The sequence below is a fragment of the Pseudomonas sp. ES1 genome, from assembly GCF_050586605.1.
Classification (GTDB): domain Bacteria; phylum Pseudomonadota; class Gammaproteobacteria; order Pseudomonadales; family Pseudomonadaceae; genus Aquipseudomonas; species Aquipseudomonas sichuanensis.
On record NZ_JBOBDM010000005.1, the window covers coordinates 1 to 57,282 of the forward strand.

At 65.0% G+C, this 57,282-nt stretch carries 48 protein-coding genes (1 of these 48 only partly in view); 27 read left to right on the forward strand and 21 right to left on the reverse strand.

Going from position 1 to position 57,282, the window contains the following annotated elements; genetic code table 11:
* Positions 1–53 precede the first annotated feature (53 nt).
* Both ACQ4N9_RS03370 and ACQ4N9_RS03375 read left to right on the forward strand, forming a co-directional pair.
* A complete protein-coding gene (locus ACQ4N9_RS03370; protein ID WP_125465819.1) occupies positions 54–887 on the forward strand; it encodes a DMT family transporter in 834 nt (277 codons plus the stop codon).
* A 30-nt stretch (positions 888–917) separates the two neighbouring features.
* Positions 918–1,304, forward strand: a complete 387-nt coding sequence (locus tag ACQ4N9_RS03375) for an MAPEG family protein (RefSeq protein ID WP_125465818.1) — start codon at positions 918–920, stop codon at positions 1,302–1,304.
* A gap of 107 nt (positions 1,305–1,411) precedes the next feature.
* On the opposite strand, the gene mltA is transcribed toward ACQ4N9_RS03375, so the two are convergent.
* Positions 1,412–2,563: a murein transglycosylase A gene (gene mltA / locus ACQ4N9_RS03380; RefSeq protein ID WP_390965824.1), complete on the reverse strand. Its 1,152-nt coding sequence runs from the start codon at positions 2,561–2,563 to the stop codon at positions 1,412–1,414.
* Positions 2,564–2,682: 119 nt separating this feature from the next.
* Here mltA and ACQ4N9_RS03385 point away from each other — a divergent pair, with 119 nt between their 5' ends.
* The gene (locus ACQ4N9_RS03385; protein WP_390966089.1) at positions 2,683–3,129 is read left to right on the forward strand and encodes a c-type cytochrome; all 447 of its coding nucleotides are present in this window, start codon (positions 2,683–2,685) and stop codon (positions 3,127–3,129) included.
* A gap of 101 nt (positions 3,130–3,230) precedes the next feature.
* Here ACQ4N9_RS03385 and ACQ4N9_RS03390 read toward each other — a convergent pair whose 3' ends face one another.
* From ACQ4N9_RS03390 to ACQ4N9_RS03405, 4 genes are all read right to left on the reverse strand, one after another.
* Positions 3,231–3,626: a DUF1090 domain-containing protein gene (locus tag ACQ4N9_RS03390; RefSeq protein WP_390965826.1), complete on the reverse strand. Its 396-nt coding sequence runs from the start codon at positions 3,624–3,626 to the stop codon at positions 3,231–3,233.
* A gap of 59 nt (positions 3,627–3,685) precedes the next feature.
* Positions 3,686–5,356 (reverse strand): NAD-dependent DNA ligase LigB, encoded by a 1,671-nt coding sequence (gene ligB / locus ACQ4N9_RS03395; protein ID WP_390965828.1) that lies wholly within the window; start codon positions 5,354–5,356, stop codon positions 3,686–3,688.
* A 145-nt stretch (positions 5,357–5,501) separates the two neighbouring features.
* Positions 5,502–6,692 carry a methionine adenosyltransferase gene (metK, locus tag ACQ4N9_RS03400; protein WP_279847975.1) on the reverse strand — a complete coding sequence of 397 codons (1,191 nt, stop codon included), beginning with the start codon at positions 6,690–6,692 and terminating at the stop codon, positions 5,502–5,504.
* Positions 6,693–6,704: 12 nt separating this feature from the next.
* Positions 6,705–7,688, reverse strand: coding sequence for an ArsR/SmtB family transcription factor (locus tag ACQ4N9_RS03405; RefSeq protein WP_390965830.1), 984 nt, complete (start codon positions 7,686–7,688; stop codon positions 6,705–6,707).
* A gap of 316 nt (positions 7,689–8,004) precedes the next feature.
* On the opposite strand from ACQ4N9_RS03405, the gene tkt reads away from it, so the two are divergent.
* From tkt to ACQ4N9_RS03450, 9 genes are all read left to right on the forward strand, one after another.
* Positions 8,005–10,002 (forward strand): transketolase, encoded by a 1,998-nt coding sequence (gene tkt, locus ACQ4N9_RS03410; RefSeq protein WP_390965832.1) that lies wholly within the window; start codon positions 8,005–8,007, stop codon positions 10,000–10,002.
* Between the two features lie 130 nt (positions 10,003–10,132).
* The gene (epd, locus tag ACQ4N9_RS03415) at positions 10,133–11,194 is read left to right on the forward strand and encodes an erythrose-4-phosphate dehydrogenase (RefSeq protein ID WP_110994175.1); all 1,062 of its coding nucleotides are present in this window, start codon (positions 10,133–10,135) and stop codon (positions 11,192–11,194) included.
* 12 nt (positions 11,195–11,206) lie between these two features.
* Positions 11,207–12,370, forward strand: a complete 1,164-nt coding sequence (locus ACQ4N9_RS03420) for a phosphoglycerate kinase (protein ID WP_347150694.1) — start codon at positions 11,207–11,209, stop codon at positions 12,368–12,370.
* 32 nt (positions 12,371–12,402) lie between these two features.
* Entirely contained in the window at positions 12,403–12,621 is a 219-nt protein-coding gene (locus ACQ4N9_RS03425; protein WP_390965835.1) for a hypothetical protein, read from the forward strand.
* Positions 12,622–12,781: 160 nt separating this feature from the next.
* Positions 12,782–13,111, forward strand: a complete 330-nt coding sequence (locus tag ACQ4N9_RS03430) for an MliC family protein (RefSeq protein ID WP_110994178.1) — start codon at positions 12,782–12,784, stop codon at positions 13,109–13,111.
* A 100-nt stretch (positions 13,112–13,211) separates the two neighbouring features.
* Positions 13,212–14,276: a class II fructose-bisphosphate aldolase gene (gene fba / locus ACQ4N9_RS03435; protein ID WP_008093958.1), complete on the forward strand. Its 1,065-nt coding sequence runs from the start codon at positions 13,212–13,214 to the stop codon at positions 14,274–14,276.
* A 233-nt stretch (positions 14,277–14,509) separates the two neighbouring features.
* Positions 14,510–16,627, forward strand: coding sequence for a putative bifunctional diguanylate cyclase/phosphodiesterase (locus tag ACQ4N9_RS03440; protein WP_390965837.1), 2,118 nt, complete (start codon positions 14,510–14,512; stop codon positions 16,625–16,627).
* A gap of 39 nt (positions 16,628–16,666) precedes the next feature.
* Positions 16,667–17,167, forward strand: coding sequence for a M48 metallopeptidase family protein (locus ACQ4N9_RS03445; RefSeq protein WP_125465807.1), 501 nt, complete (start codon positions 16,667–16,669; stop codon positions 17,165–17,167).
* A 14-nt stretch (positions 17,168–17,181) separates the two neighbouring features.
* Positions 17,182–17,484, forward strand: coding sequence for a winged helix-turn-helix domain-containing protein (locus ACQ4N9_RS03450; RefSeq protein WP_125465806.1), 303 nt, complete (start codon positions 17,182–17,184; stop codon positions 17,482–17,484).
* Between the two features lie 251 nt (positions 17,485–17,735).
* Here ACQ4N9_RS03450 and ACQ4N9_RS03455 read toward each other — a convergent pair whose 3' ends face one another.
* Complete coding sequence (locus ACQ4N9_RS03455; protein WP_125465805.1) at positions 17,736–18,188, reverse strand: GNAT family N-acetyltransferase; 453 nt, start codon at positions 18,186–18,188, stop codon at positions 17,736–17,738.
* A 225-nt stretch (positions 18,189–18,413) separates the two neighbouring features.
* Here ACQ4N9_RS03455 and ACQ4N9_RS03460 point away from each other — a divergent pair, with 225 nt between their 5' ends.
* Positions 18,414–19,151, forward strand: a complete 738-nt coding sequence (locus tag ACQ4N9_RS03460; RefSeq protein WP_258705238.1) for a substrate-binding periplasmic protein — start codon at positions 18,414–18,416, stop codon at positions 19,149–19,151.
* 97 nt (positions 19,152–19,248) lie between these two features.
* On the opposite strand, the gene yccS is transcribed toward ACQ4N9_RS03460, so the two are convergent.
* From yccS to ACQ4N9_RS03495, 7 genes are all read right to left on the reverse strand, one after another.
* On the reverse strand, positions 19,249–21,432 hold the full coding sequence (yccS, locus tag ACQ4N9_RS03465) for a YccS family putative transporter (RefSeq protein ID WP_390965840.1): 2,184 nt from the start codon (positions 21,430–21,432) through the stop codon (positions 19,249–19,251).
* A gap of 207 nt (positions 21,433–21,639) precedes the next feature.
* Positions 21,640–22,821 carry an NAD(P)/FAD-dependent oxidoreductase gene (locus ACQ4N9_RS03470; protein ID WP_347150674.1) on the reverse strand — a complete coding sequence of 394 codons (1,182 nt, stop codon included), beginning with the start codon at positions 22,819–22,821 and terminating at the stop codon, positions 21,640–21,642.
* 127 nt (positions 22,822–22,948) lie between these two features.
* Complete coding sequence (dbpA, locus tag ACQ4N9_RS03475) at positions 22,949–24,286, reverse strand: ATP-dependent RNA helicase DbpA (protein ID WP_390966091.1); 1,338 nt, start codon at positions 24,284–24,286, stop codon at positions 22,949–22,951.
* 111 nt (positions 24,287–24,397) lie between these two features.
* Positions 24,398–25,825, reverse strand: coding sequence for a multidrug transporter subunit MdtD (mdtD, locus tag ACQ4N9_RS03480; RefSeq protein ID WP_110995793.1), 1,428 nt, complete (start codon positions 25,823–25,825; stop codon positions 24,398–24,400).
* A 136-nt stretch (positions 25,826–25,961) separates the two neighbouring features.
* Complete coding sequence (locus tag ACQ4N9_RS03485) at positions 25,962–27,290, reverse strand: TldD/PmbA family protein (RefSeq protein WP_430932198.1); 1,329 nt, start codon at positions 27,288–27,290, stop codon at positions 25,962–25,964.
* Complete coding sequence (locus ACQ4N9_RS03490; protein ID WP_390965845.1) at positions 27,290–28,732, reverse strand: TldD/PmbA family protein; 1,443 nt, start codon at positions 28,730–28,732, stop codon at positions 27,290–27,292. Before ACQ4N9_RS03490 ends, ACQ4N9_RS03485 begins: the two co-directional genes overlap by 1 nt.
* 30 nt (positions 28,733–28,762) lie before the next feature.
* Positions 28,763–30,559, reverse strand: coding sequence for an acyl-CoA dehydrogenase (locus ACQ4N9_RS03495; protein ID WP_390965847.1), 1,797 nt, complete (start codon positions 30,557–30,559; stop codon positions 28,763–28,765).
* A gap of 293 nt (positions 30,560–30,852) precedes the next feature.
* On the opposite strand from ACQ4N9_RS03495, the gene ACQ4N9_RS03500 reads away from it, so the two are divergent.
* Entirely contained in the window at positions 30,853–31,080 is a 228-nt protein-coding gene (locus ACQ4N9_RS03500; protein ID WP_390965849.1) for a hypothetical protein, read from the forward strand.
* A gap of 42 nt (positions 31,081–31,122) precedes the next feature.
* Here the strand turns inward: ACQ4N9_RS03500 and ACQ4N9_RS03505 are convergent, their stop codons facing one another.
* Positions 31,123–31,698 (reverse strand): hypothetical protein, encoded by a 576-nt coding sequence (locus tag ACQ4N9_RS03505; protein ID WP_390965851.1) that lies wholly within the window; start codon positions 31,696–31,698, stop codon positions 31,123–31,125.
* 620 nt (positions 31,699–32,318) lie between these two features.
* Here ACQ4N9_RS03505 and ACQ4N9_RS03510 point away from each other — a divergent pair.
* Entirely contained in the window at positions 32,319–32,561 is a 243-nt protein-coding gene (locus ACQ4N9_RS03510) for a hypothetical protein (RefSeq protein ID WP_390965853.1), read from the forward strand.
* Positions 32,562–32,790: 229 nt separating this feature from the next.
* Here ACQ4N9_RS03510 and ACQ4N9_RS03515 read toward each other — a convergent pair whose 3' ends face one another.
* On the reverse strand, positions 32,791–33,405 hold the full coding sequence (locus tag ACQ4N9_RS03515) for a hypothetical protein (protein WP_390965855.1): 615 nt from the start codon (positions 33,403–33,405) through the stop codon (positions 32,791–32,793).
* 100 nt (positions 33,406–33,505) lie between these two features.
* On the reverse strand, positions 33,506–37,459 hold the full coding sequence (gene putA, locus ACQ4N9_RS03520) for a trifunctional transcriptional regulator/proline dehydrogenase/L-glutamate gamma-semialdehyde dehydrogenase (protein WP_390965857.1): 3,954 nt from the start codon (positions 37,457–37,459) through the stop codon (positions 33,506–33,508).
* Between the two features lie 361 nt (positions 37,460–37,820).
* On the opposite strand from putA, the gene putP reads away from it, so the two are divergent.
* The 8 genes from putP to ACQ4N9_RS03560 all read left to right on the forward strand — a co-directional run bounded on the left by putP (position 37,821) and on the right by ACQ4N9_RS03560 (position 47,883).
* Complete coding sequence (putP, locus tag ACQ4N9_RS03525) at positions 37,821–39,296, forward strand: sodium/proline symporter PutP (protein WP_125465793.1); 1,476 nt, start codon at positions 37,821–37,823, stop codon at positions 39,294–39,296.
* Between the two features lie 182 nt (positions 39,297–39,478).
* On the forward strand, positions 39,479–40,315 hold the full coding sequence (locus ACQ4N9_RS03530; RefSeq protein WP_125465792.1) for a 23S rRNA (adenine(2030)-N(6))-methyltransferase RlmJ: 837 nt from the start codon (positions 39,479–39,481) through the stop codon (positions 40,313–40,315).
* 262 nt (positions 40,316–40,577) lie between these two features.
* The gene (locus ACQ4N9_RS03535) at positions 40,578–42,335 is read left to right on the forward strand and encodes a carbamoyltransferase family protein (RefSeq protein ID WP_347150658.1); all 1,758 of its coding nucleotides are present in this window, start codon (positions 40,578–40,580) and stop codon (positions 42,333–42,335) included.
* Positions 42,319–43,449 carry a glycosyltransferase gene (locus ACQ4N9_RS03540; RefSeq protein WP_390965860.1) on the forward strand — a complete coding sequence of 377 codons (1,131 nt, stop codon included), beginning with the start codon at positions 42,319–42,321 and terminating at the stop codon, positions 43,447–43,449. Before ACQ4N9_RS03535 ends, ACQ4N9_RS03540 begins: the two co-directional genes overlap by 17 nt.
* Complete coding sequence (locus tag ACQ4N9_RS03545) at positions 43,449–44,345, forward strand: antimicrobial resistance protein Mig-14 (protein ID WP_390965862.1); 897 nt, start codon at positions 43,449–43,451, stop codon at positions 44,343–44,345. Before ACQ4N9_RS03540 ends, ACQ4N9_RS03545 begins: the two co-directional genes overlap by 1 nt.
* Entirely contained in the window at positions 44,342–45,745 is a 1,404-nt protein-coding gene (locus ACQ4N9_RS03550; protein ID WP_390965864.1) for a PIG-L deacetylase family protein, read from the forward strand. The genes ACQ4N9_RS03545 and ACQ4N9_RS03550 overlap by 4 nt, the downstream gene beginning before the upstream one ends.
* Positions 45,746–45,792: 47 nt before the next feature.
* The gene (locus ACQ4N9_RS03555) at positions 45,793–46,746 is read left to right on the forward strand and encodes a glycosyltransferase family protein (RefSeq protein ID WP_390965866.1); all 954 of its coding nucleotides are present in this window, start codon (positions 45,793–45,795) and stop codon (positions 46,744–46,746) included.
* A gap of 48 nt (positions 46,747–46,794) precedes the next feature.
* Positions 46,795–47,883 carry a glycosyltransferase gene (locus tag ACQ4N9_RS03560; RefSeq protein WP_390965868.1) on the forward strand — a complete coding sequence of 363 codons (1,089 nt, stop codon included), beginning with the start codon at positions 46,795–46,797 and terminating at the stop codon, positions 47,881–47,883.
* Positions 47,884–47,886: 3 nt separating this feature from the next.
* On the opposite strand, the gene ACQ4N9_RS03565 is transcribed toward ACQ4N9_RS03560, so the two are convergent.
* Positions 47,887–48,492: a toluene tolerance protein gene (locus ACQ4N9_RS03565; RefSeq protein WP_390965869.1), complete on the reverse strand. Its 606-nt coding sequence runs from the start codon at positions 48,490–48,492 to the stop codon at positions 47,887–47,889.
* Positions 48,493–48,597: 105 nt separating this feature from the next.
* On the opposite strand from ACQ4N9_RS03565, the gene ACQ4N9_RS03570 reads away from it, so the two are divergent.
* From ACQ4N9_RS03570 to hldE, 3 genes are all read left to right on the forward strand, one after another.
* Positions 48,598–49,773: an O-antigen ligase family protein gene (locus tag ACQ4N9_RS03570; protein WP_390965871.1), complete on the forward strand. Its 1,176-nt coding sequence runs from the start codon at positions 48,598–48,600 to the stop codon at positions 49,771–49,773.
* Positions 49,774–49,788: 15 nt separating this feature from the next.
* Positions 49,789–51,597, forward strand: a complete 1,809-nt coding sequence (gene msbA / locus ACQ4N9_RS03575) for a lipid A export permease/ATP-binding protein MsbA (protein ID WP_390965873.1) — start codon at positions 49,789–49,791, stop codon at positions 51,595–51,597.
* 129 nt (positions 51,598–51,726) lie between these two features.
* Positions 51,727–53,148, forward strand: a complete 1,422-nt coding sequence (gene hldE, locus ACQ4N9_RS03580; protein WP_390965875.1) for a bifunctional D-glycero-beta-D-manno-heptose-7-phosphate kinase/D-glycero-beta-D-manno-heptose 1-phosphate adenylyltransferase HldE — start codon at positions 51,727–51,729, stop codon at positions 53,146–53,148.
* Between the two features lie 85 nt (positions 53,149–53,233).
* Here hldE and ACQ4N9_RS03585 read toward each other — a convergent pair whose 3' ends face one another.
* The 4 genes from ACQ4N9_RS03585 to ACQ4N9_RS03600 form a co-directional block, all read right to left on the reverse strand.
* Positions 53,234–54,199: a metal ABC transporter ATPase gene (locus tag ACQ4N9_RS03585; RefSeq protein WP_125860694.1), complete on the reverse strand. Its 966-nt coding sequence runs from the start codon at positions 54,197–54,199 to the stop codon at positions 53,234–53,236.
* A gap of 37 nt (positions 54,200–54,236) precedes the next feature.
* Positions 54,237–55,049, reverse strand: a complete 813-nt coding sequence (locus ACQ4N9_RS03590; RefSeq protein WP_390965877.1) for an aldo/keto reductase — start codon at positions 55,047–55,049, stop codon at positions 54,237–54,239.
* Entirely contained in the window at positions 55,046–56,221 is a 1,176-nt protein-coding gene (locus tag ACQ4N9_RS03595) for an NAD(P)/FAD-dependent oxidoreductase (protein WP_125465782.1), read from the reverse strand. The genes ACQ4N9_RS03590 and ACQ4N9_RS03595 overlap by 4 nt, the downstream gene beginning before the upstream one ends.
* Positions 56,222–56,290: 69 nt before the next feature.
* Complete coding sequence (locus ACQ4N9_RS03600; protein WP_011535981.1) at positions 56,291–56,623, reverse strand: DMT family transporter; 333 nt, start codon at positions 56,621–56,623, stop codon at positions 56,291–56,293.
* Between the two features lie 90 nt (positions 56,624–56,713).
* Between ACQ4N9_RS03600 and ACQ4N9_RS03605 the strand changes: the two genes are divergently transcribed.
* Positions 56,714–57,282, forward strand: the 5' portion of a protein-coding gene (locus ACQ4N9_RS03605) for a LysR family transcriptional regulator (RefSeq protein ID WP_125860690.1). Its footprint extends 322 nt past the window's final position; the window shows 569 of its 891 coding nt (coding positions 1–569); the start codon lies at positions 56,714–56,716; the stop codon falls past the right edge of the window.

Sequence of the window (57,282 nt, forward strand, 5' to 3'; positions counted from 1 at the left end):
AGGCGCGTCGCTATATAGTGATCGCCACAAAACCAAGACAAGGATGCAAAGGCGTGCTGGCAACCTCCCTCGTTCTGATCGCAGCCCTGCTGCACGCCACCTGGAACACCCTCATCAAATTCAGCGGCGAGCGCCTGCTGGTGATCGCCAGCATGGACCTGGTGGCACTGGTGTTCGCGCTGCTGGCCGTGGCCTTCGTCGACTTCCCGCCGGGCGAGATCTGGCCTTGGTTGCTGGCTTCGGCTTTGGCCGAGCAGCTGTATCGCGTGCTACTGATCAAGGCCTACCGGGTCGGTGACCTGGGCCTGGTCTACCCTCTGATGCGCGGGCTGTCGCCGCTGGTGGTGCTGGGGCTGACCCTGGCGTTCGCCGGTGAGTCGCTCAGCCAGCAGCAGATCATCGGCATCCTGCTGATCCCCTGTGGCATGGCCTGCCTGCTGTGGCAGGGCGGCGGCGGCGACCGGTTGCCCTGGTCGATGCTGCCGGTGGTGGCGCTGATCGGCCTGTGCATTGGCTGCTACACCTGGTTCGACGGCCAGGCTGTGCGCCTGTGGGGCAAACCGTTGGATTACCTGGTATGGCTGACCCTGCTCAGCGCCTGGCCTTTTCCGTTGCTGGCCGGCGTTGCCCGGCGTGCACCCTTCATGCTGTTCTGGCGCACCCAGTGGCGCCTGGGCCTGGCGGTGGGGGTGTGCGTGCTGTTGAGCTATGCCCTGGTGCTGTGGGCCATGCACCTGGGGTCGGTGGCCGAGGCGGCGGCGTTGCGCGAGCTCAGCGTGATCCTTGTGGTGCTGCTGGGCATGCGCTACCTCAAAGAACCTTTTGGCGGGCCGAGACTCCTAGCTTGCGGGCTGGTGCTGGCGGGCATGCTGGTGATGAAGCTCTGACCGATCATTTTTGAACAAGGAGTCCTGTCCATGACCGTAGCCCTGTGGTGCATCCTGATTGCCCTGGCTTTGCCGCCGTTGTGCGCGTTGATCGCGAAAGTGAGCAGCGGGCGCTTCGGCTTGCGTGACAACCATGATCCGCGCGCCTTCCTCGACACGCTGTCCGGCCTGCCGCGACGGGCCCACGCCGCTCAGCAGAACGGCTATGAGGCATTCCCGGCGTTCGCCGCGGCGGTGCTGGTGGCGGATATCGTCGGCAACGCCGAGCAGGTGACCCAGGATGTGCTGGGCGTGATGTACATCACCAGCCGGTTGCTCTACATCATCTGCTACCTGGCCGATTGGGCGGCGCTGCGCTCGATCGTGTGGTTCGCCGGGCTGGCCTTGATCGTGGCGTTTTTTGTCGTGTCGGTCTGAGGCCGAGTTGCCTTCTTCGCGGGTAAACCCGCTCCCACAATGATCGGCAATCCCTGTGGGAGCGGCGGTTCGCCGCTGCGATTCACCCGCGAACAATCCAGTGCCGATCAGGGCACCTTCGGCACCTCGGGCAGCGCTACACCCTTGGGCCACAACATCCAGATCTGCCCCTGCTGCTTCATGTTGCCCGCCAGCTCGCCGGCTTCGGGCCCGGTGCCCCAGAACAGGTCGGCACGCACTTCGCCGGTAATGGCGCCGCCGGTGTCCTGTGCGCCCACCGGGCGTACCACCGGGCTGCCGTCAGGGCGGGTGGTGGACAACCACAACAGGCTGCCCAGCGGGATCACCTTGCGGTCGATGGCCACGCTGTAGCCTGCGGTCAGGGGCACGTTGAGCGAGCCGCGCGGGCCTTCGTTGCTATCCGGGCGGGTGCTGAAGAACACGTAGCTGGGGTTGCTCGCCAGCAGCTCCGGTACCCGTTGCGGGTTGGCCTGGGCCCAGCTGTGGATGCTGCCCATGGTCACCTCTTCTTTTTTCAGCTGACCCTGCTCCACCAGCCAGCGGCCGATTGGCCGGTACGGGTGGCCGTTCTGGTCGGCATAGCCCAGGCGCAGCTGGCGCCCGTCGTCCAGCTGCACCCGGCCGGAGCCCTGGATCTGCAGGAACTGCAGGTCCATCGGGTCGGTCAGCCAGGCCAGTACCGGCGCCTTGGCGCCGTCGCGGTTGATGACCTGGGCGGTGTCGTAGGGCTTGAGCACGCGGCCTTCGAGGCGCCCGCGCAGGCGCTTGCCCTTGAGCTCGGGGTACACGCTGGCCAGGTCCACCACGATCATGTCCTCTGGCACGCCATACACCGGCACCTGGGCCGCGTCGGTGCGTTTCAGGCTGCCTGGGTAGACGGGCTCGTAGTAGCCGGTAATCAGGCCGTTGGCGTTGTTTTCGGCCGAGCGCAGGCCATACACCTGCAGGTTCTGTTCGAGGAAGGTGCGCACTTGCGCGGCGCTGGCCGTCGCCGTGCCGGCCGCTTCACAGGTAGGGGCCCACACCGGGTCACGCTTGAGTTTCTCGCAGCCGTTGCGCCAGGCGTTGAACCCGGCCAGCAGGTCGTCGTCGCTGACCGCGGGCAGGTCTTTCCAGGTGGCCGGGGCGTAGGTGGCGATGGCGTGGGGTTCGGGCTTGGCGTTTTCGCCGCCGTTGCAGCCGGCCAGCAGGGCCAGGGCCGGAAGCGCCCAGGCAAGGTGGCGCAATGCAGATGTCATGAGCGTGGTCCTGTGCGGGGTGAACATGAATATTCGCCCTTGTTTTCTGTGTGGCTATTGGTCTTTGGCCGATGGGCGGCGATACTGGCGCCCCGTTGTTCCCGGCCGAAGAGACCATGATGTTCAAGCGATTGTCCGTAGTACTGCTGGCTGCCCTGGCCCTGACCGCCTGTGACCAGGTCGACCCCAACTCGCCGCTGGGCCAGCGCAAGGCGATCTTCAAGGCGATGCTCAAGACCAGCGAGGACCTGGGCGGCATGCTGCGTGGCCGGCTGCCGTTCGACGGGGCGAAGTTCGCCGATGGCGCGGTGAAGCTCGATAGCCTTGCCCAGCAACCCTGGCAGCACTTTCCACAGGTGCGCGACGAGGGCGACAGCAGTGCCCGGGCGGATGTCTGGGAGCGTCAGGCGCGTTTTCACGACCTGGCCCGGCAGCTGGAAGGGGTCACAGGCGAGCTGGTGGACGTGACTCGCAGCCAGCCGTTGGAGGCCGCGCAGCTCAAAGGGCCGATGGACAAGGTCGAGGCTGCGTGCAAGGCCTGTCATACCGAGTTTCGCAATCATTGAGATGAGCACGGGGCATTGTGTGCGCGGGCTTGCCCCGCGATGGCATCATCGCCGGGCAAGCCCGCGCACACAACGCTTCGCGCCTGCATGAGACGGGTCGGCTAGCGCTCCAGCTCGTCCACCGCTTCCTGCAGTTCCTTCTTCGCCTCGGCGAGCTTGTCCTTGCGCTTGTTGATCTTCTCTGCGTCGCCTTTCTTCATGGCTTTGTCCAGGTCCTTGGTGCGCTGGTTCACTTCGTGACGGGCGTCGAGCACCTTCTGCTCGCGCTCCTTGCGCAGGCCGGCATCGGTGCAGTGTTCGGTCACTTCACCCAGGGCCGTTTCCAGCCCGGCCAGTTGCTCTTTGTTGCCATGGGCGCGGGCTTGTTCGATCTGTTCGCTGATGGCCTGACGCTTGGCCGCGCATCCAGTCAGCGCCGGCTGCTCTTCGGCAGCCATCAGCGGGCTGGCGACGAAACCCAGCAGGGTGGTCAGGGCGAGGGACGAAAGCAGTTTCATCAAGGGCTCCATTCGGGGCAGGGCAGCAGAAAGCGGAATGCTGCCCTGATCCGCGAAATTTAGAAACCCTCGATTGCATGTTCTCGCAGTTGCAGGGCCAGGGCCTGTACCTGCTCATGGTTGAAAAAGCCAAGCAATTGGGTGGCCCGGCCAGGGCCGATGCCGGGCTCGGCAAGCCATTGCTCAATGTTTCTGGAGGCCAGGGTGGGCCAGTCGGGCCCAAGCTTCAGGGCGGCCGGGGCGGGTACGCCGAGTGCGCGTAGCCAGCGTTCGAACGGCTGTTGGCGAGCTTGGGCGAAGGCGTGTTGCAAGTGATCGGCGCGGGCCTGGGCAATGCCGGGCAGGGTCGCCAGGGTGTCGCGGTCGAGGTCCAGCCAGTCGGCCAGGGTCGTGAGTCGCCCGCTGTCGATCAGCCGCTGCCAGGTGCCGGGCCCCGTGCCAGGCATGTCCAGCCCCTGCTTGCCGCTGAGCCAGGCCAGCCGGGCAAGAAACTGTTGCTGGCAACCCTCGCTGGCCTGCCAGCAGCTCAGGGCGTGGTGCTCGGCCGGGTCTGGCGCGATTACCGGTGTGCGCTGTGGGCTGCGATGCACCACGCTTTCCAGGCGGGGAATGGTCAAGCCCGCCAGGCTCACCGCCACCTGGTCGCCCGGGCGAATGTCCAGTTGCTGCCAGCGCGCCAGCGAGCCCAGGCTGAGCTGGCTGATTTGCCGGTCATCCAGGCGCAGCGGTTCGAGCTGCAGCAGCGGGGTGACGCGCCCGGTGCGGCCAATGCGAAAATGCACCCCGCGTACCTGTGCCAGCGCCTGCCTGAACGGGTACTTCCAGGCGGCGATCCAGTAAGGCGTGCGGGCTTGCCAGCGCTCGGCCGGTGGCCGGCTGTCCTGGCGCAGGATCACGCCATCGGTGGCGAAGGGCAGGGCGGAGCGATACCAGTGCTGGCGCCAGTGTGCGGCCTCCTCGAAGGTGGTGATCGCCACGCTGTGGCGCAGGCTGTCGGCAAACCCCAGCGTTGCGAGCTGCGCCAGGCGTTCGGCCTGGGTGTGCGGGCCTGTCGGCCAGTCCCAGACGAACAGGCCGATACCGGCGCCCTGCACATCGCTCAGCTGTTTGCGCGCCAGCAGCCCGGCAACGATGCCGCGCGCGTTGGCGCTGCCGGCCTCTGCCTGTACATGGCCTTCGAGGCGCCAGTACAGCTCGCCTTGGAATACCGTGTCCAGCGGCTGTGGCAGCTCTTGCAGGATGCCGCTCAAACGGGGGATGTGCCGGCTCCAGTCATGCCCCTGGGTGCCATCGCCGCGGCTGAGCAGCTGGCTTAACCGGCCCTGGCGAAAGATCAGCGACACGGCCACGCCATCGACCTTGGGCTGTATCCACACGTTTTTCTTGCCCTGTAACCAGCTGCGTACCGCTTGCTCGTCGGCCAGCTTGTCGACGCCGGTATGCGGCACAGGATGAGGGGTCGGGCCGCGTGCGCTGGCCAGCGGGTTGTCACTGCCAGGCAGGTTGAAACAGGTTTGCAGGCTCAGTAGTTGCTGGCGACTCTGGTCATAGAGTTCGTCCGCTACAAGGGCAATGCCCTGGCGGTGATAGTGGTCGTCCCAGCGGGCCAGGGTCTGGCGCAGGTGGGCGACTTCAGCACGGGCGCGCGCGGTGTTCCAGTCGGGACAGGGCTCGGCATTGGCCGGGGCGAGGTAGGCGCATAGCAGAACAAGCAACATCCTGAGCGACATGGGCGGCATCCTTGCGTGGCGAAAGGGAATGCTCAGCCTAGGCACGGCTGGGCACCCGCAACGCGTCGGATTGTCATGCGATATTTCATGAAAAAGGCCCCTGCCGATCACTCGGCAGGGGCCTTCCTGTACCGCCGTAGGAGGTTTACAGGCCGGCAGCGGCGCGCAGGGCGTCGGCGCGGTCGGTGCGCTCCCAGGTGAAGGTGGTGAAGGTGTCGTCGCCGACGGTCTTCTGCTGCGGGGTACGGCCGAAGTGACCGTAGGCAGCGGTTTCCTGGTACATCGGGTGCAGCAGGTCGAGCATGGTGGTGATGGCGTACGGGCGCAGGTCGAAGCACTCGCGCACCAGCTGGATGATCTTGTCGTCGGAGATCTTGCCGGTACCGAAGGTGTTCAGCGAGATCGAGGTAGGCTGGGCCACGCCGATGGCGTAGGACACCTGGATCTCGCAGCGCTCGGCCAGGCCTGCGGCGACGATGTTCTTGGCTACGTAACGGCCAGCATAGGCGGCCGAGCGGTCGACCTTGGACGGGTCCTTGCCGGAGAACGCGCCACCACCGTGGCGGGCCATGCCGCCGTAGGAGTCGACGATGATCTTGCGGCCGGTCAGGCCGCAGTCGCCCACCGGGCCACCGATGATGAACTGGCCGGTCGGGTTGATGTGGAACTGGGTGTCCTTGTGCAGCAGCTCGGCCGGCAGGGTGTGCTTGACGATCAGCTCCATCACCGCTTCCTGCAGGTCTTTCTGCGACACTTCAGGGTTGTGCTGGGTGGACAGGACCACGGCGTCGATGCCGACGACCTTGCCGCCTTCGTAACGGCAGGTGACCTGCGACTTGGCATCCGGGCGCAGCCACGGCAGCAGGCCGGACTTGCGCGCTTCGGCCTGGCGCTCGACCAGACGGTGCGAGAAGCAGATCGGTGCTGGCATCAGCACGTCGGTTTCGTTGCTGGCATAGCCGAACATCAGGCCCTGGTCGCCAGCGCCCTGGTCTTCCGGCTTGCTGCGGTCGACGCCCTGGGCGATGTCCACCGACTGCTTGCCGATGATGTTCATCACGGCGCAGGTGGCGCCATCGAAGCCGACGTCGGAGCTGTTGTAGCCGATGTCGACGATGACCTTGCGCACGATGTCTTCCAGGTCGACCCAGGCCGACGTGGTGACTTCGCCGGCGATGATGGCGACACCGGTCTTGACCAGGGTTTCACACGCAACGCGGGCGAACTTGTCCTGGGTGATGATGGCGTCCAGCACTGCGTCGGAGATCTGGTCGGCGATCTTGTCCGGATGCCCTTCGGACACGGACTCGGAAGTGAAAAGGGAGTATTCGCTCATCTCGAGGGGTTCCTAAAATGTACCGATGTGTGTGTCGCCAGCGGCCCGCTGGAAATGCCGGACCTGGATCTGGAAACCGTTACGCAAGCCAACGTAGAGGCTGTCCCCGTGGACCAGCCCCGCCGCATTGGCCCAGCGGGCCAGGTCATCCTGCTCGAAGCCAAGCCAGAGGTCGCCGCAGGCATCGCGCGCCCACCCCTGGTCATGGCTGCACAGCTCGGTGACCAGCAGGCTGCCGCCCGCCTTCACCCGTTTGGCCAGCAGGCGCAAGGCCAGGGCCGGGTCGCTGAAATGGTGCAAGACCATGTTCAGCACAACGCAGTCGGCCTGCACCTCCGTTGCACCCAGTGCATCGGCCAACTGCAGGTCTACGTTATTCAGATTGTCGCGCTCGCACACCTGGCGGGCCAGGTCGAGCATGGTCGGGCTGTTGTCCATGGCCGTGACCTGGGCAAAGCGCCGGGCCAGGTCAGGCAGGAAGCCGCCATCGCCGGGGCCGACTTCCAGGGCGCTGGCAGCACTGCCAAAGCTCAGCTTGTCGAGCAACGCCAGCAGGCTTTCGCGGTACTGCGGCAGGCCGGCGATGAGGTCTTGCTGGGCGCGAAACTTCTCTTCCACGCGCAGGAAGAAGTCCTGGCTGGTGGCTGCGCGGCGTTGTTGGACCTGGGCGATGCGGGTCTGCACGTCCTGCGCCAGGGCCAGTTCATCGACCTCGTCGAGCAGGGCGGCATGCAGGCGCCCGCCGGGCAGCGCGCGGCGGTAGAAGATCGCGTTGCCTTCGCGGCGGGTCGCCACCAGCTCGGCCTGAGCCAGCACCTTGAGGTGGTGGCTCATGCCGGATTGGCCGATGTCGAAGATTTGCGCCAGTTCCAGCACGCCGAACGAGTCGTTGGCCAGTGCGCGCAGCACGTTCAGGCGCAGCGGATCGCCGCTGGCCTTGCACAGGGCGGCCAGCTCGTCGCTGCTTTGAAGTGGAATGGGCGCACGAAGATTCATGGGGCGGGAGTCTAGACAGGGGAGGCAGTCGTCGCAATAGCAATATCAAAAAATTTTGATATTGGTTGATGGGCGGAGAGATGTGTGGGCTTGTTCGCGGGTAAGCCCGCTCCCACAGGTCAGCGCGTTACCTGTGAGAGCGGGTTTACCCGCGAAGAAGTCCACACGGTTCCCGCTGTTTTCACCTGAATACCCGGCCAAACACAGGAAAAATGCCCGACTGCGACCATCCGTCATTGCCCCCGGCCCCCCCAGTGGGCGAAAATGGCCGCCTTTTTTCGTTTCACTATCTATTCAAGCCCCAGGAGACTCAGCGATGCCCAGCCGTCGTGAACGTGCCAACGCCATTCGTGCCCTCAGCATGGATGCCGTGCAAAAGGCCAACAGCGGCCACCCAGGTGCCCCCATGGGCATGGCGGATATCGCCGAAGTGCTTTGGCGCGACTACCTGAAGCACAACCCGAGCAACCCGAACTTCGCCGACCGTGACCGCTTCGTGCTGTCCAACGGCCACGGCTCGATGCTCATCTATTCGCTGCTGCACCTGACCGGCTATGACGTCACTATCGACGACCTCAAGGCGTTCCGTCAGCTGCACAGCCGCACCCCGGGCCACCCGGAGTTCGGCTACACCCCTGGCGTCGAGACCACCACCGGCCCGCTGGGCCAGGGCCTGGCCAACGCCGTGGGCTTCGCCCTGGCGGAAAAAGTGCTGGGCGCCCAGTTCAACCGTGAAGGCCACAACATCGTCGACCACAACACCTACGTGTTCCTCGGCGACGGCTGCATGATGGAAGGCATCTCCCACGAAGTCGCCTCGCTGGCCGGCACCCTGGGTCTGAACAAGCTGGTTGCCTTCTACGACGACAACGGCATCTCCATCGACGGCGAAGTGGAAGGCTGGTTCACCGACGACACGCCGAAGCGCTTCGAATCCTACGGCTGGCTGGTGATCCGCAACGTCGACGGCCATGACGCCGACGAGATCCGCACCGCGATCGACACCGCCCGCAAGAGCGAGCGTCCGACCCTGATCTGCTGCAAGACCATCATCGGCTTCGGCTCGCCGAACAAGCAGGGCAAGGAAGACTGCCACGGCGCACCGCTGGGCAACGACGAAATCGCCCTGGCCCGCAAGGAACTGAACTGGAACCACGGCCCGTTCGAAATCCCCGCCGACATCTACGCCGAGTGGGATGCCAAGGCCCAGGGCGCCAAGGTCGAAGCCGAGTGGGATCAGCGCTTCGCTGCCTACGCCGGTGCCTTCCCTGAACTGGCCAGCGAGCTCAAGCGTCGCCTGAACGGTGAGCTGCCGGCGGACTTCGCCGAGAAAGCGGCGGCCTACATTGCCGAAGTCGCGGCCAAGGGCGAAACCATCGCCAGCCGTAAAGCCAGCCAGAACACCCTCAATGCGTTCGGCCCGCTGCTGCCAGAGTTCCTCGGTGGTTCGGCTGACCTGGCCGGCTCCAACCTGACCCTGTGGAAGGGTTGCAAGGGCGTCAGCGCGGAAGATGCCAGCGGCAACTACATGTACTACGGCGTGCGCGAATTCGGCATGACCGCGATCATGAACGGCGTTGCCCTGCACGGCGGCCTGGTCCCTTACGGCGCCACCTTCCTGATGTTCATGGAGTACGCCCGCAACGCCGTGCGCATGTCGGCACTGATGAAGCAGCGCGTGATCCACGTCTACACCCACGACTCCATCGGCCTGGGCGAAGACGGCCCGACTCACCAGCCGATCGAGCAGCTGACCAGCCTGCGCAGCACGCCGAACCTGGACACCTGGCGCCCGGCCGACGCGGTCGAATCCGCGGTGTCCTGGAAGTGCGCCCTGGAGCGCAAGGACGGCCCGTCGGCGCTGATCTTCTCGCGCCAGAACCTGCAGCACCAGACCCGCGACGCCCAGCAGATCGCCGACATCGCCCGTGGCGGTTACGTGCTCAAGGACTGCGCCGGCGAGCCTGAGCTGATCCTGATCGCCACCGGTTCCGAAGTGGGCCTGGCTGTTCAGGCGTTCGACAAGCTGAGCGAGCAGGGCCGCAAGGTCCGCGTGGTGTCGATGCCGAGCACCAGCGTGTTCGACGCCCAGGACGCTGCGTACAAGCAGTCGGTACTGCCGCTGCAAGTGGGCGCGCGTATCGCCATCGAAGCTGCTCACGCGGACTTCTGGTACAAGTACGTCGGCCTCGAAGGCCGCGTCATCGGCATGACCACTTACGGTGAGTCGGCGCCGGCTGCCGCGCTGTTCGAAGAATTCGGCTTCACCCTCGACAACATCCTGGGTACCGCTGAAGAGCTGCTGGAAGACTGATGTATCCGGGAGGCCATGTGCCTCCCACCTGATCGCGGGGCAAGCCCGCTCCCACAAGGTATCCCGGTGCCTTGTGGGAGCGGGCTTGTCCCGCGATGGTCGTTCAACGCACTTGCCACGTGAGTATCGAATGCCCCACCCGCGTCCCTACAAAGTTGCACTCAACGGTTACGGCCGCATCGGCCGCTGTGTCCTGCGCGCACTGTTCGAGCGTGGGGCGAAGGCCGGTTTCGAGATCGTTGCACTGAACGACCTGGCCGACCAGGCCAGCCTGGAATACCTGACTCGCTTCGACTCCACACACGGGCGTTTCCCCGGTGAGGTGAAGGTCGATGGCGACTGTCTGCATATCAATGGCGACTGCGTGAAAGTACTGCGCAGTGCCACCCCCGAAGGCATCGACTGGGGCGCCCTGGGCATCGACCTGGTGCTCGAGTGCACCGGCGCCTACAACACCCGCGCCGACGGCCAGCGCTTCCTCGATGCCGGTGCGCCGCGCGTGCTGTTCTCGCAGCCCATGGCCAGCGAGGCCGACGTCGATGCCACGGTGGTCTTTGGGGTGAATCAGGATTGCCTGACCGGCAGCGAGCTGCTGGTGTCGAACGCCTCCTGCACCACCAACTGCGGCGTGCCGCTGCTGCGGGTGCTGGACCAGGCCTTCGGCATCGAGTACGTGCAGATCACCACGATTCACTCGGCGATGAACGACCAGCCGGTGATCGACGCCTATCACCACGAAGACCTGCGCCGCACCCGTTCGGCGTTCCAGTCGGTGATCCCGGTGTCCACCGGGCTTGCGCGCGGCATCGAACGCCTGCTGCCGGAACTTGCCGGGCGAATCCAGGCCAAAGCGGTACGCGTGCCGACCGTCAACGTGTCGTGCCTGGACATCACCCTGCAGACCGCCCGCGACACCAGCGCGGCCGAGGTCAACCGGGTGTTGCGCGAGGCCGCCCTGGATGGCCCGCTCAAAGGCCTGCTGGCCTACACCGAGCTGCCCCACGCCAGCTGTGATTTCAACCATGACCCGCATTCGGCCATCGTCGATGCCAGCCAGACCCGCGTTTCCGGCCCCCGCCTGGTGAACCTGCTGGCTTGGTTCGACAACGAATGGGGGTTCGCCAACCGTATGCTCGACGTTGCCGAACACTATCTGCACGTCGTCCACCCCACCCGCAGCAAACAGCCCTGAAGGACTGCATTCATGACCGTGTTGAAGATGACCGACCTCGACCTGCAAGGTAAGCGCGTACTGATCCGCGAAGACCTCAACGTGCCTGTGAAGGACGGTGTGGTTGCCAGCGATGCGCGTATCCTGGCCGCGCTGCCGACCATCAAGCTGGCCCTGGAGAAGGGCGCGGCGGTAATGGTCTGCTCGCACCTGGGCCGCCCGACCGAAGGCGAGTTCTCGGCCGAGAACAGCCTCAAACCGGTCGCCGACTACCTGAGCAAGGCCCTGGGCCGCGAGGTCCCGCTGGTTGCCGACTACCTCGACGGTGTCGAGGTGAAGGCCGGTGACCTGGTGCTGTTCGAAAACGTGCGCTTCAACAAGGGCGAGAAGAAGAACGCCGACGAGCTGGCGCAGCAATACGCTGCCCTGTGCGATGTGTTCGTGATGGACGCTTTCGGCACCGCTCACCGCGCCGAAGGTTCCACCCACGGTGTTGCCAAGTTCGCCAAGGTCGCCGCTGCCGGCCCGCTGCTGGCCGCTGAGCTGGACGCCCTGGGCAAGGCCCTGAAGGCCCCGGCCAAGCCGATGGCCGCCATCGTCGCCGGCTCCAAGGTGTCGACCAAGCTGGACGTGCTGAACAGCCTGAGCAGCGTGTGCGACCTGCTGATCGTCGGCGGCGGCATCGCCAACACCTTCCTCGCCGCTGCCGGTCATCCGGTGGGCAAGTCGCTGTACGAAGCCGACCTGGTCGACACCGCCAAGGCTATCGCCGCCAAGGTCAATGTACCGCTGCCGGTCGACGTGGTGGTCGCCAAGGAATTCGCCGAAAGCGCCGAAGCAACCGTCAAGGCGATCGCCGACGTGGCGGCTGACGACATGATCCTCGACATCGGCCCACAGACCGCTGCCAACTTCGCCGAGCTGCTGAAATCGTCGCAGACCATCCTGTGGAACGGCCCGGTCGGTGTGTTCGAGTTCGACCAGTTCGGCAACGGCACCAAGGTGCTGGCCAAGGCCATCGCCGACAGCGCCGCGTTCTCCATCGCCGGTGGTGGCGACACCCTGGCCGCCATCGACAAATATGGTGTCGGCGCGGATATCTCCTACATTTCTACCGGTGGTGGCGCGTTCCTCGAATTCGTCGAGGGCAAGGTGCTGCCGGCTGTGGCGATTCTCGAAGAGCGGGCCAAGGCCTGAGCACGAAGGCGCCTGGCAAAGGGAGCGACCTGATGGTCAAGCAATTGCCTGTGATGATGGTGGCCTTGCTGCTGGGCGCCTGCGCCAGCGACAAGGGCGCGGACGGCGAGCCGTCGCAGGCCCACAAGGGCGGCTGTTATCAGTCCCAGTGGCAGGCCGAGACGGTGCCGGTGATCAACAAGCGCCTGGGCCCCGACGGCCTGGAAAAGTATGACGACGAGCACCAGCGCAAGGCGCCGGGCTGCCCTTGATCGGGCGGCAGGCAACCAAGCCTGGCTTTCGTGGTCTTGGAAGAGGGGCTGCTGCGCAGCCCTTCGCGGGTAAACCCGCTCCCACAAGGTCAGTGCATGCCCTGTGGGAGCGGGTTTACCCGCGAAGGGCCGCGCGGCGGGCCCATGACGAGGTTTTAGGATGAAAGCGCTTCTGGCCGCACTGGCCCTGGCGACCCTGGCAGGCTGCTCGCTGTTGCAGCCGGCACCCGCCCCGGTGGCGGACAACTGGACCCGTTGGGTCTGCGACAGCCAGGCCGAGGTGCTGTGGCGCTTCGCCGATGTGAAACAGGATGCGGTCGACGTGCGCCTTGGCGGCGGCGACCAGGTCTACCGGCTCAAGTCCGAGCCGGGCGCCTCGGGCGCGCTGTACAGCGATGGCGTGCTGGCCTTCCACACCAAGGGCCAGGAAGGCCTGGTGTACTGGGTGGCGACCAACGATCTGATTGGGCGGGGCTGCAAGGCACCGTGACTGGCCGGGCCGCCACGGTGGCCCACACTACTTGAACAGCAACCGCCCCTGCGGCAGGCTTGCACGAAACAAACGACGCTTGTCGGGAGAGAGATACACCATGGCACTCATTAGCATGCGCCAGATGCTGGACCACGCCGCCGAGTTCGGTTACGGCGTCCCAGCTTTCAACGTCAACAACCTCGAGCAGATGCGCGCCATCATGGAAGCCGCCGACAAGACCGACTCTCCGGTCATCGTCCAGGCTTCCGCCGGTGCCCGCAAATACGCCGGTGCTCCCTTCCTGCGCCACCTGATCCTGGCGGCCATTGAAGAGTTCCCGCACATCCCGGTGTGCATGCACCAGGACCACGGCACCAGCCCTGACGTGTGCCAGCGCTCCATCCAGCTGGGCTTCAGCTCGGTCATGATGGACGGCTCGCTCGGTGAAGACGGCAAGACCCCGACCGATTACGAGTACAACGTCCGTGTTACCCAGCAGACCGTTGCCATGGCCCACGCCTGCGGCGTTTCGGTAGAAGGCGAGCTGGGCTGCCTGGGTTCGCTGGAAACCGGCATGGCCGGTGAAGAAGACGGCATCGGCGCCGAAGGCGTGCTCGATCACAGCCAGATGCTGACCGACCCTGAAGAAGCGGCCGACTTCGTCAAGAAGACCCAGGTCGATGCCCTGGCCATCGCCATCGGCACCAGCCACGGCGCCTACAAGTTCACCAAGCCGCCTACCGGCGACGTGCTGGCGATCGACCGCATCAAGGAAATCCACAAGCGCATCCCCAACACCCACCTGGTGATGCACGGTTCCTCTTCGGTACCGCAAGAGTGGCTGGCGATCATCAACCAGTACGGCGGCGACATCAAAGAGACCTACGGCGTACCGGTCGAAGAAATCGTTGAAGGCATCAAGCACGGCGTGCGCAAGGTCAACATCGACACCGACCTGCGCCTGGCCTCCACCGGTGCCATGCGTCGCCTGATGGCGCAGAACCCGAGCGAGTTCGACCCACGCAAGTTCTTCGGTGAAACCGTCAAGGCCATGCGTGACGTGTGCATCGCCCGCTACGAAGCCTTCGGCACCGCCGGCAACGCCTCGAAGATCAAGCCGATCTCCCTGGAAGGCATGTTCCAGCGTTACCTGAAAGGCGAGCTGGCTGCCAAGGTCAACTGATCCGTTGGTAGTTGCTTGAAGAAACCCGCAGAGATGCGGGTTTTTTTATGCCCGCAATAATCGAGCGACAGATGAGGATTATCCCCACATAACCCGCAGCCATACCGTTAGTCGGCTAACATCAAATTCGATGGCGCTTAGCCATCTACCCGCGTTGCGTCTTCGGTCGCCCTGTCTAGAGTAAAGATCGGATCCAATAGCGGGCCAGGGTCGGTCTAAACATGGGAAGCAGCATGGATGTCGCTCACACACAACCTCCGGACAGTCGGTCGGTGCTACTGGTCGTAGACGACTATCCGGAGAATCTCATCAGCATGCGGGCGTTGCTGGCCCGTCAGGATTGGCAGGTGTTGACCGCCAGTTCAGGGATGGAAGCCCTGAGCGCGCTGCTCGAACACGAAGTCGACCTGGTCTTGCTCGACGTGCAGATGCCCGAGATGGACGGCTTCGAGGTTGCCCGGCTGATGCGCGGCAGCCAGCGCACGCGGCTGACCCCGATCATTTTCCTCACCGCCAACGAGCAGTCCGACGCCGCTGTACTCAAGGGTTATGCCAGTGGCGCGGTGGACTACCTGTTCAAACCCTTCGACCCACAAATCCTCAAACCCAAGGTGCAGGCCCAGCTGGATCAGCAGCGCAACCGGCGCATGCTGCAGCGCCTGACCCGCGAACTGGAGTCGGCACGGGCCTTCAACGCCTCGATCCTGGAAAACGCCGCCGAGGGCATCCTGGTGGTCGACGAGGCGGGCACCATTGGGTTTGCCAACCCCGCCATCTCGCGGCTGCTCAATGCTCCGGTGGACAGCTTGCAGGGCGCCCACGTGCTGGACTTGATCCAGTTGCCTTGCGCCAGCCTGTGGCGCGAGTCGGACTTCTACCAGGCGTATCTGGGCAGGCAGATCTTCCGCGTGCATGACGCCCAGTTGCGCACCGTCTCCGGCGAGCTTGTGCCGGTGGCGCTGTCCTGCGCGCCGTTGCCCGTTGAACAGCGGGCCATGGTGGTGACGGTGCTGGACATGTCGGTGGTGCGCAGCCTGCATCAACAGCTTGAATACCAAGCGGTGACCGACCCGTTGACCGGGCTGCTCAACCGCCGTGGCTTCTACCAGGCCGCCGAAGGCGCGTTGCTGCGCAACGAGCGCTCGGACAAGGCCCGGGCCCTGATGTACATGGACCTGGACGGCTTCAAGCGGATCAACGACCTGCTTGGCCACGAGGCCGGCGACAAGGTGCTGCGCTGGGTGGGCGAGCAGCTCAAGGACTGCCTGGGTAACGAAGCGCTGCTGGCGCGCATGGGCGGCGATGAGTTCACCGCGCTGTTCGACGGGCTGCCGTACCCGGAGCAGGCCGGGCGCTTTGCCGAGAAACTGCTGGAGCGCCTTTCGGGTTTGCAGGAAGTGGATGGGCTGGAGGTCAGCCTGGGGGTGAGCATCGGCATTGCCACCTACCCCGATTGCGGTTCCAGTGTCGAGGGCTTGCTGCGCGCGGCGGATGCGGCGATGTACGCCGCCAAGCAGGCCGGGCGCCAGCAGTACCGCTTCTATGACCAGGAGCTCAATGGCCGGGCGCGCTCGCGGCTGATGCTCGAAGATGGCGTGCGCGCGGCCATCGAGCAGAACGACTTCAACCTGGTCTATCAACCGCAGGTGGCGTTCGGCGATGGCCATTTGCGCGGCTTCGAAGCCTTGCTGCGCTGGCAGCACCCGAGTGTCGGCGATGTGCCGCCGGGGTTGTTCATCCCCTTGCTCGAAGAAGCGCGCCTGATCAATCGCCTGGCCAGCTGGATCTACCGCAAGGGCGCCGCCCAGCGCAAGGAATGGGGGGCGCGCTTCGGCGCCCGGCTGGTACTGAGCATCAGCCTGAGCCGCGCACAGTTCGCCATGCCGGGCCTTGCCGACGAACTGGCGCGGGTGATCGACGAATATGCCCTGTTGCCTGCCCAGTTGGAGGTCGAGGTGGCCGAGACCTCGCTGATGTACAACATCGACGCGGCGGTGAAGCAGGTGAATCGGCTGCGCGAGATGGGCATCCGCGTGGCGCTGGACGACTTCGGTGCGGGTGACTGCTCGCTGCGCATGCTGCGCGACCTGCCCATCGATACCCTCAAGCTAGACCGTCACCTGGTGGCGCGGCTGCCGGATTCGGCGGCCGACATTGCATTGGTGCGCAGTGTCATCGAACTGTGCGCGGCCTATGGCATCACCGTGATTGCCGAGGGCGTGGAGACGCAGGCGCAGGCGCAATGGCTCAAGGGCGCGGGTTGTGCCTTTGTGCAGGGTTTCCTTGTGGCAAGGCCGATGACCGCCGCCGATGCCGGCGACTTCCCGGCGGTATTCCCTTGGGGCGAGTGATTGGTAAACTCGGCGCTCCTTACCCCGATCTGCACCCTGATGACCGCCTTACGCTACCTGCAAGCCTACCCGCCGCATCTACAAGACCAGGTGCGTCAGCTGATCGCCAGCGGCCGCCTGGGCGCCTACCTGGACCAACGCTATGCCGAGCGGCATACGGTACAGAATGACAAGGCGTTGTACGGCTACGCCCAGGATCTCAAGCAGGAATACCTGCGCAGCGCACCGCCGCTGGACAAGGTGCTGTTCGACAACCGCCTGGACCTGACCCATCGCGCCCTCGGCTTGAACACCGCGGTGTCGCGGGTACAGGGCGGCAAGCTCAAGGCCAAGAAAGAGATCCGCATCGCCTCGTTGTTCAAGGAGGCGGCGCCGCAGTTTCTGCGCATGATCGTGGTGCACGAACTGGCGCACCTGAAAGAGCGCGACCACAGCAAGGCCTTCTACCAGCTCTGTCAGCACATGGAGCCGGACTACCACCAATTGGAATTCGACCTGCGCGTCTACCTGACCTATCGGGAGCTGCCGGGTAACACCTGAGGGACAAGCACCAGATGAGCACGGAAGTGAGCAAGACCCGCAGCAGTTTCTACCGCCGCCTGTACGTGGCCTGGCTGATCGACAGCCAGACCGCCACCAGTGTGCCGGCGCTGATGGAGGCCACCGGCATGCCCCGGCGCACCGCGCAGGACACCATCGCTGCGCTGGCCGACCTGGACATCGTCTGTGAATTCGAGCAGCAGAGCGGCGCCCGCAACCATGCCGGGCATTACCGCATCCGTGACTGGGGGGCGATCGACAAGCAGTGGATCATCCAGCACCTGCGCCAGATCAGGGATGTGCTGGGTTATCCGTGATCTCTGCGCGGTCCTGGTGAGAGCAATTGTCTTGCTCGCTATTCAAACCGTTGCGCGATCACTGTGGGAGCGGGTTCACCCGCGAACACGGGCATAGCCCGTGCCAGGCACCGAGGTGTCATCTTCGCGGGTAAATCGCAGCGGCGAACCGCCGCTCCCACAGGCAGAGTGCAGGTCTTGAGTTCGGCGCTGTCAGGTGGGAGCAACTGCCTTGCTCACACTTTAAAGATCTGGCGCGCCCACCGGCGGCTTCAGCCCTTGCGCATGCCGATATGGGGAATGTCGTCTTCCAGATATTCCTCGCCCACCGCCACAAAACCATGCCGAGCGTAGTACCCCTGCAAATGCGCCTGTGCCGACAGGTACACCGGTGTCCCCGCCCAGCAATGTTCGGCGCACTCCAGCCCCTTGAGCAGCAACTGATGGCCCAGGCCGCCACCCCGTGCGTCGGCTGCCGTCACCACCCGCCCGATGACCACGTCGCCACCCTGTGATTGCGGGTCCAGCAGGCGCAGATAGGCCACCAGCTTGTCGTCCTGCCAACCCATCAGGTGCAGGGTGTCGCCGCTCAGGTCCTGCCCGTCGACTTCCTGGTAGGCACAGCGTTGCTCGACCACGAACACTGCCGTACGCAACTGCAGGACGGCATAGAGCTGTTCCTTGCCGAGGTCGCTGTGGTGTTTGCAGATCCACTCGATGGACATGGGGTATGGGCTCCTTGTATTGGCGCTCGATCATCGCAAATCCGGCCGCTGCGCACGAGCCTGGCCTTGCCGCAAATCACGTCTGATGGCGTTCGGCCAAAATAGAGGCTAAATGACATTATTGTCCGCTGTCGCCGGGATGCGGCTTGTGTAATCTGCAGGATCTGTTGTGAGTAGAGATCGCCATCTTCAGCGTGGGGCCCCCAACTGCGAAAGGATTTGAGCATGCGGCCACTGCTTTGCGTTCTTGGAATACTGGGTTTGTTGTGCGCAATGCCCGCCGCCGCCCAGGAGAAACTGCGACTGGTGGCTGACAGCTGGCCGCCCTTTACCGATGCCGCCATGCCCGGCGGTGGCCTGGCCACCAGCATCGTCACCACGGCGCTGAACCGTGCAGGTTTCGCCACTTCGTTCGAGGAAGTGCCCTGGGCCAGGGCGCTCATGGGCATTGGCGAGGGGCGTTACGACGTACTGGTCAACGCCTGGTACAACGATGAGCGCACGCGCATCGGCGAGTTCTCCGGGCCCTACCTCATCAACCGTATCCGTCTGCTCCAGCGCCAGGGCGAAGGCTTCGTCTTCAAGCGTCAGGCCGACCTCTACCCCTACACCATCGCCGTGGTGCGCGACTATGCCTACTCGCCGGGCTTCGACAGTGACGAGCGTCTGAACAAAGTGCCGGTGCGCAGTTTCTCGTCGGCGGTGCGGATGCTCGCGGCCGGGCGGGTCAACCTGACGGTGGAGGACGAGTACGTGGCGCGTTACAACCTGCAGCGCGAACCGCAGCAGGTGCGCGATGGGGTGAGCTTCGTCGACCCGCCGCTGAGCGAGAACAGCCTGCACATCCTGGTCAGCCTCAAGCACCCGGAGCACGGGCAGGTGGTGGCACGGTTCGAGAAGGCCATCGCGGCGATGAAGGCCGATGGCAGCTACGCCCGGTTGTTGCGCCAGCACGGCTTCTGATCTGCGTTGGCCCTATCGCCGGCAAGCCGGCTCCCACATGGATCGCGCCTGTGGAGCCGGCTTGCCGGCGATAGGGCCAGTACAGGTCACCCCGCGATCAGCCCGGCTCACCTTCCTTGATCAAATGCCCCGCCAACGTGCGCAGTGGCCCCAATTGACGGCAGATCAGCGCCAGTTGGGTCTGCACCAGGCGCTGGTGCTCGTCCAGCTCCTCGGGCATCTGCTCCAGCGCATTGGCCAGGGCCTCTTCCGCGTCGCTGTGGATTGCCACTGGCAGGCGCGCGGCCAGGCCGTTGGCGATTTCGTCGAGGCTGGCGGCCAAGGTCTGGCCTGCACCCTCGATCAGTTGCTCATGGACCTCGGCCGGCAACGCCGTGTCGCGGTGTGCCCCAAGCCCTGAGAGATAACTGAGCAGGGTGTGCGACAGCACCAAAAAGCGGAAGCCGACATCCGCTTCCTTACGGAAATGCCCAGGCTCCATGAGCATGTTGGCCAGGGTGGTGGACAGCGCGGCGTCGGCGTTGTGCGCGTTGCGCCGGGCCAGGCGGTAGGCCAGGTCGTCACGCTTGCCGTGGGCATACTGCTGCATGATCTGGCGCAGGTACTGGCTGGCGCATGCCAGGGTATTGCCCAGCACCTTGTTCAGCCGGCGGCCCTGCCAGTCGGGCAGGAACAGGAACACCGCGAGGATGGCGATCAGGCTGCCGACCAGGGTATCGAACAGGCGCGGCAGGAACAGCCCGTAACCATCGCCGGTCTGGTTGAAGCAGAACAGCACCATCAGGGTGATCGCCGCCGTGGCCAGGGTGTAGCGGGTGGTGCGGTTGACGAAGAACACCACCCCGGCGACCACGGCGAAGGCCGACTGGATCAGCGGGTTGGGGAACAGGTCGAACAGCGCCCAGCCCACGGTCAGGCCGATGGCGGTGCCGAGCATCCGCTGGCCCAGCTTGCGCCGGGTCGCCCCGTAGTTGGGCTGGCAGACGAAAAGCGTGGTGAGGATGATCCAGTAGCCCTGGGTCGGGTGGATCAGGTGCACCATGCCGTAACCCACCGACAGTGCCAGCGACAGGCGCAGGGCATGGCGGAACAGCAGCGAGGTGGGGGTCAGCTGGGTGCGCAAGCGCTGCCACACATCCTTCAGGTTGCGCGGCGAGCGGTCGAGCAGGCTGCTGTCGCTGGCGTCTGCCAGGCTGTCCGGGTTGCTCGCGGCGCCCAGCAGGCGGTCCAGGGTGGCCAGGTTGGCGGCCAGGGCCCGCAGCGAGCGCAGCAGCCCGCGCCAGGCCGGGTTGTTCTGTTCGCGCAGGTGCTCCAGCGAAGCATTCAGGTCTTCCAGCGCTTCGGGGTAGCCGCTGGCGAGCACGAACGGCTGGCGCAGGCGGATAGAGCGTGCCAGCTCCTGGCAGGAGGCACCCTGTTTGCGCAGCAGGCGCTGGCAACGGAACATCACGTCGCTGTGAAAGAACGCCTCGTTGAGGGCGTTGTAGGGGTAGTGCGAGGCGCTGACCCGCTCATGCAGGTCCTGGGCCAGGAAGTACAGCTTGAGGTAGCGGCTGACCTTGGAGTTGGGCTGACTATTGCCGACACGGTGCAGGATGATTTCCTTGGCGGCGTTGAGCGCGGCCACCACCTTGCCGTTCTGCTTGGCCAGTTCCAGGCGCGTGGCCTCGACGTCCAGGCCGCGAATCGGCTCGAACAGGCTGGCCTTGAGCTTGAGGTAGCTGCCCAGTTCATAGAACAGCTTGGCCAGGCTCTGTTGCACCGGCTGGTTGGAAAACAGCGCCTGCCACAGCACCGACAGCAGCCCGTACCAGGCGGCGCCGGTCACCAGCAGCAACGGCTCGTGCCAGAAGTCATTGACCTCGCCGCCGCGCTGGTCCACGCCGATCATGGTGTACACCGACAGGATCAAGGTCGCCGAGGCGATCGCCCCGTAGCGCTCGCCCAGTGCGCCGAGCATGGTCAGGCCGAAGGCGGCCAGGGCCAGGGCGATGGCGAAGATCCAGGGGTAGGGGAACAGCAGCTCCACCGACAGGGCGGCGATGGCAAAACAGCCGAGGGTGACCAGCAGGGCGCTGAGGCGGCCCTGCCAACCGTCATCGGTCTCGGCCAGCGCGCTGGCGATGATGCCGAGGAACAGCGGGATGAGCAGGCTCATCTCGTTCTGGTACCAGCACCAGGCCATGCTGCCGGTGAGGGCGATGGTCACACGAATGGCGTAGCTGAACTTGTCTTGGCCCCACAGGCGACGCAATGAATGGCGGAACGAGCTCGATGACATGATGGCCCTGGGCTGAGATCGGTTGAATACCTTCGAGGCCGCTTGGGGCCGCTGTGCGGCCCATCGCCGGCAAGCCGGCTCCCACAGGGATCACATCAATCCTGTGGGAGCCGGCTTGCCGGCGATGGGCTGCGCAGCATCCGCAAAAAATGGCACTCCGAGCACAGACCAGCAAGAAGCGTTCCGTGCTGCTGAATGGATTCTACTCTACACGAACTGCGCCGCAGCGTTGGCCGAAGCCCAGGCCCACTGGAAGTTGAACCCCCCCAGGTGCCCGCTCACGTCCAGCACCTCGCCGATGAAGTACAGCCCGGGGCTCTTCAGCGATTCCATGGTCTTGGACGACACCTCACGGGTATCCACGCCGCCCAGGGTCACCTCGGCAGTGCGATAGCCCTCGGTGCCCGCCGGCACTACCTGCCAGGCCGCCAGTTTGTCGGCGATCTGCGCCAACTCGGCCGGGGTGTACTGCTTCAGCGGCTTGGATTCGAACCACTGCTCGGCCAGCAGGTTGGCCAGCTTGCGGGTGAACACCTCGCCCAGCACGGTCTTCAGCTCGCTGTTGGGGCGCTCGACTTGCTGGCCCTGCAGCCACTCCAGGGCATCGCGGTCGGGCAGCAGGTTGATCTCGACCGTGTCGCCGGCCTCCCAGAACGACGAAATCTGCAGGATCGCCGGGCCGCTCAGGCCGCGGTGGGTGAACAGCAGGTTTTCCCGGAAGCTTGTGCCGTTGCAACTGGCGGTGCAGTCCAGCGAGGTGCCGGACAGCTCGGTGCACAGTGCCTTGAGCTGGGGCTCGGTGATGGTGAACGGCACCAGGCCGGCGCGGGTCGGCAGCAGTTGGTGGCCGAACTGGCGCGCGACCTGGTAGCCGAAGCCGGTGGCGCCCAATGTCGGGATCGACAGGCCGCCGGTGGCGATCACCAGCGACTGGCAGGCGAACGGGCCGGCGCTGGTCTGCAGGCGGTAGCCGCCTTCGGTTTTCTCGATCTGTTCGATGCTGGTGTTCATGCGCAGCTCGGCGCCGGCCGCGTCGCACTCGGCCAGCAGCATGTCGAGGATGTCGCTGGACTTGTTGTCGCAGAACAGCTGGCCGAGCTTCTTCTCGTGGTACGGCACGCCGTGCTTGCACACCAGTTCGATGAAGTCCCACTGGGTGTAACGGGCCAGCGCCGACTTGCAGAAATGCGGGTTGTGCGAGAGGAAGTTGGCAGGCTCGGTGTACATGTTGGTGAAGTTGCAGCGCCCGCCGCCGGACATGAGGATCTTCTTGCCCGGTTTGTTGGCGTGGTCGAGCAGCAGCACCCGACGGCCACGGCGGGCGGTGAGCTGGGCGCACATCAGGCCGGCGGCGCCGGCGCCGAGGATGATCACGTCGGTGGAGTGCACGGTGTAAACCTGTCTGGAATGGATATGGGAACGCCGAACCTGTGGGAGCGGGTTTACCCGCGAATGCGAGGGTGCATCCACTACCGCTTTCGCGGGTAAACCCGCTCCCACAGGGAACTTGCTGACTTCAGATAATGCGGACTTTCAGGGCACGGCCCTTGATCTTGCCGCTGTTCAAGCGCTGCATGGCCTGCTTGGCCACCGCCCGTTCCACGGCCACGAACGCCACGAAGTCGAAAATGGCGATCTTGCCCACCTGCTTGCCCGGCAAGCCGGCATCGCCGGTCAGCGCACCGAGGATATCGCCCGGGCGCAGCTTGTCCTTGCGCCCGGCGCCGATGCACAGGGTGGTCATCGCCGGCAGCAGCGGCTCGCCGCCTTTGTTCTTCAGGTTGTCCAGCTGCTCCCAGCGCAGCGGCTTCTGCTGCAGGTCTTCGATGGCCTGGGCGCGGTGGCCCTCGGCCGGGGCCACCAGGCTGATCGCCACGCCCTTCTCGCCGGCCCGGCCGGTACGGCCGACGCGGTGCACGTGAATCTCGGCGTCACGGGCCAGCTCGACGTTGATGACCAGGTCCAGGCCATCGATGTCCAGGCCGCGGGCGGCCACGTCGGTGGCCACCAGCACCGAGCTGCTGCGGTTGGCGAACATGGTCAGCACCTGGTCGCGGTCGCGCTGCTCCAGGTCGCCGTGCAGCGCCTGGGCCACGATGCCCTTGGCGGTGAGGTGGGCCACGACGTCTTCGCACTGCTGCTTGGTGAAGCAGAACGCCACGCAGGACTGCGGGCGGTAGTGGCCGAGCACGCGGGTCACGGCTTCCAGGCGCTGCTGCGCGTCGATCTCGATGAAACGCTGTTCGATCTGGTTGTCGCTGTGCAGCGCTTCGACCTTCACCTGCTGCGGCTGGCGCATGAAGTCCTTGGCCAATTGCTCGATGCCGGCCGGGTAGGTGGCCGAGAACAGCAGGGTCTGGCGGCGCGACGGGGTCTTGCCGATGATGCTGGCGATGGCGTCGAAGAAGCCCATGTCGAGCATGCGGTCAGCTTCGTCGAGCACCAGGGTGTTGAGACCGTCGAGTACCAGGGTGCCTTTGTCCAGGTGCTGCTGGATGCGCCCCGGGGTGCCGACGATGATGTGCGCGCCGTGCTCCAGCGAGGCGATCTGCGGGCCCAGCGAAACGCCACCGCACAGGGTGAGAATCTTGATGTTGTCCTCGGCCCGGGCCAGGCGGCGCAGCTCCTTGGCCACCTGGTCGGCCAACTCGCGGGTCGGGCACAGCACCAGCGCCTGGCAACCGAAGTAGCGCGGGTTGATCGGATTGAGCAGGCCGATGCCGAAGGCGGCGGTCTTGCCGCTGCCGGTCTTGGCCTGGGCGATCAGGTCCTGGCCCTTGAGGATGACCGGCAGGCTCTGGGCCTGGATCGGGGTCATCGAGGCGTAGCCCAGGGCGTCCAGGTTGGCCAGCATGGCGGCGGACAGCGGGAGGGTGGCAAAGGCGGTGGTTTCAACGGTCACGAGGCGGGCCTGCGGCTGGAGCGAAAAATGTCGCACAGTCTACCAGCCTCATGGCCATTCGCCCTACGACTCGACGTGCTCTTCCGGACGACGAGCGCGCCTTCCGTCTGTCGGCGCCAGTTGCAGGAAGATCGCCGCCGCCAGCATCGCCATCACGCCGATGGTGACGAAGGTCAGCTGGAACGCCCCCAGGGTGCTTTGCACGCCTTCGGCGCTGCCGGCAGCGGTGAAACCGCCGAGCAGCGCACCGGCGCAGGCCACGCCCAGGCTCAGCGACAGCTGCGCGACCACCGACAGCAGGCTGTTGCCGCTGCTGGCGCTGGCGTCGTCGAGGTCGATCAGGGTCACGGTGTTCATCGCCGTGAACTGCATCGAGTTCACCGCCCCGAGCAACGCCAGTTGCACCAGCAGCAGGGCATAGGGTGTCTGTTCATCGACCAGCCCCAGGCTGGCCAGCAGCAGGCCCAGCAGCAAGGTATTGCCGGTGAGTACGATGCGATAGCCCAGGCGTTCGATCAGCGGCCGGGCGACCGACTTGGCCAGCATCGCTGCCGCCGCCAGCGGGATCATGCTCATGCCCGCCTGGGCCGGCGAGTAGCCCAGCGCCACCTGCAGCAGCAACGGCACCAGGAAGGGCAGGGCGCCGCTGCCCAGGCGGGCGAACAGGTTGCCGAGGATGCCGATGGCGAAGGTGCGCACGCGGAACAGCGATGGCGAGAACAGTGGCTCCGGGTCACGCCCGGCACGCAGCCAGTACGCGGCCAGGCAGGCCATGCCGGCGAACAGCAACAGCATCACCCGCAGGTGCGGCAGGTGCAGCTCGCCCAGGCCTTCCATGGCGATGGTGATCAGCACCATCGCCGCACCGAACAGCACGAAGCCCGGCCCGTCGAAGCGGGTACGCTCGGCGCCGCGCAGGTCGGGGATGAACTTCCACACCGCATAGCAACCGAGCGCGCCCACCGGCAGGTTGAGCAGGAAGATCCAGTGCCAGGTCAGGATCTCCACCAGCCAGCCGCCGAGGGTCGGGCCGAGCAGCGGGCCGAGCAGGCCGGGGATGGTGATGAAGCTCATGATCCGCACCAGCTCGCTGCGCGGGTAGGCGCGCAGCACCACCAGCCGGCCTACCGGCAGCATCAGCGCCCCGCCCAGGCCCTGCACCACCCGGGCGAAGATCAGGAAGCCCAGGCTGTTGGCCATGGCGCACAGCAGCGAGCCGAAGCTGAACAGCAGGATCGCGCTGAAGAAGATGCGCTTGGTGCCGAAGCGGTCGGCGATCCAGCCCGAGGCCGGGATCAGCAGCGCCACAGTGAGCATGTAGGCGATGATCACGCCCTGCATGCGCAAGGGGTCCTCGGCCAGCGAGCGGGCCATGGCCGGCAGCGCGGTGTTGAGGATGGTGCCGTCCAGCGACTGCATGAAGAAGGCGATGGCCACCACCCAAGGGATCCAGCGGGCGGTGACGGGGTCCAGTGGTGCGCGTTCGGGCATGTGCTACCTCAGGTTCTTCGTTGTCCTGTGTCGGCCCTTTCGCGGGTAAACCCGCTCCCACAGGTTCAATGCTGCCTTTAAGGCATAGGTAATCCTGTGGGAGCGGGTTTACCCGCGAAGGGGACGGTCCTGCGGATCACAGTGTCAGGGTCAACCCCTTCACCAAAGCCCCCGGCAGATGACTCGACCCGGTACTGCGCTGCCCATAAGTGCTGGTCGACAGGATCATCTCGCGCTCCTGGGTCAGCTCTTCGAGCTGGTTACCCAGCAGGCTGTAAAGGCTGTCATCGAAGCGCATGGTGCTCACCGGCCCCTGGATTTGCCCGTTTTCCACCCAGAAGGTGGCGAACCGGGTCAGCCCGGTCATCCTCGCCGCGGGCAGGTCCGAGTAGTTCAGGTACCACAGGTTGCTGATGTACAGCCCGGTGCCCAGGCGTTCGAGGATCTGCGCGCTGGGCAGGTTGCCCGGCGCCAGGCTCAGTGCGCACGGCGATTCGTAGCTGTCGGCGCCATTGGCCTGAAGTGTGAACTCGGCGGCGCTGCGGGCACTCACCAGCCGTTCCAGTGCCCGGCCTTCACCGATCAGCAGCAGGTCGCGACGCGGCGAGCCCTCGTCGGAGAACGCCGGGCTCAACGAGCCGCTGACCTGTTCGCTGAAACTCACCAATGAGCTCAGTCGTGCATCGCCGTTGTACAGGCGTTGCAGCGAGCTGTTCCCCGTGGCCAGCGCCTGGGCGGAGAAACCACCCCAGCAGAGCATGCCGGCGATCTCGTCCATCGCCGCTGGTGCCAGGTAGGCGCGATAGCTGCCGGGCTTGAGGGTAATGGCCGGGCGGCCCAGGTGCTGCAGCTGTTCGCGGGCCAGGCGCAGGCGCGCGGCAAAGGCCTCGCCGCTCCAGGCTTGGCCCGCGTAGTTGGCTTTGACCGCCTGGCCGTTGGTGTGGAACAGGCTCCAGTCGAAGTTGAAACTGTTGGCCTGGTGCCAGCCGAAGGCGCCGAACGAGCTGGCGAAGCCGCGGCAGATGGGGCCGGCAGCGTAGATGCCGACCAGGTCCAGGTCGTTGGCCTCGCGCCCGACCAAGGCCAGCACTTCATCCAGCTCGGGCAGTGGCTGCTCCAGCAGGCTGTGGCTGTGCCAGGCGCTCTCGTCGAGGCTCAGGTAGGGATCGACCGGCAGCAGCGGCAGGGTCTGACGCAGTTGCCCGAGGCCGTCATGCAGGCGCTGGCGATCCAGCTCGGCGTCATCGCCCAGGGTGATCTGCTGTTCCGCCTGGCGGCCATCGCGAATCAGCCGCAGCTGCACGCTGGCCTGGCTGACCAGCCCGGCCTGGCGCACCTTGGCATGGTTGAACCGCACGAACTGCGAGTGTTCGGCGCTGTAGCCCAGGGTGAACTGCTCGCCGGGTTGCAGCGCATCGCGCAGGGCGCCGAGCAGGTCTTCGAAACGTTGTTGATAGGTGCTCATCAGGCGTCCCCTCCGAATACGTCGATCTGGCGGAACACGCAGGCCGGCGAGGCGTGGCCGACCCGCACCACCTGGTTGGGTTCACCCTTGCCGCAGTTGGGCGTGCCCAGTACCTGGAAGGTGCTGCGATCGCCCACCGCCGACAGGTTGCGCCAGAAATCGGCGGAGATGCCCCTGTAGTTCGGGTTTTTCACCACGCCCTTGAGCTCGCCGTTCTCGATCAACTGGCCCCATTCACAGCCGAACTGGAACTTGTTGCGGGCGTCATCGATGGACCATGAGCGGTTGGTACGCATCAGGATGCCGTTTTCGATCCCGCCGATCAGCTGCTCCAGCGGCTGGTCGCCCGGCTCGATATTGAGGTTGGCCATGCGGTCGATCGGCGCGCGGTTCCAGCCACAGGCGCGGCTGTTGGCCACGCCGTCCAGGCCCGAACGCAGTTGCGACAGCGCGCCGCCCAGCGGGCGCACCAGCAGGCCGTTGCGGATCAGGAACTGTTTGCTGGCCGGGGTGCCGTCGTCGTCGAAGCTGTAGCTGGCCAGCTCTTCGCCGATGGTCGGGTCGAAGGTCACGTTGAGCAGCGTGGAGCCGTATTGCAGGTGGCCGAAGTCGGCGGCTTTGACGAAGCTGGTGCCAGCGTAGTTGCGCTCGTCGCCGAGGATGCGGTCCATCTCCAGCGGATGGCCGATGGACTCGTGGATCTGCAGCATCATCTGGTCGGGCATCAGCAGCAGGTCGCGGGTGCCGCTCGGCGTGTTGGGCGCCAGCAGCAGTTGCAGGGCTTCGTCGGCCACGCGGCGGGCCGCGCCGACCAGGCCGCAGCGCTCGATCACCTCGACGCTGCCTTGCTGGCCGAAGTTGTCGCGGCCCAGGGTGCGGCTCTGGCTGTCCTGGCCGTCGCTGGCGGTGACGCCCAGGCCTGGGTAGACGAAGCGCTGGGCATGGCGCAGCTCGGCGCCGGCGGAGTTCAGGTAGGTCTGCTCGACCAGGCTGATGCCCAGGCTGGCTTGCCAGTCCACCAGGCGGCTGTCCTTGGGCACGCTGGCGGATTCTGCGGCCAGCAGCTCCAGGCAGTCGGCGAGGTTGGGCAGGGGTTGCTCGAAGTTGGGCGAAACGTGGTCGTGACGCTCGCTCGGGGCGGGCTGGCCGCTGAGGTCGAGCAGGCTATGGGCCTTGATGCGCCGGGCGAGCGCTTCGGCCTGTTCCAGGGCGCGCTGCAGGCCGCTTTGCGACAGGTCGGCGGTGGCCGCGTAGGCCTCGACGCCATTGACCCGCACGGTGAGCATGGCGCCTTCATCCTGGCTGAAGTGCGGCGGCTCGGTGACATTGCGGCGTACTGAAAGGGACTGGTGCGATTGCTTGACGTGGCGAAGCGAGAACACTTCGGCCGTGCTGCGCAGCGCGGCGAAGCGCTGGCGCAGCAGGGCGCTGGAATCGAACATGGGAAACCTCCGTTGGCGCGGTGGCTCCCCCTAGAACCACCCCTCTTGCATGCCCAGGCACGTATCGTCGCGGGCCTCGAGCAAGGCGAGGTCATTATGGCAGCCCGGTACTTCCCAGGTGAGGAAATAACGCGCGGCCTGCAGCTTGCCCTGGTAGAAGTCGCGGTCGCGGCCCTTGAGCAGGCCGACTTCGGCATGGATAGCCTGCTCCAGCCAGCGCCAGCCGATCACGCAGTGACCGAAGGCCTTCAGGTACAGCGCCGAGTTGGCCAGGGCCCCGGCAACCTTGCCTTGGGCCAGGTCGCCGAGCAGGGCCAGGGTGACCGCTTGCAGGCGATTGACCAGTTGCTCCAGCGGTTGGCGCAGGGTATCCAGGTTCGGCTGATGGCCGGCGCGCTCGCAGGTGCCGGCAATCAGGCGGATCAGTTGCTTGAGCCCGGCGCCGCCGTTCTGCGCCAGCTTGCGGCCCAGCAGGTCGAGGGACTGGATGCCCTCGGTGCCTTCGTGGATCGGGTTCAGGCGGTTGTCGCGGTAGTACTGCTCGACCGGGTATTCGCGGGTGTAGCCATGGCCGCCGAGGATCTGGATCGCCAGCTCGTTGGCCTTGAGGCAGAAGGCCGAGGGCCAGGATTTGACGATCGGGGTGAGCAGGTCGAGCAGCTCCTGGGCTTGCTGGCGGGCGTGTTCTTCGGGCGCGGTGTGGGTGTCGTCGAACAGCCGCGCGGCGTACAGGCCCAGGTCGAAGGCGCCTTCCACGTAAGCCTTCTGGGCCAGCAGCATGCGCTTCACGTCGCTGTGCTCGATGATCGGCACGGCCGGGCTGTGTGGGTCCTTGTTGTCCGGCAGGCGGCCTTGCGGGCGCTGGCGGGCGTACTCCAGTGAATAGAGGTAGCCGGCGTAACCGAGCATCACCGCGCCCATGCCGACGCCGATGCGCGCTTCGTTCATCATCTGGAACATGCAGGCCAGGCCCTGGTGCGGCTGGCCGACCAGGTAGCCGACGCACTGGTCGTTGTCGCCGAAGTTCAGTGCGGTGGAAGTGGTGCCGCGCCAGCCCATCTTGTGGAACAGCCCGGCCAGCAGCACATCGTTGCGCGGGCCCCGGCTGCCGTCGGGGTTTACCAGGTACTTGGGCACGATGAACAACGAGATGCCTTTGACACCAGCCGGTGCGCCCGGCAGCTTGGCCAGGACCATGTGCACGATGTTTTCCGAAAGCTCGTGGTCGCCGCCGGAGATGAAGATCTTGTTGCCCTTGAGCCGGTAGCTGCCATCGCCGGCAGGCTCGGCGCGGGTGCGGATATCGGCCAGCGAAGAGCCGGCGTGGGGCTCGGTCAGGGCCATGGTGCCGAAGTAGCGGCCTTCGATCATCGGTTGCAGGAACAGGCGCTGCTGTTCTTCAGTGCCGAAGCTCTCGATCAGGTTGGCCGCGCCCATGGTCAGGAACGGGTAGGCCGTGGTGCCGGCGTTGGCGGCCTGGAAGTGGGCGAAGCAGGCTTGCGAGACCAGGCTGGGCAGTTGCATGCCGCCGACGTCGAAATCGCGGTTGGCGTTGAGGAAGCCGGCTTCGAGGAAGGCGTCGACTGCTGGTTTCACTTCCGGGATCAGTTCGGCGCGGCCGTCCACGTAGCGTGGCTCATTTTCGTCGCCATTGCGGTTATGTGGGGCGAAGTACTTTTCGGCGATGGTACGGGCGGTGGTCAGCGCCGCGTCGAAGGTTTCGCGGCTGTGCTCGGCGAAGCGCGGGCGCTGGGTCAGGGCTTCGGCGTCGAGGACTTCGTAGAGTTCGAAGGCGAGGTTGCGGCTGCTGAGGAGTTGCTCGGACATGGCGGCATTCCTGGGTCGGGGTGCGGCGAGTCTAGGCGGGGTGGTGGGGCGGGGGACAGGTTAATTGGTTTGGGTGATATGGGTTTAGAAGGCTGTGTTTTCGGGGGGATTTAGGTGAGGGCTGCCAGGTGTTCGCCGAAAGTTCTTCAGCGCCTATGAGATCGAGCGCCGCCCGCGCGGCGCATCGCTGGCAAGCCAGCTCCCACAGTTTGTTTCGGGCCAATTATTCCTGTGAAAGTATCGGCGCCTGCCTTGGTGCATGCCTTGAGTCATGCGGGGCGGCGGCAACGCCCATGCTGAAACCGCGCCGTATCAACAAGGCGGACAGTGATGACCTCACAGGAGTAACTGGCCTGAAACAGATGTGGGAGCTGGCTTGCCAGCGATGCGCCGCGCGGGCGGCGCTCGATTTCATAAGCGCCAGAAGCCTTTCGGCGAACACCTGGCGGCCTCCCCAAGACCTTGAAATGAAGGGCGATGGGTTGTTCGTGCTGGTCACGGCATCTGAGCTGGTGATTTAGTTCTGCTCAGTCGAGCAGCGCTCTTAGCTTGGAGCCGCAGCTCTAGGCCAAAAACAATGCGCCGTTTGATTTCAGGGGGCGAAAAAAGCCCTTTATGCAGCTCATATCGCGTACGCAGAGTTGAATGTGCGTCTCCTGTCGGAAGGCGGTGCCGGGGTAAAGCTCGGCGCCTTCCAGAAAAGGAGAGCGGATAGATTGATAGGGCTCTAACTCAACCAGTTCTCGGGCTGTGTGAAGGAGTTGGAAAACAGCGCAGTCCAGATACCGCTTGAGGTTGTCCATATCGCCTGGGAACCCCAGTGCGTTCTCAGGAATTTCCCCACCTTTATCTATCAGCAACTGGTAGGCGACACCAAGCTCTTGTAGTGCGCCTTCATCCGTGAGGTTCAGACACAAGCCGAGGTTGATTACCGCTCCAATTACATAGGGGCTTTTTATACTTCCCTGGCCGCGCTTATGTGCCTTCAGGCGTTGGGCGTAACTAAGCGCGCGGTCGGGGCTGTTTTCCCAGAAATAGGCGCCCTCACCGAGCCAGTCGTAAGCATTGACACTGGGTGAAATAGGTTCGCCAGCGAGGATGGCTTCGCCTACCTCGCGATCGCAGCCATGGAAGCCCAAGACGAATGATGGAAGTTATTGATACATCTAGCGATAAGGAGCCTTAAGTTCACCTTCTTCTGTGAAAACCCCGGTTTTTACCCAGAATGCCCTGGCTTCGTCGGGGTTGCGTGACAGAATCTGTGCGAGCTGACGAATGCGCTGGACTGCCTCGATGTGTGGGTTTTCGGCTCTCGACCTGCTCTGTGTTTTTGCACTCATGAAAACCTCCCTGCAATCAGTGTCGGCGGATGCGGTACGGTCGATTCTAGAGCTGATTGGTCTCGGGCGTCAGTATGCCTTTGCTGGCGAAGTGCTCAGTAATTGATTGCCATTTGTGAGTAAATTTTCAGTTTTTCCCTGTTGCTTGTAGTCCATTTCTCAAACATGCTCCTGGCCTCTTTCAAGCCATTGCGGTGCTCTGGGTTGGTCACTAGTCTCGGGCGGTCGTTGCGAATGCAGCGACCGGCTTTGACAGGCCGCTGAGAACCTTGCGCATGGTTTCCGCGTTATGGCGGTTGTGCGTGGGGCACCTTGTGTGCGCCGGGTTAGGTTCTCTCACCGGTCTGTCAACCCACGTACAGCTGCCACCCTTTTGTTTGACAGCAGATGGTGGTGGCCCACTTTGAGAGAGCCATACCATGCTGAAGATCGTCCCCGACCCACCCCACAACCATCACTCCCTTGAAGACACCCTGATCCAGGCCACCGAGTACGCCCTGTGCGCAGTGACCGTGGTCCATCAGGCGATGCTGCTGCAGCCCAAGTCGCCCGTTTCGGTCTTGTTGATGACGGCGATGCACGAGACCGAAGCGCTGCGGGTGTTGCTCGAATCGGCACTGATTCAGGCGCAGATGCCGGCGCAGGCGTCGGCGTTGCATTAAACCGCTAGGCATGTGCTACCTGATCGGGCCCTTTCGCGGGTAAACCCGCTCCCACAGGCACAGCGCAGGCCATGAGGTATAAGTGAAACTGTGGGAGCGGGGTTACCGCGAAGAGGCCTGCAAGATGGCGATAAAAAGGAGAGCCTGAGCTCGTCTTTTCTTTTACCTTTCATGTATTGGATTAAATTTGATCTCTTAGCTGGTCGCCATCTGTGAGATCTCCCGTAGTTCAGCCTTGAGACTGCAGAACCAATTCAGTCAAAATGTTAGGCTGCTGAGTTTCATCAACCCTTGCCACGACATGGGGGCCGAGCAGCGGGCCTATTTTTCTGAAGCTGAGCATGCCAATGGCTGTATAAAGTGCTTGCTTTAGTGATTCGTCGTAAACATGACAGTAGATTTTTCTGCCTGTCAGATCTGTCAAGATGGCGATAAGGTTGCCATCCTCCCCGTGCTCTACGTTCGCCGTAGTTACGGTAAAGTAGGAACCGTTCGTGTTATTTGGCGCTTCTCCGGGCGGATGAGTATCAATGCTCATCCATTTCAGTAAATGGGGGGTGGTTGAGGTATCAATGTCTGCCAGAACATGGAGCGCGAGCGAAGGATGAGCTTTTGAAAAACTGAGTGCTTGAACCCCAGAAAAGACTGCCTTCAAGACATCGGCTTCGTAGACTTCGCATCTTAGGCGTTCTAGGGGGTGCGTGCAGATTAGATCAACTACAATCGGACCATTGGATATGGTTCTGATATCAATATCCTTCACGATACGCATCGCTTTTGGATTTTCCATCTTGCAGTTCTCCAGTTGGGCGAGCTTGTGCTCGACGGGCTCATCTTGGAGCATCACGCAATAGCCTGAAACTAGCATTTTTATCAGGTGGGCAATTGGATGAACTCAAAAAAGGAGAGCCGAAGCTCTCCTTTGATTCCCGCCGGTGACCGGATCAACCGATGGTCATCAAGCTAGCGTTACCCCCCGCCGCAGCGGTGTTCACACTCACCGCCCGCTCGATCACCAGGCGCTCCAGGGCAATCTGGTGATCGCCGCTCGACAGCCCATGCACGCCAACGATGGCACCCGCACGCTTGGCCACCTGCTCGCAGATGCCGCGCAGCTGGTCCGAGTGGCCGTGGTGGATCACCGCGTCGAAGGCCACGTCGTCGTTGTTCCAGTCGGCTACCAGCTTGATCTTCGCTTGCAGCTCCTTCGGCAGGCGGCCGCGCACGGTCTTGGCCGGCTCGCCGTCCTGGAACACTGCCGAGCTACCCACCGCCAGCACCGCCGCGAACTGCGCCAGCAGGTCGGCTTCGTTGTCGGCCAGGCACAGCACGTGCTCGCGGGGCAGCACGCTGTAGCTGTTGCGCTCGCCGGTTGGGCCAGGCAATACGCGGGTGATGCCGCTCTGCGACTGCTCGGCGAACTGCTCGCACAGCGCGGCCAGGTCGCTCAGCTGGCTGCCGGCCGCCCAGGTCTTGAGCGTGTTCAGCGGCTTGATCTGCTGATCGCGCAGGGTGGTGTCGGCCGGGCTGCGGGCATCGTCGGCCTGGAAGTGGCGGGCGATGGCGTCGGCCGGGCGGGTCGACAGCAGGCGGTACAGGTACAGCGGGCCGCCGGCTTTCGGGCCGGTGCCGGACAGGCCTTCACCGCCGAATGGCTGCACGCCGACCACGGCACCGACGATGTTGCGGTTGACGTACATGTTGCCGGCATTGACGTTGCCCACCACCTTGGCAATGGTCTCGTCGATGCGGGTGTGCACGCCCAGGGTCAGGCCGTAACCGGAGGCGTTGATCTGCTCGATCAGCTGGTCCAGGTCCTTGCGGTTGTAGCGCACCACGTGCAGTACCGGGCCGAAGATCTCGCGCTGCAGCTCGTCGAAGCTCTCCAGCTCGATCAGGGTCGGCATCACGAAGGTGCCGCGCTTGACCTCTTCACCTTCGGCGATGGCCACCTGGTACACGGTGCGGCCTTTGTCGCGCATGCCCTGGATGTGCTTCTCGATACCGGCCTTGGCTTCGGCGTCGATCACCGGGCCGATGTCCACGGACAGGCGCTCGGGGTTGCCCAGGCGGCTTTCGGCCATGGCGCCCTTGAGCATTTCGATCACGCGGTCGGCGGAGTCTTCCTGCAGGCACAGCACGCGCAGGGCCGAGCAACGCTGGCCGGCGCTGTCGAACGCCGAGGACACCACATCGATCACCACCTGCTCGGTGAGGGCCGAGGAGTCGACGATCATGGCGTTCTGGCCGCCGGTTTCGGCGATCAGCGGGATCGGGCGGCCCTGGTTGTCCAGGCGGCCGGCGATGTTGCGTTGCAGCAGGCGCGCGACTTCGGTGGAGCCGGTGAACATCACGCCCTTGACGCGTTCGTCACCGACCAGGCCGGCACCGACGGTTTCGCCCTGGCCCGGCAGCAATTGCAGCACGCCTTCGGGGATGCCGGCTTCCAGCAGCAGGCGCACGGCCTGGGCGGCGACCAGCGGGGTCTGTTCGGCGGGCTTGGCCAGTACCGGGTTGCCGGCGGCCAGCGCTGCGGCCACCTGGCCGGAGAAGATCGCCAGCGGGAAGTTCCACGGGCTGATGCACACCACCGGGCCCAGTGGGCGGCAGTTGTCGTTGCGCAAGTCGTTGCGTGCCTGCACCGCGTAGTAGCGCAGGAAGTCCACGGCTTCGCGCACTTCGGCGATGGCGTTGGCGAAGGTCTTGCCGGCTTCGCGCACCAGCAGGCCCATCAGCGGCTGGATCTCGGCTTCCATCAGGTCGGCGGCGCGTTCCAGGATCGCGGCGCGCTCGGCCGGCGGGGTGGCCTGCCAGATCGGTGCGGCGTTCAGCGCGCACTGGATGGCGTTGTCGACGTCGGCAACGGTGGCTTCCTGCACGTGGCCGACCACATCGCGGTGATCCGCTGGGTTGAGCACCGCCACGGCGGCTTGCTCGCTGGCGGCGCAAGCCAGCAGCGGGGCGGCTTTCCAGTCGTTGTGGGCGGTGGCCAGCAGGGCGCAGGACAGCGACGCCAGGCGGTGTTCGTTGGCCATGTCGATACCGGCCGAGTTGGCCCGCTCGCTGCCATAGAGTGCACGCGGCATCGGGATGCGCGGGTGCGGCAGGCCGATGCTGCCTTCCTGGGTGCCCATGCGCTCGATGCTGGCGACCGGGTCGGCGACCAGTTCCTGGATCGAGATCGAATGGTCGGCGATGCGGTTGACGAACGAGGTGTTGGCGCCGTTTTCCAGCAGGCGGCGTACCAGGTAGGCCAGCAGGGTTTCGTGGGTGCCGACCGGTGCATACACGCGGCACGGACGGTTCAGCTTACCTTCGGAGACCTTGCCTACAACCTGCTCGTACAGTGGCTCGCCCATGCCGTGCAGGCACTGGAACTCGTACTGGCCCGGGTAGTAGTTCTGCCCGGCGATGGTGTAGATGGCCGACAGGGTGTGGGCGTTGTGGGTGGCGAACTGCGGGTAGATGGCTTCTGGCACGGCCAGCAGCTTGCGGGCGCAGGCGACGTAGGAAACGTCGGTGTACACCTTGCGGGTGTAGACCGGGTAGCCTTCCAGGCCTTCGACCTGGGCGCGCTTGATCTCGCTGTCCCAGTACGCGCCTTTTACCAGGCGGATCATCAGGCGGTGGCGGCTGCGCTTGGCCAGGTCGATGACGTAGTCGATCACATACGGGCAGCGCTTCTGGTAGGCCTGGATAACGAAGCCGATGCCGTTCCAGCCGGCCAGCGACGGCTCGAAGCACAGGCGCTCGAGCAGGTCCAGCGACAGCTCCAGGCGGTCGGCCTCTTCGGCGTCGATGTTCAGGCCGATGTCGTACTGCTTGGCCAGCAGGGTCAGCGACAGCAGGCGCGGGTACAGCTCGTTCATCACGCGCTCGTACTGGGCGCGGCTGTAGCGCGGGTGCAGGGCCGACAGCTTGATCGAGATGCCCGGGCCTTCATAGATGCCACGGCCATGGGACGCTTTGCCGATCGAGTGGATCGCCTGCTCGTAGGAAGCCAGGTATTTCTGTGCGTCGTGCTCGGTCAGCGCGGCTTCGCCGAGCATGTCATAGCTGTAGCGGAAGCCCTTGGCTTCGAACTTGCTGGCGTTGGCCAGGGCTTCGGCGATGGTTTCGCCGGTGACGAACTGCTCGCCCATCAGGCGCATGGCCATGTCGACGCCCTTGCGGATCATCGGCTCGCCGCTCTTGCCGATGATGCGGGTGAGCGAGGAGGTCAGGCCGGATTCGTTGTGGGTGCTGACCAGCTTGCCGGTCAGCAGCAGGCCCCAGGTGGCGGCGTTGACGAACAGCGACGGGCTGTTGCCCAGGTGCGGTTGCCAGTTGCCGGTGCTGATCTTGTCGCGGATCAGCGCGTCACGGGTGCCTTTGTCGGGGATGCGCAGCAGGGCTTCGGCCAGGCACATCAGCGCCACGCCTTCCTGCGAGGACAGCGAAAATTCCTGCAGCAGGCCCTGGACGATGCCGGCACGGCCGCCGGCGCTCTTCTGGTTGCGCAGCTTGTCGGCCAGGCTGGCGGCCAGCTTGTTGGTGGCTTCGGCCTGGGCGGCCGGCAGGCGCGCCTGCTCCAGCAGCATCGGCACCACTTCTGGCTCAGGGCGGCGGTAGGCGGCGGTGATCGCCGAGCGCAGCACCGATTGCGGCAGGATGCTTTCGGCGAACTCCAGGAAGCACTGGTGGGCGTGGTCGGTCGGCGCTTCGCCGGCCTCGTCGCCAAGGTTCACGGCGTGGCCGTTGAGGTCGTTCAGGGTGGCGCCACCCTCGAGCTTCTCGAGATAGTTGAAGATCGCTTGCTTGATCAACCAGTGCGGCGTGCGGTCGATGGACTGCGCAGCTGCCTTGAGTCGCTCACGGGTCGGGTCGTCAAGTTTGACCCCAAGGGTGGTCGTCGCCATTTCTTATCCTCGTTATTGGCCACGGGTGTGACCTAAGCTGGAGGCAAGATTAGCCTGTAGGACAATTCGGGTGCAACCGGGTGCAACCCGAATTTTTCGAGGCAAAGGTGCAACTCGTCTGAAGGACGTTTCCGTACAACGGAAACGGTCTTTTTCGGTGTTTTTTGTTATGGAAAACGTTGTGTTTGCTCCGAAATGGAGCAAAAACACGGTTTTGTCCGAAAATGCAGGATTGGGTGCAACTTGCAAATGAAAAGTGGTTGCACCTCGTTCATGTTGTTGCATAGGATGCGCCGCCTGGGTGCAACCGTCGTCATGCACGGCGGTCGCTGGAGATAAAAACAACGCCAGGGCACAACTCATGGGCAATCCTCTTACCATCACCTTCGTGGTGTACATCGCGGCAATGGTGCTGATCGGCTTCGCCGCCTATCGCTCCACCAAGAACCTTTCCGACTACATCCTCGGTGGCCGCAGCCTCGGTAGCGTGGTAACCGCGCTTTCCGCCGGCGCTTCCGACATGAGTGGCTGGTTGCTGATGGGCCTGCCGGGCGCCATCTACTTCGCCGGCCTCTCCGAAGCCTGGATCGCCATCGGCCTGACCGTCGGCGCCTACCTTAACTGGCTGTTCGTCGCCGGCCGTCTGCGGGTGCAGACCGAGCACAACGGTGATGCGCTGACCCTGCCGGATTACTTCTCGAGCCGCTTCGAAGACCAGAGTGGCGTGCTGCGGATCATCTCCGCCATCGTGATCCTGGTGTTCTTCACCATCTATTGCGCCTCGGGCATCGTCGCCGGCGCCCGCCTGTTCGAAAGCACCTTCGGCATGTCCTACGAAACCGCCCTGTGGGCCGGTGCCGCAGCTACCATCGCCTACACCTTCGTCGGTGGCTTCCTGGCGGTGAGCTGGACCGACACCGTGCAGGCCTCGCTGATGATCTTCGCGCTGATCCTCACGCCGATCATCGTGCTGATCTCCACCGGTGGCTTCGATACCACCTTCCTCGCCATCGAGGCGGTGGACCCGGCGCACTTCGACATGTTCAAGGGCGCTACCTTCATCGGCATCATCTCGCTGATGGGCTGGGGCCTGGGCTACTTCGGCCAGCCGCACATCCTGGCGCGCTTCATGGCCGCCGACTCGGTGAAGTCGATCGCCAACGCCCGCCGCATCTCCATGACCTGGATGATTCTGTGCCTGGCCGGCACCTGTGCCGTGGGCTTCTTCGGCATCGCCTACTTCTCGGCGCACCCGGACCTCGCCGGCCCGGTCACCGAGAACCGTGAGCGCGTGTTCATCGAGCTGGCCAAGATCCTGTTCAACCCATGGATCGCCGGTGTGCTGCTGTCGGCCATCCTGGCGGCGGTGATGAGCACCTTGAGCTGCCAACTGCTGGTGTGCTCCAGCGCCCTGACCGAAGACTTCTACAAGAGCTTCCTGCGCAAGAACGCTTCGCAGCAGGAGCTGGTGTGGGTCGGTCGCCTGATGGTGCTGGCCGTTGCGCTGATCGCCATTGCCATGGCTGCCAACCCTGAGAACCGCGTGCTGGGCCTGGTGGCCTACGCCTGGGCTGGCTTCGGTGCCGCCTTCGGTCCGGTGGTGCTGCTGTCGGTACTGTGGAAAGGCATGACCCGCAATGGTGCGCTGGCGGGCATCGTGGTCGGTGCGCTGACCGTGATCCTGTGGAAGCAGCTGGGTACCGATCTGTACGAGATCATTCCGGGCTTCCTGTTCGCCACCATCGCCATCGTTCTGGTGAGCAAGCTGGGCAGCCCGTCGAACAGCATGGTTTCGCGCTTTGAAACCGCTGATGCGCAGTATCACGCCGACAAGTAATACCTGCTGAATCGGCGTCGCTTGCTTCGCGGGTAAATCGCATCGGCGCACCGCCGCTCCCACAGGATCGATGTGATTCCTGTGGGAGCCGGCTTGCCGGCGATGAAGGCGATGCGGATCGACCGTCGTACCTGACGTCTCCCTCGCGACAAGGTAAACTTGGCGCCCCCGCAGGAGCCGCCATGAACTATCGTCACGCCTTCCACGCCGGCAACCACGCCGACGTCCTCAAACACATCGTGCTCACCCGCCTCATCGCCCTGATGTCGCGCAAGGAGCAGCCGTTCGCCTATATCGACACCCACGCAGGCCTGGGTCTGTACGACCTGCAGGGCGATCAGGCGAGCCGTACCGGTGAATACCTCGAAGGCGTCGCCCGTTTGTGGAATCGCGATGACCTGCCGGCCGTCACCGCCGACTACCTGGGCGTCATCAAGCGCCTGAACAAGAACGGCGAGCTGCGCTACTACCCAGGCTCGCCTGAGCTGGCCCGTCGCCTGATGCGCGAGCAGGACCGTGCGCAGCTCAACGAAAAGCACCCTGAAGATGGTGTGCTGCTCAAAGAGAACATGAAGAAGGACCCGCGCGTCACCGTGCACCTGGGCGAAGGCTGGCACATCCCGCGGGCCCTGCTGCCGGTGCAGGAAAAGCGCGCGATCATGCTGATCGACCCGCCGTTCGAGCAGGCCGACGAGCTCAAGCGCTGCACCGTGGCGATGAAAGAGGCGATCGGCCGCATGCGCCAGACCGTCGCGGCGATCTGGTACCCGATCAAGGACCAGCGCTCGCTGACCCGCTTCTACCAGGACCTGACCAGCACCGGCGCGCCCAAGCTGCTGCGGGTGGAGCTGTACGTGCACCACCAGGACAGCCCGCAGGGCCTGAACGGCTCGGGCCTGGCCATCGCCAACCCGCCGTGGGGGCTGGAGGACGAGCTCAAGGAGCTGCTGCCGTGGCTGGCCAAAGAGCTGGCGCAGACCGCAGGCAGCTACCGCATGGACTGGTTGATCGCCGAGTAAGCCGGCGCTGAACCCTGTAGGAGATCACCCAGCCCTCAGGGCTGCGCTGTCTTGCAGGCGCGCCGCAGGCCCTGTGGGAGCGGGTTTACCCGCGAAGAAGGCAACGCGGTGCATGGCACCGGCTGCGCCGGTGTTCGCGGGTAAGCCCGTTCCCACAAGGGGGCGGTGTGTCCCTGATCTTTGCGTTATAATCCCGCCCCTTTAGCCGTCGCCCGCCTGCGTGGCCGGTGGCGCACTTCTACCGATTTGAGAGGCTAACCCCTTGGCACTGACGATTCTTGGCCTGTCCGGCGCCCTTAGCCATGACCCTTCCGCGGCCCTGTACATCGACGGCAAGCTGATTGCCGCCGCCGAAGAAGAGCGCTTCGTGCGTGACAAGCATGCGAAGAACCGCATGCCTTACGAGTCGGCGAAGTTCTGCCTGGAACAGGCCGGCATCAAGCCGTCGGACGTTGACGTGGTGGCCATTCCCTTTGCCCCGATCAGCCTGTTCGGCAAGGCCCGCTGGCACTACGCCAAGCGTTACTGGTACGCCCCGGACCGCGCCCTCGACGCGCTGCTGATGGGCAACCGCCGCTACAAGCGCTACCGCAAGAAGATCGTCTGGTGCCTGGAGCAGCTGGGCTTCGACCCGAAGAAGATCAAGATCGAGCCGGTCGAGCACCACCTGGCCCACGCGTCCAGTGCCTACCACTGCTCGGGCTTCAAGGAGAAGACCGCGATCCTCGGGATCGACGGCAAGGGCGAGTACGCCACCACCTTCTTCGGCTATGGCGAGAACGGCAAGATCCACAAGATCAAGGAGTTCTTCGACCCGGATTCGCTGGGTGGCCTGTATGGCGCGATCACCGAGTTCCTCGGTTTCGAGATGCTCGACGGCGAGTTCAAGGTCATGGGCATGGCGCCGTACGGCGACGCCAGCAAATACGACTTCTCGCGCCTGGCCAGCTTTGAAAACGGCGAACTGGTGATCAACACCGACTACGCCAACGTCATCGGCCTGCGCCGCTATAAAGAGAAGGGCAAGGGCTTCTACTTCTCGCCCAAGCTGATCGAGTGGCTGGGCCCGAAACGCGAAGGCGACATCGCCGACGAGCCGTACATCCACTACGCGGCGAGCATGCAGGCGCTGTTCGAGAAGCTGGCCCTGCAGATGATCGACCACTACCTGGGCGACACGCTGAAAGAAACCGGCAAGCTGGCCTTCGCCGGCGGCTGCGCGCTGAACGTCAAGCTGAACCAGAAGATCATCGCCCGCCCGGACGTCAAGGAGCTGTTCGTGCAGCCGGCCTCCGGCGACGCCGGTACCGCTGTCGGTGCGGCGGCCTATGTGTCCCACGCCCGCGGCGTGCCGGTCGAGAAGATGGAACACGTCTACCTCGGCCCTGCGTACTCCAACGAAGACGTGATCGCCGCCTGCGCCCGCCACCCGAGCAAGCCTGTCTGGCGCAAGCTCGAGAACATGCCCGAGCAGATCGCCAAGATCATGGTCGACGGCAACCCGGTGGCCTGGTTCCAGGGCCGCATGGAGTTCGGCCCGCGTGCGCTGGGTGGTCGTTCGATCATCGGTTGCCCGAGCGTGCCGGGCGTGGCCGACCGCATCAACCACCAGATCAAGTTCCGCGAGCGCTGGAGGCCTTTCTGCCCGTCGATGCTCGACACCGTCGCGCCGCAGATGATCAAGATCGACCACCCGGCGCCGTTCATGACCTTCACCTTCGAAGTGGCTGAAGAGTGGAAGACCCGCGTGCCGGAAGTGGTCCACGAGGACGGTACCTCCCGTGCCCAGGTGCTCAAGCGCGAGTACAACCCGCGCTACTACGACATGATGAAGGCGCTGGAAAACCTCACCGGCAACGGCGTGTCGCTGAACACCTCGCTCAACCGCCGTGGCGAACCGATGATCTGCTCGCCGACCGATGCCCTGAACATGTTCTTCGGTTCGGACCTGCAGTACCTGATCATGGAAGACATCCTGGTGGTCAAGGACGGCGCGGCGCCTTATGACCAGCCGCTCTGAACCGCGGATCCTGCAGTTCTGCCATGGCTATGACGGGCCGTTCCTCGATTGCGCCCGTCAATACGCCAGCCTGTTCCAGGGCAGCGGCTACAAGGTCACCACCGTATTCCTCACCGGGGCAGCCAACGCGAAAGTAGCGGCGGGCTGCGCCTCGGACGAGGTGCTGTTCCTGGAGTTCAGCTCCAAGGCCGTGCGCGGCCTGAAGCTGGGCGCCATCGCTGCGCTGCGCAAGATCGCCGCGCAGCGCAATTTCAGTTTCTGCATTGCCCACCGCTTCAAGCCGATCTACGTGGCGCTGCTGGGCACCGGCTTGCCGGTGATCGGTGTGCACCATGCCTTTGGCGACTACCAGCGCAAGGGCCGGCGGCTGTTCGCCAACCTGTTCCGCCGGCGCCTGAGCCTGCTCGGTGTATCGGATGCCGTGCGCGACGACATGCGCCGCTGCCTGGCGCAGTGGCCCGCCGAGCGTATCCAGACCCTCTACAACCGCATCGATGTCGAGGCGCTGCAGGCCAGCCTGGTGCCGCGTACCGAGGCGCGCCGGGCCCTGGGGCTCGACGAGCAGGCCTGGGTGGTCGGCAATGTCGGCCGCCTGCACCCGGACAAGGACCAGGCCACCCTGCTGCGCGGCTTTGCCCAAGCACTGCCGGGGCTGCCGGCCGGAGCGCGCCTGGCGATCCTGGGCAAGGGCCGCCTGGAGTCGAACCTCAAGGCGCTGGCCGCCGAGTTGGGGATTGCCGCGCAGGTCGACTTCCTCGGCCAGGTGCCGGATGCCCGTCGTTATTTCAAGGCGTTCGATGTCTTCGCGTTGAGTTCCGACCATGAGCCGTTCGGCATGGTCCTGCTCGAAGCCATGGTCGCCGGCGTACCGCTGCTGGCCACGGCCTGCGGCGGTGCGCGCGAGGTGGTCGAAGGTGTTGGCGTATTGTTCCCGCTGGGTGATACCGCGCAGCTGGCCCAGGGACTGAAGCACCTGGCCGGGCTGGACCCGCAGCAGCAGGCGGCCTGTGCGCAGCACATGCTGCAGCGCCTGGGTGAGCGGTTCAGTGATCGGGCGGTACGCGAAACCTTCTGGCAACTGCCGCAAGTCCGTGCACTGGTTGCGGAGGCCTGATGCTCAACTTTATCCAGGGCTGGCGCGAGCGCGGCTGGCAGGTCATCGATGCGGCTGCTTACAACGAGGCCTGGCAGCGTTTTGGCGGCAGTGTCGCCACCCATCCGCGGGTGATCGAGCAGCTGGCCGACCTGGCGCAGATCCCGGTGCGTTACCTCGGTTATCCACAGGGCGGTGAAATCAAGGCCGCCTTGCCGGTGTGGGGGCGCCACCTGGCGCTGTCCAAGGACGTGCTCAAGCGCCATGGCAAGAAGGGCCTGTTCGACCTGGGCAATGCCGAGATCATCCTGCCGGCCGCCGCCGATGCAGCCGCGCCGCTGCGCCATGCCGGGCGCTACCTGTCGGAGCTTAACCAGGGCCGCTTCAGCGGCCTGAAGGCGCAGCCCGAGCAGTTGGCCATGGCCCGCGCGCATGAGGACCTGTCGAAGAAGTTCCGCTACAACCAGCGCCGCGAGCTGCGCCTGCTGGAAGAGGCGGGCGGGCAAGTGCGGCCGATCGGTGATTTCACCTCGGCGCAGATCGCCGCCATGTACTGTGACCTGTTCCAGCGCCGCTGGGGCTTCCCGGCCACCGGTGCGGCGCACATGGCCGAGGTGGTCGAGCGCCTGCGCGAGCTGTTGGTCGGTTCGGTGCTGTTCCTCAACGATGCCCCCATCGCCATCCAGCTGGTGTACCGCGTCGAGGCGCCGCAGTGGATCAGCGTGGAGTACGTCAATGGCGGCGTCGACCCTGAGACCAAGGCGTTCAGCCCCGGCAGCGTGCTGAGCTTCCTCAATACCCAGGCCGCCTGGGAGGATGCCAACAGCCGTGGCAAGGCGCTGCGGTTCTCCTTTGGCCGTGCCGACCGTGAGTACAAGGACCGTTGGTGCAGCCCTGTGCCGGTGTTCCAGTCGTGAGCCGCAAGCAGCAACTGCTCAAGCGCCATCGGCGCAACAAGCGCCTGGGGCTGCTGGCCGGGCTGGTGCTCCTGGTCGCGCTGGGGCTGTTCAGCTGGTGGTGGCTGCCGCTGTTGCTGCTGCCGCTGCTGTGGGCCGCGCATGAGGCGTGGTTCGCCGACCACCTGTTCTATGCCCCCGGTGAAGACTACGCCTACCGTTTCGGCGAGCAGACCCGCGAAGCCTGCGCGACGCTGCAAGGTGATCTGCTGCGCACCGATGCCGCCTTGCAGGGCGATGAGACGCTGATCCTTGAGGTCGGCATCAAGAGCGGCTGGCTGGGGCGCTTCCTCGATCCGCGCGTCGAGCTGCTGGGCGGCGCCACGCGTGATGTGCAGACCTTCGAACGCGGCGCCAACGGCGTGCGTTACCTCAACCTCACCGGCCTGGCCGAGCCCCTGGCGGCGGGCACGTTGCGCCTGCGCGGGCGCCATTGCCGGCTGCAGGGAACGCCGCACCTGTGGATAACCCCGGCCATCGAGTTGCGCAAGCGTCGGGTGATGGTGATCGCGCCCCACGCCGACGACGCAGAGCTGGCTGCCTATGGCTTGTACAGCCAGGCCGAGGAAACCTGGGTGGTGACCCTGACCGCTGGCGAGATCGAAGCCGAGCATTACCAGCAGATGGGTATGCAGAAGGCCGAGGCAGCGCGGCTCAAGGGCCGGCTGCGGGCCTGGGACAGTATCGCCGTGCCTCGTTGGGCAGGTGTACCGCAAGCGCGTTGCGTGCAGCTGGGCTATTTCTGCCTGCAACTGCCCGCCATGCAGGCGGCGCCTGACCAGCCACAGGGTTCGCGCGAAGCGGACATGGCCGATATCCGCCCGTTCCGCTGCTTCAACCCGTTCCCGCTGCCCGCCGATGCCGACGGTGCGCCTACCTGGCACAACCTGCTGGCCGACCTGCGCGCGTTGCTGGAGCTGGCCAGGCCGCAAGTGCTGGTGATGCCGCACCCGACCCTCGACCCGCACCCCGACCACATCTGCGCCCAGGCCGCCGTGCACGAAGCGCTGCAAGGCCTGGCCTGGCAGCCGGAAACCTTGCTGTGCTACGCCAACCACCTGCACGATAACGACCGCTGGCCGATGGGCGACAGCGGTGATGGCGTGGCCTTGCCGCCGCAGCTGGACAGCCGTGAAGCCTGGGCGCCCTGCAGCCTGGTGCTGGACACCGCGACCCAGCGTGACAAAGCCATGGCCCTGGGCATGATGCATGACCTGCAGCCTCCGGCCGCTTTCAAGCGCCGCTTGCGCCGCCTGCTGCAACGCTGGCTGGCGGGGCGCCAGCCATCGCCCTATGGCGAGAACGAATTCTTCCGCAAGGCCGTTCGCCGGCACGAGCTGTTCTGGCGCCGCGACCTGTGAGCCTGACCCATGATGACCGCGATAGCGCCGAGCGCCCAAGGAACGCAATGAAAGTCCTATTTCTGGTGCAGAAGGAACAACGGGCGATTCTCGATCGCCTGTATGACGGCGTCGCGGCCCACTGCGACTGCGACCTGCGTTGGCTGAGCGACGATGACCAGCGCAACCTGCGCCGCTACTTCAAGCGTGAAGTCGACGTCACGCGCTATGACCGCATCGTGTTCTTCCTGCGCTTCAAGCAGGAGATCCGCCAGGTCGCGTTCATTCGCAGCATCCCCAACCTGGTGATTCTCGAGCACGACGCCTACCAGAACTACATCCCCTGCAAGTACACCGGCAAGTTCAGTGCGCATTACCGGCAACTGCCGTGGGCGCGGGTGATCAGCTCCGGTTACATGGTCAGTGAGCGCTTGCGCCAGGAAGGCTTCGACGCCGTGTTCGTGCCCAAGGGCTACGACGAGCAGCTGTTGATCGACCAGGGGCGTGAGCGCGATATCGAACTGGCCTTTGTAGGCAGTACCAACAGCGTTGCCTACAGCGGCCGCAAGGCGCTGCTGGACGAGCTGGGGCAGGTGGAAAGCCTGGTGGTGACCCGCACCAAGTCCGGTGAGGACTACTGCAACACCCTCAATCGCATCCGCTTTTTCGTCAGTGCCGATGTCGGCATGGGCGAATACATGATCAAGAACTTCGAGGCTATGGCCTGCGGGTGCGTGCTACTGGCATACGACCAGGGCGAGGAGGAGAATCGTGCTCTGGGCCTGGTCGACATGCACAGCGTGGTGCTGTACGACAGCATCCCGGTGCTGCAGGCCAAGTTGCGGCAACTGCGCGACGACCCGGCGCTGGCGGCGCGTATTGCCGACAACGGGCGCGAGCTGGCAACCTCGCGCTTCAGCTTTGCCCAGGTTGGCCGAAGTATTGTCGAACACATGGAGCCCCCTCTGCGGCCGCATCCGCCGCTGACCTTCTGGCAGCGATTGCTGATGCGCATCGGCTGATCGAAGAGCTGGCTGGCCCATCCGTATGACCGTAGGGGCGCAATACCGTTGAATATCGTCAATGTGATGTGGTCGGGTGGCGCACCGTTCATGTCCGTACACACTGTCCACCGCCAAGTGCTGGCGCATGCCCCGATGGGGGGGCAGGTCTGCAACTGGCTGTTGCTTGGCGATGGCTTGAGCGGTGGTATCGGTAAAACGCGTAGCTGGCATTTGCCGTCGCGGCTGCTCAAGGGGCGCATGCCCCACCGCCTGGCGTTGCCCTGGGTGCGCTGGCGCATGCTGCGCGCGCTGCGTGAGACGGCTGCCGATGTGCTGCTGCTGGACGGGGTCGGTGTCGCCCGCCTGCTGCTGCCGCTGTTGCACCGGCTGCCCGGCGTGCAGGTGGCTGTGCTGTTCCATGGGGCGACCCGGCTGAATGCCAAGGATGTGCGCCTGTTCCGCCAGTTCCCGGCCGAGCGCCTGCGGGTCGCGGCGGTGTCGGCCACGCTGGCGCGTACGCTCGAGCAGGATCTTGGGCGGCCGGTGCGAACGGTGCGGATCGCCCTTGACCCGCACGCGTTCTGCCAGCAGTTGCTGGGGCGTGAACAAGCCCGCCAGGCGCTGGGGCTGCCAGAAGGCGCGCCGGTGCTGGGCGCGGTGGGGCGCCTGGTGGAGAGCAAAGGCTTTGCGATGCTGATTGAAGCCTTCGCCGAGGCGCGCACACGGATGCCAGGCGCGCAGCTGGCAATCCTGGGTGATGGCGAGCTGCGCGCGCACTTGCAGGCCCGTGCCGAGGCGCTGGGGGTGGCCGACAGCGTGCATTTCTGCGGCCATCGTGGCGATCTGGCGCGGTTGTATCCGGCGTTCGACTGGTTGCTGGTGCCCTCGCGCTCGGAAGGGCTCGGACTGGTGATACAGGAGGCGCTGTTGTCCGGGGTGCCGGTGATCTGCAGCGATCTGCCGGTGTTCCGTGAACAACTGGGTGAAGCGGGCTGCTATCTGCCGGTCGGCGACCAGCCCAGCTGGGCAGAGGCCATCGCCAGCTGCGCCACGCGCGATGGCGTGGCCGTGGCCCGGGAGCAATGGCAGGCGCTGGCGCCCGAGCAGGGCTGGGCGGCGTTCAAGGCCGGCTCGGCAAGCCTGCTGGGGGGCTGAGGTTTACCGGCCGATTAGGGCCGCCTGGAACTGTGCGAGGGGGAACTGCTGGTCAAGCTGCTCGCGCTCGATATAGCGCGCCATGTGCTGCACGTTGCGTTGTACCATCCGCGACGACAGGGGGGCGCGCAGGAAACGCATGTCGGCCACGTCGATCAGACCCAGCAGCCCTTCGGGGGTCTGCACCACGTTGCCCAAGTGCAGCGAGCGGAAGTAGATGCCCGAGCGATGCAGGTGCCGGACCAGCTCGATCAGCCGTGGCAATAGCGTGTCCCAACTGAAACCGGGTTGGCGGGACAGGCCTAGCAGGGTATCGCCCGGCAGTGGGCGATACAGTACGGCGGTACGGCCTGGCAGTGGCAGCTTGTGATGGCTGATCACCTCCAGGGTAGGCAAGCCCAGTTGCGCCAGGCGTTGGGCGTTGTCGATGAAGCGCTGCGAGTAGGGGCGTAGCAGCGCAGATGAAATCAGACGCTTGCGGCGAAAAACCTTGAGGATATTGCCATCCCCAAGCAGGTAGACTTTGGCACCATGGCTATCTGCCTCTAGCACCTTGGCGCCGAGTATCAGCCGATCGAAGTCGGTCTGGGAGAGCCGGGAGCATTGCATGAGTTCTGGCCTTGTCTTCATGGGCAGGCAAAATGACCGGCAATAATGCCGAAAATTATCTGTTAGCACCATGCTGGTGTATTCGGGTTTCAACGAGGGAACGGGATGTTGTACGAAAAACGCTGGGCCAAGGCCTGGCTGGGGCTGGGTTTTGTCTGGTTCTTGGCGGCCATCGCACTGGCGCCGAGCAACAAGGTTTATCAACAGGGCCTGGTCCTGTTCCTGTGGTTGCCCACCCTGGGCCTGGCCTGGTCGGCTCGGCAGGTGTTCATCGAGGCTTGGCGGCGTCAGCCGGCATTATGGCTCGCGCTGCTGGGCTTGCTGGCCTGGAGTGCCGTGACACTGGCCTGGTCCACCGCCGAGGATGTTTCGCGCGAAGGCAAGCGGCTGGTGTACATCCTGCTGTTCCTGATGGCATTCCCCCTGCTGGCGCAGGCGGGGGCGGAGCGTGCCTGGCGCCTGCTGCAGCTAGGCGGGGGCTTGCTGGCCCTGGCTGCGCTGGTTTCGATCGTGCACTTCTATGGGATCAAGGGAGAGCCTCTGGTGGCTCGCATCAAGGGTATCGGTGAGATTTCCCATCCGATCCTGGGCGGCTATGTGGTGGCGGCCGCGGCGCTCTGGCTGCTGTACATCAACCCCCGTCAGCGTGCCCTGCAGCTGGCCTGGGCACTTGCGCTGGCGTGCCTGGGGGCCTTCGTGGTGTTCAGCCAGAGCCGTGGTGCTGCACTGGCTTTGGTCGGGACGATTGTTCTGGCACCGCTGTGGCATCGCACTCGCAGCAGTTGCCTGTTTGCACTGTTGGCGGCCCTGGCGACGGCCGTGGCCTTCTATGTGATGTATGAGCTGATCATGGAGCGCGGCTCTTCGTACCGGCCCGAGATCTTCCGGGCGTCCCTGCAGATGATTGGAGAACACCCGCTGACCGGCCTTGGCCTGGGTGCTTTCTATCAAGTGCCGGTGGGGGATCGAGAGTTCGACCACACCCACAACATGTTCACCCACGTCGCCGTGGAGCTGGGCCTGCCCGGTATGCTCCTGTGGACGGCGGTCTGGCTGTTCGCTCTGGGCCAGATCGTGCGGGCCCGCGCCACGCTGTTCGGCAAGGTCCTGTTCGGCTTCTGGGTGTTCTCCACCCTGGCCATGCAGTTCGACGCGGCCAGCCTGACCGGCACCCCTCGCGCCGAATGGTTCATCAGCTGGCTGCCGGTGGCGCTGGTGATGTTGTTGCCCTGGGCACATGAACGGCAACAACCCTGTGGTAAAATCGCCGGTTCAACCTGAACAGCGAGCTCGATGATGGCCGAAACACCGCTCCCGGCGGAGAACTCCTCCAGCCTGAAGATCTACTTCAGGCTGCTGGGCTACGTGAAACCCTACGTCGGCATTTTCCTGCTGAGCATCGTCGGGTTCGTGATCTTCGCCTCTACCCAGCCGATGCTGGCCGGCATTCTCAAGTATTTCGTCGACGGCCTGAGCAACCCAGAGGCCGTGCTGTTCCCCAATGTGCCCTACCTGCGCGACCTGCAACTGCTGCAGGCCGTGCCGCTGCTGATCATCCTGATCGCGGCCTGGCAGGGCCTGGGTTCGTTCCTGGGCAACTACTTCCTGGCCAAGGTTTCGCTGTGCCTGGTGCACGACCTGCGGGTCGAGTTGTTCAACAAGCTGCTGGTGCTGCCCAACCGCTATTTCGACAACCACAACTCCGGGCACCTGATTTCGCGTATCACCTTCAACGTGACCATGGTCACCGGTGCTGCCACCGATGCGATCAAGGTGGTGATCCGCGAAGGCCTGACCGTGGTCTTCCTGTTCGTCTATCTGTTGTGGATGAACTGGATGCTGACCCTGGTCATGCTCGCCATCCTGCCGGTGATCGCGGTGATGGTGAGTACCGCCAGCAAGAAATTCCGCAAGCAGAGCAAGAAGATCCAGGTGGCCATGGGCGACGTGACCCACGTCGCGTCCGAGACCATCCAGGGCTACCGGGTGGTGCGCAGTTTCGGCGGCGAGGCCTACGAGCAGCAGCGTTTCGACAACGCCAGCCAGAGCAACACCGACAAGCAACTGCGCATGACCAAGACCGGCGCGCTGTACACGCCGATGCTGCAGCTGGTGATCTACACCGCCATGGCCGCGCTGATGTTCCTGGTGCTGTTCCTGCGCGGCGATGCGTCGGCCGGTGACATGGTTGCCTACATCACTGCTGCTGGCCTGCTGCCCAAGCCGATCCGCCAGCTTTCCGAAGTCAGCTCGACCATCCAGAAGGGCCTTGCGGGTGCCGAGAGCATCTTCGAGCAGCTCGACGAAGAACCTGAGGTCGATACCGGCACCGTCGAGAAGGCGCGGGTCGAAGGCCGCCTGGAAGTGCGCAACCTCAGCTTCACCTACCCCGGCACCGAGCGCCAGGTGCTCAGCGATATCAGCTTTACCGCCGAGCCTGGGCAGATGATTGCCCTGGTCGGCCGCTCCGGCAGCGGCAAGTCCACGCTGGCGGCGCTGATCCCGCGCTTCTATCACCATAGCGAAGGGCAGATCCTGCTCGATGGCGTGGAGATCGAGGAGTACCGCTTGCGCAACCTGCGTCGGCACGTGTCGCAGGTGACCCAGCACGTCACCCTGTTCAACGACACCGTGGCCAACAACATCGCCTACGGCGACCTGGCCGGCGCGCCGCGCGCAGACATCGAAGCCGCGGCTGCCGATGCCTATGCCAAGGAGTTCGTCGACCAGTTGCCCAAGGGCTTCGACACCGAAGTCGGCGAGAACGGCGTACTGCTCTCCGGCGGCCAGCGCCAGCGCCTGGCGATTGCCCGGGCGCTGCTGAAAAACGCACCGCTGCTGATCCTCGACGAGGCTACCTCGGCCCTGGACACCGAGTCCGAGCGGCATATCCAGGCAGCCCTGGACCATGTGATGCAAGGCCGTACCACCCTGGTGATCGCCCACCGCCTGTCGACCATCGAGAAGGCCGACATGATCCTGGTGATGGACCAGGGGCGGCTGGTGGAGCGCGGTACCCACACCGAGCTGCTGGCGGCCAATGGCTATTATGCCCGCCTGCATGCCATGGGCCTGGATGCGCCGGAAAACGCCGATATCACCTGAAACCTCAAAGATCGGGGCCTGCATGGCCCCGATTGTCACTGCAGTTGTCCACAGTGAAGCTGGCCGTAAAGCCATCCTCGACCCTGTGCTAATATCCTGCCCCTGTTCACTTTTTCATATGGGTTGCCCATGAAGTTGTCCATGCCGCGTTTCGATCAAGCCCCGGTACTGGTGGTCGGCGATGTCATGCTCGACCGCTACTGGCATGGCGGTACTTCACGTATTTCGCCTGAAGCGCCGGTGCCGGTGGTCAAGGTCGATCAGATCGAAGATCGCCCAGGCGGTGCGGCCAACGTCGCGTTGAACATCGCCGCCTTGGGCGCGCCAGCCGCGCTGGTCGGCGTCACCGGCCAGGACGAGGCTGCCGACAGCCTCGCCAACAGCCTGCAGGCCGCCGGTGTGCGCTCGATCTTCCAGCGCATCGCGCACCAGCCGACCATCGTCAAGTTGCGGGTCATGAGCCGTCACCAGCAACTGCTGCGCATCGACTTCGAAGAACCCTTCGCCACCGACGCGCTGTCGCTGGGCGCCGAGGTCGACGGCCTGCTCGAAGGCATCAAGGTGCTGGTGCTCTCCGACTACGGCAAGGGCGCGCTGAAGAACCACCAGGCGCTGATCCAGGCCGCCCGGGCCAAAGGCATTCCGGTGCTGGCCGACCCCAAGGGCAAGGATTTCTCCATCTACCGTGGCGCCAGCCTGATCACGCCCAACCTGAGCGAGTTCGAGGCGATCGTCGGCCGTTGTGCCGACGAAACCGAACTGGTCGCCAAGGGCCTCACCCTGCTCGACGAGCTCGACCTGGGGGCGCTGCTGGTGACCCGTGGCGAGCACGGCATGACCCTGCTGCGCACCGGCCACCCGGCCTTGCATCTGCCGGCCCGGGCCCGTGAAGTGTTCGATGTCACCGGTGCCGGCGATACCGTGATCTCCACCCTGGCCGCCGCCATCGCTGCCGGTGAAGAGCTGCCCCACGCGGTCGCCTTGGCCAACCTGGCCGCCGGCATCGTGGTGGGCAAGCTCGGTACGGCGGCCATCAGTGCCCCGGAACTGCGCCGGGCCATCCAGCGCGAAGAAGGTTCCGAGCGCGGTGTGCTGGGCCTGGAGCAGTTGCTGCTGGCGATCGACGATGCCCGTGCGCACAACGAGAAGATCGTCTTCACCAATGGCTGCTTCGACATCCTCCATGCCGGCCACGTGACCTACCTGGAGCAAGCGCGCGCCCAAGGCGACCGGCTGATTGTCGCGATCAACGACGATGCCTCGGTCAGCCGTTTGAAAGGCCCGGGCCGGCCGATCAACAGCGTCGACCGGCGCATGGCCGTGCTGGCCGGGCTGGGTGCGGTGGACTGGGTGATCAGCTTCCCCGAAGACACCCCAGAGAACCTGCTGCGCCAGGTGAAGCCGGATGTGCTGGTCAAGGGCGGCGACTATGGCATTGACCAGGTGGTCGGCGCCGATATCGTCAAGGCCTACGGCGGTGCGGTGAAGGTGCTGGGGCTGGTCGAGAACAGCTCGACCACCGCCATCGTCGAGAAGATCCGCAAGCACTGAAGCCGGCCCATTGCCGGCACGCCCCCTGTAGGAGCGGCACAAGGCCGCTCCTACAGGGGCCAGCGCAAGGCAGTTGCTCCCGCGACTATTTGTGCAGTGTTCCCCGCGCTCGCTCGAGCAATTCACGGGCCTTGTCACTGAAACGCTGCAGGTGCGTTTCCGGCTTGCGCTGTTCCGCCAGCCCCTGTTGCTTCAGCCAATCCCGCCAGCGCACCCGCTCATCGCGCACCACCCAACCCTCCTGGCGCGCAAAGCTTTCTGCCAGCCACACCCCGCGTGTACTCGCCGGCAGCAGCTGGTCCTTCTTCAGGGTGTAGAGCTCAGGCAGCGGCTGGCCATCCTTCAAGGGCATCAGGTACAGGTCCGGGCGCTTGCGGTTCAGCCGCGCCACCAGTTGATCACCTTCCAGCCGTTCATCGACGTGGAACAGGCTCAGCGGCTTGGCGTCCCTGGGCACCTGCAGGCGCAGGTCATAGATCAACTGAAGCGAGGCCGTCGGCAGGTGCACGTAGGCCCGTGGCCGTTCCAGCAGCATCAGGTTGGCGCAGTGCACTGGGCGGGCGGCGCCGGATTCGGGTGAGAGCACGAAGGGCGGTGCTTCGCGGTAGTGCAGGGCGGCGGCATAGGGGGCCGGCAGCCAGGTATCGTTGAAGCGCCCGCCCAGCCAGCCCTCGGGGGTTTCCAGCAGGCATTCCTCGGCCACTTCCTGAATGGCGGTGAGTAGCGGCAGGTTCAACTCGTGGGCGGGCACATAGCCAGAAATCAGTTTGAGCACCACATCGCCGCGGTCCTGGCGGCGCTGGCGCACCAGCACCCAGTAGTCGCGGCCCTGCCAGTTCAGCGTGAGGCGCACCGAGACGCCCAGGTTGGCCAGCTCGACCACGAAGCGTTCGGGGTTGCCTAGCTGGATCGCCTTGCGCCGCTGCAGGGTCTGGGCGAAGTTCAGCGGCATGCCGATGCTCTGGTAGGTCAGGCCGTCGGGGGTGGCCTCGACGTGCAGCGGCAGGGTCTTGAAGTTGCTCGGGTTCTTGCGGATCAGCGTACGCGGCACGAGGCTCCTCCTTGCGTTGGGCCCCCGCCCGGGTGGCTCAGGGCCGGCCCAGGATGCGGGCGACGGTGGCCACGTTGTGGGCCAGGTGCAGCGGGTTGATGGTGCCGACGATGGCACTGTTCACACCCGGGTGGGCAAACAGCAGCTCGAAGCTGGCCTGCACCGGGTCGACCCCGGGGGCCAGGCAGACATGCCCGCTGGCCAGGGCTTTCTTCACCAGGATGGCCTTGCCGTGCTCGGCAGCGTAGTCCAGCACCGGGCGCTCCGCCTGCTCGTTGAGGTTGTAGGTGACCATGGCGCAATCGCCCTGTTCCAGGGCTTTCAGGCCACCGGCAACGGTTTTGCCAGAGAAACCATAGCCGAGAATCTTGCCCTCCTGCTTGAGTGCGGCAAGGGTTTCATAAACCGCTTCGTGATCGAGGATCGCCAGGTCATTGCCGTCGGAGTGCACCAGCACCAGTTCGATGCGGTCGGTTTCCAGGCGCTTGAGGCTGCGCTCCACCGAGCGGCGGGTGTGCGCGGCGCTGAAGTCGAAGTGCGACTGGCCGTCGTCGAATTCTTCACCGACCTTGCTGACGATCACCCAGTCGTCGCGCTGGCCACGCAGCAGCGGGCCCAGGCGCTCTTCGCTGCGGCCATAGGCGGGCGCGGTATCGAGCAGGTTGATGCCCAGCTCGCGGGCTTGCGCGAGCAGCAGGGCAGCGGCTTCGTCATCGGGGATGGTGAAACCGTTGGGGTATTTCACGCCCTGGTCGCGGCCGAGCTTGACCGTGCCCAGGCCCAGTGGCGAAACCCGCAGGCCGGTGCTGCCCAGTGTGCGGTGATGGTCGTGCAGGGTCGGCAGGCTCATGGCAGCAGTTGCTCCCAGGCCGGCACGCCCAGTGGCGGGCGCGGCAGGTCGGTGAGGTCGGGGCGGGCGGCCGGGCGAATGCCGTCGCGCTCGAGGCTGGCCAGCACGCGGTCGGTCAGGTCCGGCGCCAGGGCCAGCTTGGTCGGCCAGCCCACCAGCAGGCGCTGCTGCTCGGCTAGGAAGGCGTTGTCCGGGCGCACCAGGCCTGATTGCCCAGGTTCGGCACGGTCGATGCGCAGTGTGGCCCAGCGGATCAGGCTCTGATCGACCCAGGGCAACAGACCGGCGACTTCTTTTTGCGCGGCGGCAATCTGCGCGGCCGGTTCGCGGGCGACACCGTCGGCTTCGGCGAGGTCGCCACCGAGGTACCACACCCACTGGCCGTCGGCCGCCGGGTGGGTGGTGACGGTGATGCGCGGCTTGGGCCCGCCGCCCAGGCAGTGGGCATATAGCGGCTTGAGGTTCGGGCCTTTGGCCAGGACCATATGCAGCGGGCGGCGCTGCATGGTCGGCTGGTTCAGGCCGAGGGCGTGCAGCAGGTCCTCGGTGCCGCCACCGGCACTGAGGACGATGCGCTGGGCGCGGATCTCGCGGCCATCGACGTTCAGCCCGACCAGTTCGTCGCCCTCGCGCAGCGGTTCGATGCGCTCGCCGGCCAGCAGGCTGTCACCGGCCAGCTGCGCCAGGTTGGCCAGCAGGCTGGGGACGTCGATGACCAGTTCGGCCAGGCGGTACACCTTGCCCTTGAAGGCGCGGTCCTGCAGGGCGGGCGGTAGTTGCTCGCCCTTGACCTGGTCGACCCGGCCACGCACGGCCTTGCTGGCGAAGAAGCTGGTGAGGTTGCCGGCCAGGGTGCCAGGGGACCAGAGGTAGTGGGCATCGGACAGCAGGCGGGTGCCGGTCAGGTCCAGCTCGCCGGTGCCGGCGAGGGCTTCGCGCCAGCGCCGCGGCATGTCGGCGATGGCCTCGGAGGCGCCGGTCAGGGCGCCGTGCAGGGCGTACTTGGTGCCGCCGTGGATGATGCCTTGCGACTTGATGGTCTGCTCGCCGCCCAGGCTGGCGCGCTCCACCAGCACAGTCGAATAACCCTGCTTGCGCAGGCGGGCATTGAGCCAGAGGCCGGCGACCCCGGCACCGACGATCAGCACGTCGGTGGAAATGGCGGATGGCATGCGGGCACCTCTAAAGCTGAGACAGGTGCGCAGTATACAGGCCCTCGCCAGGCACAGGTGCCTTGTGGATCAATGCCCGGCGGTGTTGGAAAACACCTGGATCACCACCACCCCGCCGACGATCATGGCCATGCCCAACATTGCCGGCACATCCAGCTTCTGCCCATAGATCACCAGCGCGGCGACGCTGATCAGCACGATGCCCAGCCCCGACCAGATGGCGTAGGCGATGCCCACCGGGATGCTGCGCACCACCAGGGTGAGCATCCAGAACGCCACGCCATAGCCACAGATCATCAGCAGCAGCGGCAGCGGCGTGCTCAAGCCCTTGACCGCTTTCATGGAAGCAGTGGCGATGACTTCGGCGCAGATGGCGATGGCGAGATAGGTATAGGCATTCATGGTTCGGTTCCTCCGTTGCTGGTCGGGCATTCTAGGGGAAGCTGGGATGGGGTAAAGTCATTACCTATCTGTAATGGAGATAGGTTGGCCATGACCGAACACTGGAACCTGGAGCAACTGCGCCTGTTCGTGCGCACTGCCGAACTGCGCTCGTTCTCCGCCGTGGCGCGTGAGCAGCGCAAGGCGCAGTCGGCGGTGAGCACGGCCATTGCCCTGCTTGAGACGGACCTGGGCGTGACCCTGTTCGAGCGCAGCAGTGGCCGCCAGCCGCGCCTGACCGAAAGCGGCGCGGCCTTGCTGGAGGATGCCCGTGAACTGCTGCGCCAGTGCGAACGCCTGGATGGCCGGGCGCTGGCCCTGATGCGCGGCCAGGAAGCCTTGCTGCGGGTGGCCCAGGATGAGGCGATGCCCTATCAACCGGTGATCGACAGCCTCGACGAACTGGCCGCCCACTACCCCTTCCTGGAAGTGCAGCTGGCCAGCGGCGCCCAGGGCGATGTGGCGCGCAAGCTGGTGGAGCGACGTGCCGACCTGGGCCTGTTCTTCCACCACGAGAGCATTCCCTCCTCGCTGGAGCGGCGCGCCCTGGGCAGCGTTGAGATGGTCACTGTGTGCGCCATCGGCCACCCGTTGGCAGGGCAGGGCAAGGTCAGCCGTCA

Coding starts and splice junctions, on each gene's coding strand:
- mdtD (WP_110995793.1), bottom strand. CDS start 25,825: ATGCCCGAACGCGCACCACTGGACCCCGTCACCGCCCGCTGGATCCCT.
- ACQ4N9_RS03595 (WP_125465782.1), bottom strand. CDS start 56,221: ATGCCATCCGCCATTTCCACCGACGTGCTGATCGTCGGTGCCGGGGTC.
- hldE (WP_390965875.1), top strand. CDS start 51,727: ATGAAGTTGTCCATGCCGCGTTTCGATCAAGCCCCGGTACTGGTGGTC.
- ACQ4N9_RS03390 (WP_390965826.1), bottom strand. CDS start 3,626: ATGAAACTGCTTTCGTCCCTCGCCCTGACCACCCTGCTGGGTTTCGTC.
- ACQ4N9_RS03485 (WP_430932198.1), bottom strand. CDS start 27,290: ATGAGCACCTATCAACAACGTTTCGAAGACCTGCTCGGCGCCCTGCGC.
- ACQ4N9_RS03495 (WP_390965847.1), bottom strand. CDS start 30,559: ATGTCCGAGCAACTCCTCAGCAGCCGCAACCTCGCCTTCGAACTCTAC.
- ACQ4N9_RS03405 (WP_390965830.1), bottom strand. CDS start 7,688: ATGAATCTTCGTGCGCCCATTCCACTTCAAAGCAGCGACGAGCTGGCC.
- ACQ4N9_RS03460 (WP_258705238.1), top strand. CDS start 18,414: ATGCGGCCACTGCTTTGCGTTCTTGGAATACTGGGTTTGTTGTGCGCA.
- ACQ4N9_RS03600 (WP_011535981.1), bottom strand. CDS start 56,623: ATGAATGCCTATACCTATCTCGCCATCGCCATCTGCGCCGAAGTCATC.
- ACQ4N9_RS03455 (WP_125465805.1), bottom strand. CDS start 18,188: ATGTCCATCGAGTGGATCTGCAAACACCACAGCGACCTCGGCAAGGAA.
- putP (WP_125465793.1), top strand. CDS start 37,821: ATGGGCAATCCTCTTACCATCACCTTCGTGGTGTACATCGCGGCAATG.
- ACQ4N9_RS03420 (WP_347150694.1), top strand. CDS start 11,207: ATGACCGTGTTGAAGATGACCGACCTCGACCTGCAAGGTAAGCGCGTA.
- ACQ4N9_RS03500 (WP_390965849.1), top strand. CDS start 30,853: ATGCTGAAACCGCGCCGTATCAACAAGGCGGACAGTGATGACCTCACA.
- ACQ4N9_RS03445 (WP_125465807.1), top strand. CDS start 16,667: ATGACCGCCTTACGCTACCTGCAAGCCTACCCGCCGCATCTACAAGAC.
- ACQ4N9_RS03530 (WP_125465792.1), top strand. CDS start 39,479: ATGAACTATCGTCACGCCTTCCACGCCGGCAACCACGCCGACGTCCTC.
- yccS (WP_390965840.1), bottom strand. CDS start 21,432: ATGTCATCGAGCTCGTTCCGCCATTCATTGCGTCGCCTGTGGGGCCAA.
- ACQ4N9_RS03540 (WP_390965860.1), top strand. CDS start 42,319: ATGACCAGCCGCTCTGAACCGCGGATCCTGCAGTTCTGCCATGGCTAT.
- tkt (WP_390965832.1), top strand. CDS start 8,005: ATGCCCAGCCGTCGTGAACGTGCCAACGCCATTCGTGCCCTCAGCATG.
- ACQ4N9_RS03545 (WP_390965862.1), top strand. CDS start 43,449: ATGCTCAACTTTATCCAGGGCTGGCGCGAGCGCGGCTGGCAGGTCATC.
- ligB (WP_390965828.1), bottom strand. CDS start 5,356: ATGTCGCTCAGGATGTTGCTTGTTCTGCTATGCGCCTACCTCGCCCCG.
- ACQ4N9_RS03385 (WP_390966089.1), top strand. CDS start 2,683: ATGTTCAAGCGATTGTCCGTAGTACTGCTGGCTGCCCTGGCCCTGACC.
- ACQ4N9_RS03565 (WP_390965869.1), bottom strand. CDS start 48,492: ATGCAATGCTCCCGGCTCTCCCAGACCGACTTCGATCGGCTGATACTC.
- ACQ4N9_RS03450 (WP_125465806.1), top strand. CDS start 17,182: ATGAGCACGGAAGTGAGCAAGACCCGCAGCAGTTTCTACCGCCGCCTG.
- ACQ4N9_RS03590 (WP_390965877.1), bottom strand. CDS start 55,049: ATGAGCCTGCCGACCCTGCACGACCATCACCGCACACTGGGCAGCACC.
- mltA (WP_390965824.1), bottom strand. CDS start 2,563: ATGACATCTGCATTGCGCCACCTTGCCTGGGCGCTTCCGGCCCTGGCC.
- ACQ4N9_RS03570 (WP_390965871.1), top strand. CDS start 48,598: ATGTTGTACGAAAAACGCTGGGCCAAGGCCTGGCTGGGGCTGGGTTTT.
- msbA (WP_390965873.1), top strand. CDS start 49,789: ATGGCCGAAACACCGCTCCCGGCGGAGAACTCCTCCAGCCTGAAGATC.
- fba (WP_008093958.1), top strand. CDS start 13,212: ATGGCACTCATTAGCATGCGCCAGATGCTGGACCACGCCGCCGAGTTC.
- epd (WP_110994175.1), top strand. CDS start 10,133: ATGCCCCACCCGCGTCCCTACAAAGTTGCACTCAACGGTTACGGCCGC.
- ACQ4N9_RS03375 (WP_125465818.1), top strand. CDS start 918: ATGACCGTAGCCCTGTGGTGCATCCTGATTGCCCTGGCTTTGCCGCCG.
- ACQ4N9_RS03440 (WP_390965837.1), top strand. CDS start 14,510: ATGGATGTCGCTCACACACAACCTCCGGACAGTCGGTCGGTGCTACTG.
- ACQ4N9_RS03510 (WP_390965853.1), top strand. CDS start 32,319: ATGCTGAAGATCGTCCCCGACCCACCCCACAACCATCACTCCCTTGAA.
- dbpA (WP_390966091.1), bottom strand. CDS start 24,286: ATGCTGGCCAACCTGGACGCCCTGGGCTACGCCTCGATGACCCCGATC.
- metK (WP_279847975.1), bottom strand. CDS start 6,692: ATGAGCGAATACTCCCTTTTCACTTCCGAGTCCGTGTCCGAAGGGCAT.
- putA (WP_390965857.1), bottom strand. CDS start 37,459: ATGGCGACGACCACCCTTGGGGTCAAACTTGACGACCCGACCCGTGAG.
- ACQ4N9_RS03430 (WP_110994178.1), top strand. CDS start 12,782: ATGAAAGCGCTTCTGGCCGCACTGGCCCTGGCGACCCTGGCAGGCTGC.
- ACQ4N9_RS03515 (WP_390965855.1), bottom strand. CDS start 33,405: ATGCTCCAAGATGAGCCCGTCGAGCACAAGCTCGCCCAACTGGAGAAC.
- ACQ4N9_RS03490 (WP_390965845.1), bottom strand. CDS start 28,732: ATGTTCGATTCCAGCGCCCTGCTGCGCCAGCGCTTCGCCGCGCTGCGC.
- ACQ4N9_RS03555 (WP_390965866.1), top strand. CDS start 45,793: ATGAAAGTCCTATTTCTGGTGCAGAAGGAACAACGGGCGATTCTCGAT.
- ACQ4N9_RS03425 (WP_390965835.1), top strand. CDS start 12,403: ATGGTCAAGCAATTGCCTGTGATGATGGTGGCCTTGCTGCTGGGCGCC.